At 71.8% G+C, this 55,297-nt stretch carries 56 protein-coding genes and 1 pseudogene (2 of these 57 running past the window's edge); 27 read left to right on the forward strand and 30 right to left on the reverse strand.

Features of this window, described 5'->3' with window-relative positions; genetic code table 11:
* The 7 genes from ABT004_RS05080 to ABT004_RS05110 all read right to left on the reverse strand — a co-directional run.
* A protein-coding gene (locus tag ABT004_RS05080; RefSeq protein ID WP_351331463.1) for a carbohydrate ABC transporter permease crosses the window boundary here: on the reverse strand, positions 1–589 show its 5' portion. The gene continues 275 nt to the left of window position 1, outside the view; only the first 589 of its 864 coding nucleotides appear in the window; it begins with the start codon at positions 587–589; the stop codon falls past the left edge of the window.
* Positions 586–1,569 carry a carbohydrate ABC transporter permease gene (locus tag ABT004_RS05085; protein WP_351331464.1) on the reverse strand — a complete coding sequence of 328 codons (984 nt, stop codon included), beginning with the start codon at positions 1,567–1,569 and terminating at the stop codon, positions 586–588. Before ABT004_RS05085 ends, ABT004_RS05080 begins: the two co-directional genes overlap by 4 nt.
* Positions 1,570–1,598: 29 nt before the next feature.
* Positions 1,599–2,942 carry an ABC transporter substrate-binding protein gene (locus ABT004_RS05090; RefSeq protein ID WP_351331465.1) on the reverse strand — a complete coding sequence of 448 codons (1,344 nt, stop codon included), beginning with the start codon at positions 2,940–2,942 and terminating at the stop codon, positions 1,599–1,601.
* Between the two features lie 103 nt (positions 2,943–3,045).
* Positions 3,046–4,215, reverse strand: a complete 1,170-nt coding sequence (locus ABT004_RS05095) for a substrate-binding domain-containing protein (RefSeq protein WP_351331466.1) — start codon at positions 4,213–4,215, stop codon at positions 3,046–3,048.
* 96 nt (positions 4,216–4,311) lie between these two features.
* Positions 4,312–5,124 carry an arylamine N-acetyltransferase family protein gene (locus ABT004_RS05100; RefSeq protein WP_351331467.1) on the reverse strand — a complete coding sequence of 271 codons (813 nt, stop codon included), beginning with the start codon at positions 5,122–5,124 and terminating at the stop codon, positions 4,312–4,314.
* Positions 5,125–5,212: 88 nt separating this feature from the next.
* Positions 5,213–6,445, reverse strand: coding sequence for a cytochrome P450 family protein (locus ABT004_RS05105; RefSeq protein WP_351331468.1), 1,233 nt, complete (start codon positions 6,443–6,445; stop codon positions 5,213–5,215).
* A 76-nt stretch (positions 6,446–6,521) separates the two neighbouring features.
* The gene (locus ABT004_RS05110) at positions 6,522–6,770 is read right to left on the reverse strand and encodes a hypothetical protein (protein ID WP_351331469.1); all 249 of its coding nucleotides are present in this window, start codon (positions 6,768–6,770) and stop codon (positions 6,522–6,524) included.
* Positions 6,771–6,864: 94 nt separating this feature from the next.
* On the opposite strand from ABT004_RS05110, the gene ABT004_RS05115 reads away from it, so the two are divergent.
* A complete protein-coding gene (locus ABT004_RS05115) occupies positions 6,865–7,614 on the forward strand; it encodes an MgtC/SapB family protein (RefSeq protein WP_351331470.1) in 750 nt (249 codons plus the stop codon).
* Between the two features lie 10 nt (positions 7,615–7,624).
* Here the strand turns inward: ABT004_RS05115 and ABT004_RS05120 are convergent.
* The 3 genes and pseudogenes from ABT004_RS05120 to ABT004_RS05130 form a co-directional block, all read right to left on the reverse strand.
* Positions 7,625–9,383 (reverse strand): annotated as a pseudogene (locus ABT004_RS05120) (ABC transporter ATP-binding protein).
* On the reverse strand, positions 9,380–11,134 hold the full coding sequence (locus ABT004_RS05125) for an ABC transporter transmembrane domain-containing protein (protein ID WP_351331471.1): 1,755 nt from the start codon (positions 11,132–11,134) through the stop codon (positions 9,380–9,382). The pseudogene ABT004_RS05120 and the gene ABT004_RS05125 overlap by 4 nt, the downstream one beginning before the upstream one ends.
* Before the next feature lie 38 nt (positions 11,135–11,172).
* Positions 11,173–12,618 carry a cytochrome P450 gene (locus ABT004_RS05130; protein WP_351331472.1) on the reverse strand — a complete coding sequence of 482 codons (1,446 nt, stop codon included), beginning with the start codon at positions 12,616–12,618 and terminating at the stop codon, positions 11,173–11,175.
* Between the two features lie 141 nt (positions 12,619–12,759).
* Here ABT004_RS05130 and ABT004_RS05135 point away from each other — a divergent pair, with 141 nt between their 5' ends.
* From ABT004_RS05135 to ABT004_RS05150, 4 genes are all read left to right on the forward strand, one after another.
* A complete protein-coding gene (locus tag ABT004_RS05135; RefSeq protein ID WP_351331473.1) occupies positions 12,760–13,386 on the forward strand; it encodes a TetR/AcrR family transcriptional regulator in 627 nt (208 codons plus the stop codon).
* A 114-nt stretch (positions 13,387–13,500) separates the two neighbouring features.
* On the forward strand, positions 13,501–13,956 hold the full coding sequence (locus tag ABT004_RS05140) for a MarR family winged helix-turn-helix transcriptional regulator (RefSeq protein ID WP_351331474.1): 456 nt from the start codon (positions 13,501–13,503) through the stop codon (positions 13,954–13,956).
* Between the two features lie 8 nt (positions 13,957–13,964).
* Entirely contained in the window at positions 13,965–15,362 is a 1,398-nt protein-coding gene (locus ABT004_RS05145; RefSeq protein ID WP_351331475.1) for an MFS transporter, read from the forward strand.
* An 18-nt stretch (positions 15,363–15,380) separates the two neighbouring features.
* Entirely contained in the window at positions 15,381–15,758 is a 378-nt protein-coding gene (locus tag ABT004_RS05150; protein WP_351331476.1) for a nuclear transport factor 2 family protein, read from the forward strand.
* A 6-nt stretch (positions 15,759–15,764) separates the two neighbouring features.
* On the opposite strand, the gene ABT004_RS05155 is transcribed toward ABT004_RS05150, so the two are convergent.
* Positions 15,765–16,547 carry a slipin family protein gene (locus ABT004_RS05155; protein WP_351331477.1) on the reverse strand — a complete coding sequence of 261 codons (783 nt, stop codon included), beginning with the start codon at positions 16,545–16,547 and terminating at the stop codon, positions 15,765–15,767.
* 117 nt (positions 16,548–16,664) lie between these two features.
* Positions 16,665–17,390, reverse strand: coding sequence for a 2OG-Fe(II) oxygenase (locus ABT004_RS05160; RefSeq protein ID WP_351331478.1), 726 nt, complete (start codon positions 17,388–17,390; stop codon positions 16,665–16,667).
* A gap of 271 nt (positions 17,391–17,661) precedes the next feature.
* Between ABT004_RS05160 and ABT004_RS05165 the strand changes: the two genes are divergently transcribed.
* From ABT004_RS05165 to ABT004_RS05180, 4 genes are all read left to right on the forward strand, one after another.
* Positions 17,662–18,465, forward strand: a complete 804-nt coding sequence (locus ABT004_RS05165; protein ID WP_351331479.1) for a putative protein N(5)-glutamine methyltransferase — start codon at positions 17,662–17,664, stop codon at positions 18,463–18,465.
* Positions 18,466–18,538: 73 nt separating this feature from the next.
* Positions 18,539–18,910, forward strand: a complete 372-nt coding sequence (locus tag ABT004_RS05170) for a hypothetical protein (protein ID WP_351331480.1) — start codon at positions 18,539–18,541, stop codon at positions 18,908–18,910.
* Between the two features lie 84 nt (positions 18,911–18,994).
* Positions 18,995–19,882, forward strand: a complete 888-nt coding sequence (locus ABT004_RS05175; protein ID WP_351331481.1) for a PhzF family phenazine biosynthesis protein — start codon at positions 18,995–18,997, stop codon at positions 19,880–19,882.
* 139 nt (positions 19,883–20,021) lie between these two features.
* Entirely contained in the window at positions 20,022–20,780 is a 759-nt protein-coding gene (locus tag ABT004_RS05180; RefSeq protein WP_351331482.1) for an alpha/beta hydrolase, read from the forward strand.
* 27 nt (positions 20,781–20,807) lie between these two features.
* Here ABT004_RS05180 and ABT004_RS05185 read toward each other — a convergent pair whose 3' ends face one another.
* Genes ABT004_RS05185 through ABT004_RS05195 form a run of 3 tightly spaced genes read right to left on the reverse strand, consistent with a single transcriptional unit; the run spans position 20,808 to position 22,586 of the window.
* Entirely contained in the window at positions 20,808–21,476 is a 669-nt protein-coding gene (locus ABT004_RS05185; RefSeq protein WP_351331483.1) for a DUF4230 domain-containing protein, read from the reverse strand.
* Between the two features lie 55 nt (positions 21,477–21,531).
* The gene (locus tag ABT004_RS05190; RefSeq protein ID WP_351331484.1) at positions 21,532–21,969 is read right to left on the reverse strand and encodes a protein-tyrosine phosphatase family protein; all 438 of its coding nucleotides are present in this window, start codon (positions 21,967–21,969) and stop codon (positions 21,532–21,534) included.
* Entirely contained in the window at positions 21,966–22,586 is a 621-nt protein-coding gene (locus ABT004_RS05195) for a TetR/AcrR family transcriptional regulator (protein WP_351331485.1), read from the reverse strand. Before ABT004_RS05195 ends, ABT004_RS05190 begins: the two co-directional genes overlap by 4 nt.
* A 95-nt stretch (positions 22,587–22,681) precedes the next feature.
* Here ABT004_RS05195 and ABT004_RS05200 point away from each other — a divergent pair, with 95 nt between their 5' ends.
* Positions 22,682–23,641 carry a DMT family transporter gene (locus ABT004_RS05200; protein WP_351331486.1) on the forward strand — a complete coding sequence of 320 codons (960 nt, stop codon included), beginning with the start codon at positions 22,682–22,684 and terminating at the stop codon, positions 23,639–23,641.
* Here ABT004_RS05200 and ABT004_RS05205 read toward each other — a convergent pair.
* Both ABT004_RS05205 and ABT004_RS05210 read right to left on the reverse strand, forming a co-directional pair.
* Positions 23,555–24,703, reverse strand: a complete 1,149-nt coding sequence (locus ABT004_RS05205) for a dihydrofolate reductase family protein (protein ID WP_351331487.1) — start codon at positions 24,701–24,703, stop codon at positions 23,555–23,557. The two genes, ABT004_RS05200 and ABT004_RS05205, sit on opposite strands and share 87 nt — an antisense overlap.
* Positions 24,704–24,740: 37 nt before the next feature.
* The gene (locus tag ABT004_RS05210) at positions 24,741–25,712 is read right to left on the reverse strand and encodes a glutathione S-transferase family protein (RefSeq protein WP_351331488.1); all 972 of its coding nucleotides are present in this window, start codon (positions 25,710–25,712) and stop codon (positions 24,741–24,743) included.
* A 147-nt stretch (positions 25,713–25,859) separates the two neighbouring features.
* On the opposite strand from ABT004_RS05210, the gene ABT004_RS05215 reads away from it, so the two are divergent.
* The 3 genes from ABT004_RS05215 (at position 25,860) to ABT004_RS05225 (ending at position 27,069) form a co-directional block, all read left to right on the forward strand.
* Positions 25,860–26,396, forward strand: a complete 537-nt coding sequence (locus ABT004_RS05215; RefSeq protein ID WP_351331489.1) for an SRPBCC family protein — start codon at positions 25,860–25,862, stop codon at positions 26,394–26,396.
* Between the two features lie 74 nt (positions 26,397–26,470).
* Positions 26,471–26,707, forward strand: a complete 237-nt coding sequence (locus tag ABT004_RS05220) for a hypothetical protein (protein WP_351331490.1) — start codon at positions 26,471–26,473, stop codon at positions 26,705–26,707.
* A 17-nt stretch (positions 26,708–26,724) separates the two neighbouring features.
* Positions 26,725–27,069 (forward strand): VOC family protein, encoded by a 345-nt coding sequence (locus tag ABT004_RS05225; protein ID WP_351331491.1) that lies wholly within the window; start codon positions 26,725–26,727, stop codon positions 27,067–27,069.
* 62 nt (positions 27,070–27,131) lie between these two features.
* On the opposite strand, the gene ABT004_RS05230 is transcribed toward ABT004_RS05225, so the two are convergent.
* From ABT004_RS05230 to ABT004_RS05240, 3 genes are all read right to left on the reverse strand, one after another.
* Entirely contained in the window at positions 27,132–27,518 is a 387-nt protein-coding gene (locus tag ABT004_RS05230) for a VOC family protein (protein WP_351331492.1), read from the reverse strand.
* A gap of 135 nt (positions 27,519–27,653) precedes the next feature.
* Positions 27,654–29,492: an asparagine synthase (glutamine-hydrolyzing) gene (gene asnB / locus ABT004_RS05235; protein WP_351331493.1), complete on the reverse strand. Its 1,839-nt coding sequence runs from the start codon at positions 29,490–29,492 to the stop codon at positions 27,654–27,656.
* A 260-nt stretch (positions 29,493–29,752) separates the two neighbouring features.
* Positions 29,753–30,904 (reverse strand): TIGR03364 family FAD-dependent oxidoreductase, encoded by a 1,152-nt coding sequence (locus ABT004_RS05240; RefSeq protein WP_351331494.1) that lies wholly within the window; start codon positions 30,902–30,904, stop codon positions 29,753–29,755.
* 127 nt (positions 30,905–31,031) lie between these two features.
* On the opposite strand from ABT004_RS05240, the gene ABT004_RS05245 reads away from it, so the two are divergent.
* Positions 31,032–31,820, forward strand: coding sequence for a GntR family transcriptional regulator (locus ABT004_RS05245; protein WP_351331495.1), 789 nt, complete (start codon positions 31,032–31,034; stop codon positions 31,818–31,820).
* Positions 31,817–32,506, forward strand: coding sequence for a phosphonatase-like hydrolase (locus ABT004_RS05250; protein WP_351331496.1), 690 nt, complete (start codon positions 31,817–31,819; stop codon positions 32,504–32,506). The genes ABT004_RS05245 and ABT004_RS05250 overlap by 4 nt, the downstream gene beginning before the upstream one ends.
* Positions 32,507–32,515: 9 nt before the next feature.
* On the opposite strand, the gene pgm is transcribed toward ABT004_RS05250, so the two are convergent.
* The 3 genes from pgm to ABT004_RS05265 all read right to left on the reverse strand — a co-directional run bounded on the left by pgm (position 32,516) and on the right by ABT004_RS05265 (position 36,064).
* On the reverse strand, positions 32,516–34,141 hold the full coding sequence (pgm, locus tag ABT004_RS05255; protein WP_351331497.1) for a phosphoglucomutase (alpha-D-glucose-1,6-bisphosphate-dependent): 1,626 nt from the start codon (positions 34,139–34,141) through the stop codon (positions 32,516–32,518).
* Between the two features lie 87 nt (positions 34,142–34,228).
* The gene (locus ABT004_RS05260; RefSeq protein WP_351331498.1) at positions 34,229–34,966 is read right to left on the reverse strand and encodes a Clp protease N-terminal domain-containing protein; all 738 of its coding nucleotides are present in this window, start codon (positions 34,964–34,966) and stop codon (positions 34,229–34,231) included.
* Between the two features lie 63 nt (positions 34,967–35,029).
* Positions 35,030–36,064 carry an aldo/keto reductase gene (locus ABT004_RS05265; protein ID WP_351331499.1) on the reverse strand — a complete coding sequence of 345 codons (1,035 nt, stop codon included), beginning with the start codon at positions 36,062–36,064 and terminating at the stop codon, positions 35,030–35,032.
* Between the two features lie 225 nt (positions 36,065–36,289).
* On the opposite strand from ABT004_RS05265, the gene ABT004_RS05270 reads away from it, so the two are divergent.
* Together ABT004_RS05270 and ABT004_RS05275 are read left to right on the forward strand one after the other, a co-directional pair.
* Positions 36,290–36,784, forward strand: a complete 495-nt coding sequence (locus ABT004_RS05270) for a cupin domain-containing protein (RefSeq protein WP_351331500.1) — start codon at positions 36,290–36,292, stop codon at positions 36,782–36,784.
* Positions 36,785–37,105: 321 nt separating this feature from the next.
* Positions 37,106–37,546 (forward strand): OsmC family protein, encoded by a 441-nt coding sequence (locus ABT004_RS05275; protein WP_351331501.1) that lies wholly within the window; start codon positions 37,106–37,108, stop codon positions 37,544–37,546.
* A gap of 60 nt (positions 37,547–37,606) precedes the next feature.
* On the opposite strand, the gene ABT004_RS05280 is transcribed toward ABT004_RS05275, so the two are convergent.
* Positions 37,607–39,304, reverse strand: coding sequence for a chitinase (locus ABT004_RS05280; protein WP_351331502.1), 1,698 nt, complete (start codon positions 39,302–39,304; stop codon positions 37,607–37,609).
* Between the two features lie 169 nt (positions 39,305–39,473).
* Positions 39,474–39,974 (reverse strand): mycothiol transferase, encoded by a 501-nt coding sequence (locus ABT004_RS05285; RefSeq protein WP_351331503.1) that lies wholly within the window; start codon positions 39,972–39,974, stop codon positions 39,474–39,476.
* A 246-nt stretch (positions 39,975–40,220) separates the two neighbouring features.
* Here ABT004_RS05285 and ABT004_RS05290 point away from each other — a divergent pair, with 246 nt between their 5' ends.
* The 4 genes from ABT004_RS05290 (at position 40,221) to ABT004_RS05305 (ending at position 42,040) form a co-directional block, all read left to right on the forward strand.
* Entirely contained in the window at positions 40,221–40,655 is a 435-nt protein-coding gene (locus ABT004_RS05290; protein WP_351331504.1) for a hypothetical protein, read from the forward strand.
* A gap of 96 nt (positions 40,656–40,751) precedes the next feature.
* Positions 40,752–41,123, forward strand: a complete 372-nt coding sequence (locus ABT004_RS05295; RefSeq protein ID WP_351331505.1) for a hypothetical protein — start codon at positions 40,752–40,754, stop codon at positions 41,121–41,123.
* 7 nt (positions 41,124–41,130) lie between these two features.
* A complete protein-coding gene (locus tag ABT004_RS05300) occupies positions 41,131–41,649 on the forward strand; it encodes a hypothetical protein (protein ID WP_351331506.1) in 519 nt (172 codons plus the stop codon).
* Positions 41,650–41,671: 22 nt separating this feature from the next.
* A complete protein-coding gene (locus ABT004_RS05305; RefSeq protein ID WP_351331507.1) occupies positions 41,672–42,040 on the forward strand; it encodes a peptidase inhibitor family I36 protein in 369 nt (122 codons plus the stop codon).
* A gap of 23 nt (positions 42,041–42,063) precedes the next feature.
* Here ABT004_RS05305 and ABT004_RS05310 read toward each other — a convergent pair whose 3' ends face one another.
* Both ABT004_RS05310 and ABT004_RS05315 read right to left on the reverse strand, forming a co-directional pair.
* Complete coding sequence (locus tag ABT004_RS05310) at positions 42,064–43,296, reverse strand: GNAT family N-acetyltransferase (RefSeq protein ID WP_351331508.1); 1,233 nt, start codon at positions 43,294–43,296, stop codon at positions 42,064–42,066.
* 168 nt (positions 43,297–43,464) lie between these two features.
* Complete coding sequence (locus ABT004_RS05315) at positions 43,465–44,052, reverse strand: RNA polymerase sigma factor (RefSeq protein ID WP_351331509.1); 588 nt, start codon at positions 44,050–44,052, stop codon at positions 43,465–43,467.
* A 167-nt stretch (positions 44,053–44,219) separates the two neighbouring features.
* On the opposite strand from ABT004_RS05315, the gene ABT004_RS05320 reads away from it, so the two are divergent.
* On the forward strand, positions 44,220–45,218 hold the full coding sequence (locus tag ABT004_RS05320; protein WP_351331510.1) for a MerR family transcriptional regulator: 999 nt from the start codon (positions 44,220–44,222) through the stop codon (positions 45,216–45,218).
* Here ABT004_RS05320 and ABT004_RS05325 read toward each other — a convergent pair.
* From ABT004_RS05325 to ABT004_RS05335, 3 genes are all read right to left on the reverse strand, one after another.
* Positions 45,193–46,554, reverse strand: a complete 1,362-nt coding sequence (locus ABT004_RS05325; RefSeq protein ID WP_351331511.1) for a cryptochrome/photolyase family protein — start codon at positions 46,552–46,554, stop codon at positions 45,193–45,195. The two genes, ABT004_RS05320 and ABT004_RS05325, sit on opposite strands and share 26 nt — an antisense overlap.
* Before the next feature lie 77 nt (positions 46,555–46,631).
* The gene (locus ABT004_RS05330; RefSeq protein WP_351331512.1) at positions 46,632–48,143 is read right to left on the reverse strand and encodes an SDR family oxidoreductase; all 1,512 of its coding nucleotides are present in this window, start codon (positions 48,141–48,143) and stop codon (positions 46,632–46,634) included.
* A gap of 92 nt (positions 48,144–48,235) precedes the next feature.
* Positions 48,236–50,170, reverse strand: a complete 1,935-nt coding sequence (locus ABT004_RS05335) for a hypothetical protein (protein WP_351331513.1) — start codon at positions 50,168–50,170, stop codon at positions 48,236–48,238.
* Positions 50,171–50,336: 166 nt separating this feature from the next.
* Here ABT004_RS05335 and ABT004_RS05340 point away from each other — a divergent pair, with 166 nt between their 5' ends.
* The 5 genes from ABT004_RS05340 to ABT004_RS05360 all read left to right on the forward strand — a co-directional run.
* The gene (locus ABT004_RS05340) at positions 50,337–50,786 is read left to right on the forward strand and encodes an ATP-binding protein (protein ID WP_351331514.1); all 450 of its coding nucleotides are present in this window, start codon (positions 50,337–50,339) and stop codon (positions 50,784–50,786) included.
* 58 nt (positions 50,787–50,844) lie between these two features.
* Positions 50,845–52,293 carry an FAD-binding oxidoreductase gene (locus ABT004_RS05345; protein WP_351331515.1) on the forward strand — a complete coding sequence of 483 codons (1,449 nt, stop codon included), beginning with the start codon at positions 50,845–50,847 and terminating at the stop codon, positions 52,291–52,293.
* Between the two features lie 159 nt (positions 52,294–52,452).
* A complete protein-coding gene (locus ABT004_RS05350) occupies positions 52,453–53,814 on the forward strand; it encodes a hypothetical protein (RefSeq protein ID WP_351331516.1) in 1,362 nt (453 codons plus the stop codon).
* 87 nt (positions 53,815–53,901) lie between these two features.
* Entirely contained in the window at positions 53,902–54,780 is an 879-nt protein-coding gene (locus ABT004_RS05355; protein WP_351331517.1) for a universal stress protein, read from the forward strand.
* 56 nt (positions 54,781–54,836) lie between these two features.
* Positions 54,837–55,297 carry the 5' portion of an FBP domain-containing protein gene (locus ABT004_RS05360; protein WP_351331518.1) on the forward strand. It continues 43 nt past the right edge of the window, so 461 of the gene's 504 nt are visible here — the first part of the coding sequence; the start codon lies at positions 54,837–54,839; its stop codon lies beyond the right edge, outside the window.

Consider the following 55,297-nt stretch of genomic DNA (forward strand, 5'->3'; position numbering starts at 1 on the left):
GCGCGACCTTGAAGTACGTCGCGAGTTCGCTCGCGCCGTCGACGCGCGCGGCCTCCAGGACCTCGTTGGGTACGTAGCCCTGGGCGAAGATGCGGCCGAGGTACACGCCGAACGGGTTGAACAGGACCGGGATGAACACCGACCAGAAGGTGTTCACGACGCCGGTCGCCGACGCGATCAGGTACAGCGGCAGCGCGAGCACCGTCTGCGGCACCATGACCGCCGCGAGCACCAGGCCGAACAGCTTCTCCTTGTGCCGGAAGTGGTACTTGTCGAAGGCGTAGCCGCAGGCCACGCTGATCAGCGCGCCGATGGCGGCGCCCGCGACCGCGTACAGCAGGCTGTTGCCGTACCAGCGGCTGTACAGGCCGCCGTCCATCGCGAACAGGTCCTTGAGGTTCTGTACGAGGGAGAAGTCGCTGAAGGACAGGATGTTGCTGCTGAACAGGGCGTCGCGGGACTTCGTCGAGGCGAGGACCAGCCACAGGACCGGAAGCAGCGTGTAGAGGACGGAGATCGCGACGACGACATTGACCGTCGCGCGCCCCAGCGTCCGGGGGCGAAGGAGGGTGGAGTCGGTGGCGCTCATCGGGCTTCCTCCTCGGCCGAGTTGACGCGGTTGGTCCAGCGGGTGACCCCGAAGGAGACGGCGATGGTGATGATCAGCAGGATCACCGAGGCGGCGGCCGCGAGCGAGTAGTTGTTGCGGCTGAACGCCGCGTCGTAGATGTACATGCTCGGCGAGAACCGGGTGTCGACCATCTGCGAGGACTGGTGCAGCAGCATCGGCTCGGTGAACAGCTGCAACGCCCAGATCAGCGTGAACATCGCGACCATGACCACCGAGGAGCGCACGAGTGGGGTCTTCACCTGTAGCGCGGTGCGCACCGGCCCGGCGCCGTCGACGACGGACGCCTCCAGGACCTCGCGGGGGACCGCTTGCAGGGCCGCGTAGAAGATGACCATGTTGTAGCCGAGGTTCGACCACAGGGCGATGTTCACGATCGACGGCAGCGTGGTGTGCAGACCGAGGAAGTCGACCTGGATGTCCGCCGAGCCGAGTGCCTCGACGATCGGGCTGATGCCCGGCGTGTAGAGGTACAGCCAGATCAGCGCGGCGATGATGCCGGGCACCGCGTGCGGCAGGAACAGGCCCAACTGGGCCCAGGACCGCAGCCGTACGACACCGGAGTCGAGCAGCAGCGCCAGCGTGAGCGAGCCGATCACCATCAGCGGGATGTAGATCACGCAGTACAGCGCGACCGTGCCGAGCCCGGACAGGAACGTCGGGTCGGTGATCACGGCGGCGTACGAGCGCAGGCCCACGAAGACGCTGCGTTCGGGGCCGAAGCCGAGGCCCGGTTGGTCGTCGCTGAAGAAGCTCATCCACACCGCGGTCCCGACCGGGATCAGGAAGACCAGCGTGAGCAGGACGAAGAACGGCGCCATCAGGACGCCGGCCGCACCGCCGCGGCGGCGCTTGGCCGCCCGCTGTGCCTTGTGCGCGTCATCCCTCGTCGCCTGAGGGGCGGGTGGGGCCGAGCGGGCTTGGGCTGTTGTCGCGGTCATGGGTCACCTGCCTTTCGGGGTGCGGGCGTTCACGTGGAACGGGTGGTGGTATTGAGGCCGAGCGCCTTGAGATCAGGCATCGTGCCCTCCTGCGCGGCGCGCACGGCGGACAGCAGCGACCCGGAGCCGGCGCCCGCACGGGCGAACGCGTCCTGCATGACATAGCCGGTCGCGGTCATGCGCGGGCCCCAGACCCAGCCGTCGCGGATCTTGTGCGCCTCTTCCTCGAAGAGCCGATAGATGTCCTGACCGCCGTAGTACGCCTTGTCGAACGCCTTGCTGCCGACCGGGACCAGATCGCTCACGGTGGGGTACTGGCTGCTCGCGCCGCTGGACAGACGCGCCTTGAGGGCGTCGGGGTGCGAGACCTGCCACTCGATGAACTCCATGGCGGCCTCGGGCTTCCTGCTGTCCTTCGTGACGGCGAACGTGGATCCGCCGTGGGTGCCCAGGGACGGCTTGTCCGGTGTCCACTGGGGGAGCGGCGCGATGCGCCACTGGCCCTTCTGCTCGGGGCGCGCGTTCATCTGCGCGCCCGCGTCCCAGGCCCCGCTGAGCCGGGTCAGTACGAGGCCCGTGCCGAGCTGCGCGTCGGCGATGCGGGCACTGGAGGCGTTGCTGTAGACGAGTTTCTCGTCGATGAGGCGCTGCCAGTACGCGGCGATCTTCCGCGTCGGGGCGTCCGCCATGGAGACGTTCCACGCGCCGTGTGAGGTGTCGAACCACTGGGCGCCCGCCTGGCAGGCCCAGGCGGCGAACTGCGTCATCCCGTCGGTGGGGAACAGCGTGAGCCTGCGCCCGCCGCCTGTCCGCCGCACCTTTCGTGCCAGCTCCGTGAACTCGTCCCAGGTGGCAGGGATGTCGAAGCCGTACTTGTCGAACAGGTCCTTGCGGTAGTGCATCACCATCGGCTCGATGTCCAGCGGCACGCTGTGGGTGTGCCCCTCGAACGTGGTCTGGCCGAGCGCCTGCGGAAGCAGCTTGCGGCGCAGCTTGTCGCTGATGAGCCCGGTGATGTCGCGCGTGACACCGTCGATGGCGAAGCCCGGCAGCTGGGGGTACTCGATGGTGGCGACATCGGGGGCGTTGCCCGCGCGCGCCGCGTTGCTCAGTTTCAGATAGCCGCCCTGCGTGCCGGACGGAACCTGCTCGTAGTCGACCTGGATGTGGTCGTGCGTCTTGTTGAACTCGTCCACCACCTCCTGGCTGCCGCGAAGGGCGGACCAGAAGGTGATGGTCGTCTTGCCTGTCCTGCTTGAGCTAGAGCTTGCCGACGACGCGCTGTCGTTCCCGCTGCAGGCGCCAAGGGCGCCCGTCAGGGGCAGCGCGGTGATCGCGGCGAGCACCGATCGACGGCTCTGTCGACCAGGCATGGGCGCCTCCCGCGGCTCCTGCGTGTTCGAGTCACGGGAATCCTGATCGGTTCACGAGATGCGGTCAATAGATCGATCAGAAGAAAATAAAACGATCAAACGCTCAGTGTGCGGCGGGAGTTGAGGGCTGCGGGTCGCGATACGGGGCGGAACGGGTGGAACCGCGCACCTTGAGCGTCGGCAGCAGTTCGGCCCGGTGGGCGGGGCCGCCCGCTCCCGCGCCCCGGCCCAGGCGGTGCAGCAGCAGCTCGGCCGCCGCCCGGCCGACCTCCGCCTTCGGCGGGGACACGGCGGTCAGGGGAGTGCTGCCGAGCCCGGCGACCACGTCGTCGTACGCGATCGCGGAGCAGTCCTCCGGGACGCGCACGCCCGCGTCGCGCAGCGACTGGACGAGCATCAGCGCGTCGACGTCGCCGTGCAGCAGGGCGCCGGTGGCCCCCAACTCATCCAGCAGAAGGGGTAGTTCCAGGGGCTTCACCGCAGGCTCCGCCTCCGGCTCGGGGACCGCTCCGGGGGAGCTGAGGGCGACCGCCCACTTGTCGACCTGCGGATGGTCCGCCGCGATCTCGGTGAACGCGGCACGCACCGCGCGCGCCGTCGGGCTGTCGTCGCGCGCGGCGAGCACGATGCGGCGGTGGCCGAGGGCGGTGAGGTGCTCGACGGCGAGGTGCACGCCGTACCAGTGGTCGGTGCACACGGTGTCCACGGCATGCAGCGCGCTGCCCCTGCGCGGCCTGCGCTCCATCACCACCGTGGGCACGTCCACCCGCGCGAGCCAGGCGTAGTCGGCCTCCTCGGTGGCGAGGCTGCGCCAGCGCGGCGCGATCAGCAGCCCGCGGGCCCCGTCCGCCAATGCCCGCTCCACGAGGGGCTGTTCGGCGCCCGGGGCGGCGGGGGCGATGTGCAGGGCGATCCGGACCCCGGCCTCCTCGAACGCGGTGCGGGCGCCGTGCAACATCTCGTAGAGGTACGCGTGCCGCTCGGGGACGACGACGGCGACGGGGCCGCCGTCCGGGCCGAGGTCAGGGGCCGGTGCCCGGCTCGCGCCCTGTTCCTGGCTCCGGTCGTGGCCCTCGTCCTGCTCCGGCAGGATCGGGCGTGCGACGCCGTGCCCGCGGCGCAACTTGCCGGCGCGGGCGAGCTCCTCCACGTCGCGGCGGAGCGTCACCACCGACACCGCGAGCTCCGTGGCCAGATCGCTGACCCGTGTCGCGCCGCGCGCCTGCACGGCGGCGAGAATCCGCTGCCGCCTGAGATCGACCGGTTCGCGCATGCTGGTGGCCCCCCTCGTGTCCCGCTGGTCCCGCTGTTCGTTTGAGCGTTTCGCTGAACGCTTCGGCCGAGCATAACCAGCGGGCGGCGTCGGACGTCAGCCCTCCGTCGGATTCGGCTCCGGCGGTACGCGATCGAGGACGATGCCGAAGTGCTGGTCGTAGGCCTCGAGGACGGAGGCGTTGGTGGGAAGCTCGGTGAGAGTGCGCTCGCCGTCGACGGTGGCGGTGAGCGTATGACCGCTGAGGGTGATCCGGCCGTCCTCGGTGAGCAGCGAACAGACGACGGACTGGGTGAAGTGGGAGGCGGGTGAGGTGCGGTGGTACCAGGCGCCCGCCTCGAAGTCCCGTAGTGCGCGCGGGCGTTGCTCGAGCAGATACTGCGAGTCGCCGTCCCGTAGTACGAGAAGGTCGCCCTCGGCCGCGCCCTCGACCGCGTCCGCGTCGACGTCCTCGATCCGGAACACCCCGGCCGGATCTGGCTGATCGCCCCGCTCGTCGAAGGCCAGCGGATAGTGCGTGTGCGTGCCGAACCCGACGTCCGCGAGCCACGTCGTCCCCTCGGCCGTACGCACGCGCAGCGCCATGTGGTCGTAGGGGATGCCGAGGCGGCTGTCCTTGCCGGCGACCCGTGCCTGGAGCGGTGTCACCTCGAAGCCGAGGGCTAGAAGCAGGGCGCCGAACGCGCCGTTGAGCTCGTAGCAGAAGCCGCCGCGGCCGCGGTCCACCACCTTCGCGACCAGCGCGTCGGCGTCGAGGACGATCTCCTCGCCCAGGTGCACGGAGAGGTTCTCGAACGGTACGGCGAGCAAGTGCGCCAGGTGCAGTGTGCGCAACGCATCCGCGGTGGGTGCCGCGGGGCGGTCGGCGCCGATGCGGTTCAGGTAGGCGTCGGTGCGGTGGTGATCCATGACGCCAGTGTCACCGACGGACGGCGCAGAGTCCGGGTCGCCTGACCTTCACCCGGCCTTCATCCGGTCTTCCGCGCCGACGACCGGTTCACGGCGTGACCGGCAACTCCAGCACACTGTTGCCGACGAACCCGGTCGGCTGGCGCAGCTCCCCCTCCGGGGCGGCGAGCGCGAGATCGGGGAAGCGCCCGAACAGGCGCTCCAGGGCGATCGTCGACTCCAGGCGGGCCAGCGGGGCGCCCACGCAGTAGTGGGCGCCGTGGCCGAGCGAGAGATGACGGTTCTTCACCGCACGCCCGACGTCGAACCGGTCGGCGTCCGAGCCGTGGGCGGAGGGGTCGCGGCCCGCCCCCGAGTATCCTGCGAGCACCGGGGTGCCCTTCGGTATCACCGTGCCGTCGACGACGAGGTCCCGCTTCGGATACCGGAACGGGAAGTAGCTGACCGGGGCGTCCCAGCGCAGCGTCTCCTCCACGACGTCGGACCAGGTCGCCTCCCCGGCCCGCACGAGGGCCAGTTGCTCGGGATGGGAGCACAGCGCGCGCACGGCGTTCGTGATCAGGTTCAGCGTCGTCTCGTGGCCCGCGACGACGAACAGCATCAGCGTGCCGATCAGCTCCTTCTCGGCGAGCCGGTCGCCGTCGGCCTCGCGGGCCGCGAGCAGCGCGCTGGTGAGATCGTCGCCCGGTGCCTCGGCGCGAGCAGCGGCGATCCGCGTGAGGATGCCGACCATCTCCCGGTTGGCGGCGAGGGCCGCCTCCGGCGTGATGTGCGTCGACACGATCTGGCTCGACAGATGGTGCAGGCGCCCTCGGAACTCCTCGTCCACGCCGAAGAGTTCGCAGATGACGCCCATGGGCAGCGGCATGGCGAAGTGCGCCCGCAGATCGGCCGTGCCGCCGCCCGCCGCGGCGGCAGCGGCGAGGTCGTCGAGCAGTTGCTCGGTCAGCTCCTCGATGCGCGGGCGCAGTTCCTCGACCCGCCGCGCCGTGAACGCCCGGCTCACCAGGGACCGCAGCCGCCGGTGGTCCGCGCCGTCGACCGTGGTCATGCCGCGCACCGTCGCGAACGTGCGCAGCGGCCAGCCCTCGGGTATCCGGCCCTCGGCGAGCTCCGTGAAGTGCCGGGGGTCCTTGCCGACATCGGGGTGCGCCAGGAACTCCCGCAGCGCGTCGTGGCCCAGGATGAGCATCCCCGGCACCTCCCCGGGCAGCACCACGGGGGTGACGGCGCCCTGGGCGCGCAGCCGCACGTTCCGCGCGTGCGGGCAGCCGCCCGCCGGGTCGATGCGGTGCGGCTGGTCCGAGGAGACAGCGGTCATGTCGAGCTCCTTGCAAGCCGGAGAAGTGGCGATGCACCGGAACACGACCGACACACCCGATGCGGATCACACGATGCTAGGGCGACTCGGCCTCCAGGCCCAGACCGTAGATCCGCTCCAGCAGCCACGCCTCGTTGCCCGCGAGGCCCGCCCTGCTCAGTGCCTCGTCGGCCTCGGCGATCGGCACGGTGAGCACCGCCGCCGTGGCCGGTGGCTCGGATGTGGAGAGCGCCGCGCGTGCCGTGTGCATGAGACGCAGGCAGGCCTGCGCCGCGGCCAACTCGGGGTTGATGGTCAGCTGTCCGTGGTTCCTGGTCCCGTTCATGACTCCACTCTTGCGCATGGGTCTGACAATTCCGCCGAGCCGGCGCGGGACTACCCTCGGGAAGATCAACCCGTTGGAGAGGAGGGTCCCGCTCTTGTCGTCCCCACTCGCGTTCTCCCTGTTCGACCCGGCCGCCGGGCAAGGCCTGCGGCAGCTCGCCGAGTTGAGTCTCGCCCTGGTGCTGTCCACGCTGATCGGGGCGGAGCGCGCCGTCCAGCAGAAGAGTGCGGGGCTGCGCACGCACACCCTCGTCGGCGTGGGGAGCGCGCTGTTCATGGAGGTGTCGCAGCACGGGTTCAACTCCGTGCTCGGCATGGACAGCGTGTCGTTCGACCCGTCCCGCGTCGCCGCGCAGATCGTCTCCGGCATCGGCTTCATCGGCGGCGGCCTCATCTTCGTGCGACGCGACGCGGTGCGCGGACTGACCACCGCGGCGACCGTCTGGCTGACGTGTGCCATAGGAATGGCCTGCGGCGGCGGCCTGCCGCTGCTCGCGTTCGCCGCGACTGCCTGTCACTTCCTGGTCGTGCGCGGCTACCCCTGGCTGACGCGGCGCGTGCCGGCCCTGGCCACCGAGCGGCGCTCGGGCCTGCACCTCGCCTACCGGGTCGGTTCCAGCGTCCTCACCCGCGTCCTGGAGGAGTGCACGAGCCGCGGATTCCGCGTCGTCGAACTGCGCAACGACAGCGCCGACTGGGAGCCAGGCGGCCGGGGCCGGTCCGGGACGATGGCCGTACGCATGGAGATCGAGGGGGCGTCCGACGTGCCGCAACTGGTGGCCGTGCTTGCGGAGTTGGACGGGGTGCTGGACGTGGCGTCGCTGGCGGCGGCACCGGACGAGTAGCCCGCAGGGCCTACGTCCGTGTCCCGTGCCACGACCGCCACAGCGCCGCGTACGCGCCGTCCGCCGCCACCAGTGCCGCGTGCGGGCCGAGTTCGGTGAGCCGGCCGTCCTCCATGACGGCCACCCGGTCCGCGTCGTGCGCCGTGTGGAGACGGTGGGCGACGGCGATGACGGTGCGGCCGTGCAGCACCGCCGCGAGGGCCCGTTCCGTATGGCGTGCCGTCGCCGGGTCGAGCAGGGCGGTCGCCTCGTCGAGGACCACGGTGTGCGGGTCCGCGAGTACCACGCGGGCCAGGGCCAGTTGCTGCGCCTGCGGACCTTCGAGGCGCAGGCCACCGGCGCCGAGTTCGGTGTCCAGTCCCTGGGGGAGCGCGTCCGCCCAATCGTCCGCGCCGACCGCCGCGAGCGCCGCGCTCAGCTCCGCGTCGTCCGCCTCGGGCGCGGCGATGCGCAGGTTGTCGCGGACCGGGCCGAGGAACACGTGGTGCTCCTGCGTGACCAGGACGATGTGGCGACGCAGCTGTTCGGGCGCGAGAGCGGTGACCGGGACACCGCCGACTCCGACCGTCCCGGTGTGCGGCGCGTCGATCGCCGCGATGAGCTTGCTCAGCGTGGTCTTGCCCGCCCCGGACGGGCCGACCACTGCGAGCCGCTCGCCTGCCCGCACGGTCAGGTCCACCCCGTGGACGACGTCGCCGCCGCCCTCGTACGCGTAGTGGACCGAGCGCAGTTGGATGGTGTCGCCGGACGGGGAGGCCGCCTCGTGCGCGGGCGCGCGTCGTGCCGCACCGCCGATGCCCTCGACGCGGGCGAACGAGGCGCCGCTGCTCTGCAGTTGCTCCACCCAGAACAGGATCGTATTCAGCGGGCCCGACATCTGGCGCAGATACAGGGCGCACGTGACGATCGCACCGAGGCTCGGACCGCCGTGCGCGTGCAGGGTGCCGCCGACAAGGAGGACGGCGGCGACCGGCAGCGCGTACGAGAAGTCGACCGAGGGAAACAGCACGCTACGTAGGGACAGGGTGCGCATGCGCGTGCGGTGGCTGTGCCGGATGCCCCGCTCGCACGCCTGGATGCGCTGCTCCTGGAGACGGAAGGCCTCGACGGTGTGGGCTCCCGAAGCCGTCGCCGCGAGCTGCTCGGCGACGTGCGAGTCGGCCTCGCCCTGGGCGAGATACGCGGTGCGGGCCCGGCGCAGATACCAGCGCACCGCCACCGGGATGCCCGCCAGGCAGCACAGGGAGACCAGGCCGAGCACCGGCTCGACCACGACGACGGCGCCCGCGAGGAACACCACCTGCGCCGCCGACACGAACACGTCGGGGCCCGCGTCGCGCAGCGCGCTGCGCGACGGCCGCCACGTCGTTCGTGCCCCGGTTCGTGAGGTCGCCGGGCCCCACCCGGTCGACCACGGAGGCGGGAAGCGCCAGCGCCCGGTCCACGAACCGGACCCGCACCCGCGCCGCCGTCCGCTCCCCGAACCGGTGCCCCACCAGGCGCGCCCAGCGCAGCAGCAGGAGTTGGGCCACGGCGCAGCACAGGATCACCAGGGCCGCCCGGTCGACGTGCGCCACACTCGTGCCGCCCCGCACATCGTCGACGATCCGGCCGAGCAGCCAGGGCCCGACGATCCCGACGCCCGCCGCGAGGCAGTTGAGAACCAGCGTCGAGACGAAGGCCCGCCGGTCGGCACGGACGAGTTCGATCGCGGCACGGCGCACAGCGCCGCGCCCGGCGACGGGGAGCGAGGCGTGGGGAGAGCTCATGAATCGGCTCCCGCCGCCGGCACGGCACCCGGTTCCGGGACGGCCTCCGTGCCCCGAGCCACCAGGCGTCGGTACTCCTCGTCGCCGGCCAGTAGTTCGTGGTGGCCGCCCGTGGAGCGGACCGTCCCGTCGTGCAGGAAGTACACCTCGTCCGCCCGGTCGAGCAGGGGCGGGGAGGTGCCTGTGACGAGCGTGGTGCGGCCGTGCCGCGCCGCCCGGAGCCGGTCCGCGGCGCGCGCCTCCGTGTGGGCATCGAGGGCCGACGTCGGTTCGACGGCGAGGAGGATCTCGGGGTCCGCGTGCAACGCCCGTGCCAGGCGTAGCCGTTGACGCTGGCCGCCCGACAGGTTGCGCCCCTGGGCCAGGAGAGCGCCGCCCGGCAGATCGTCCGCCGCAGCCGCGTGCAGGGCGGCCGTCACCGCCCCGTCGTCCGGGGTGTCCCGGCCCGCGACCGCCTCCCGCACCGTCCCCGCGAACAGATCCGCGTCGGGCGCCGCGAGCAGGATCCGGCGCCGAACCTCCGCCAGGTCGACCGCATCCAACACGACGTCAGCCCAGGTGGCCGACGTCGGTGCGAAGCGACCCAGCCGGTCGACCACGGCCGCCGCCTCGCCGGCCCGCGCCGACACCAGCGCTGTGAGCCGCCCCGGTGTGACCGTCACCCCGGACTCCGGATCGTGCAGAGGAGCGCCCTCCGGCGGACCCGGAACGGGGGAGCGGTGACCGCCCGACTCCGGTTCGAGGGACAGGAACCGCAGCACTCGCCGCGCCGCGACGAGCCCGCGCCCCAGGTCGTAGCCACCCTCGATGAACGCCTCGACCGGCACGACCAGCATCGCCACGTACCCGTACACGGCCACCAACTCGCCGATGGACAGCTCCCCCTGGGCCGACATCCGGGCGCCCAGCCACGTCACCACGGCGAGGAACACCGCGGGGAGGCCGACGGCGAGCGCCTGGATCCAGCTGATTACGCGCGCCACCCGGTAGCCCTCCTCCCGCAGCTCGGCCGTGTCCTGCCGCAGCCGGCCCGCGTACACGTCCTTGCCGCCGAGCCCGGCGAGCACCCCGAGGCCCCCGACGAGGTCGGCGAGGCGCGACGCCAGCACGCCCTGCCGTTCCCGGTAGCCGGACTCGGCGCCCTGGAGGCGCGTGAGCAGCGGCCCGAGCGCGCCGGCGAGCAGCGGCACGCCCAGCAGGATCACCGCCGCGAGCAGCCCCGAGATCGACAGGAGCAGCCCGGCCACCACCGCGTACGCGACGACCGCGCCGACGCCGGGGCCCGCGATCGTCAGCGTCTGGCTGATGCGTTGAACGTCGCCGACGCCGATGGTGACGACCTCACCCGCCGCGACGCGCCGCGGCAGCGCGGCCCCGAGCAGGGTGGCGTGCCGTGTCACGAGCCGTGTCGTTCGGAACGTGGCATCGAGGCGCACCCGCGTCATCGTCCGGTGCCGCATGATCGCGAGCCACGCGTTGACCGCGCCGAGGACGACGAGGGCGCCGCACCACCCGTACAGCGCACGGGAGTCGCCGGCCCGCAGCCCTTCGTCGACCGCGCGCGACAGGATGTACGGCGGGAGCGCGAGCCCCACCATCCACAGGCTGCCGAAAAGTGCGCCCGTGGCGACGCGGCCGCGTTGGCGCGCGACGAGCCATCCCAAGTAGCGGGCCGGTCCGCGCAGTTCCGGGACACCGGGATCGACGGCCCAGTGGCCCTCGTCGGGCACGTCCGTGGTGGTGTCACTCATTGACGCACCCTATGCGGGCCGTCGGAGCCCCCGGTGGATCACCTGCGGGTCAGTTGCAGCCGCAGGCCGCGCGGCATCAGCGTCAGCCGCTCCGTGATGGCGAGCCGGTAGTCGGGCTCGGGTCGCAGGTCGTAGCGGCGCAGCAGCAGGCCGAGCACCAGCGTCGCCTCGTGCAGCGCGAACTGGCGGCCGATGCAGGCGCGGGCGCCCGTGCCGAAGGGCTTGAAGACGTGGCCGGGCCGGGCGCGGACCGCCTGCGGAGTGAACCGCTCCGGGTCGAAGGCTTCCGGGTCCTCGCCCCACGCGGCCTTGTCGCGGTGCAGCATCGTCGTCAGGACCAGCGCCCACGCGCCGCGCCGCATCGGATGCGACCCGCCGAGCGTCGTGTCCGCGAGCGCCTCGCGCGCGAACGCCGGTGCCGTCGGCCACAGTCGCAGCGATTCGTCCAACACCCGCCGCAGATAACGCAACTTGGCGACCTGCTCATAGGCGGGGACATCGACGTCGCCCCAGACACGGTCGACCTCGTCGCGTGCCTTGGCGAGGATCTCGGGGTTCTGCGCGAGGTAGTGCAGCGCGAAGGAGAGCGCGCCCGACGTCGTCTCGTGCCCGGCCACCAGGAACGTGATGACCTGGCGGCGGATGTTCTCCGGTGACAGTCGCTCGCCGGTCTCCGGGTGTGTCACCTCCAGCATCCGGTCCAGGAGGTCACCGGGCCCGCCGTCGGCGGCGCGGCGCGCCGCGATGACCTCGTCGACCGTGCTGTTGAGGTACGCGCGGTCCGCCGCGTTGCGCTTCTCGGCGCCGCGCAGGAGCACGGACGACAGGAGCGGAGGCACCACGTTGCGGCGCTGCGCGAAGGTCAGGGCGCCGACCATCGCCGTGACGAACGGGTGCGGCCGCTCGCGCTCGAACGAACCGAAGTCGTGCCCGAAGCCGGTCCGGGAGATCGTCTCCAGCGTCAGCTTGGTCATGTCCGCCGGCACGTCGACCGTACGGCCCGCGGCCTCGCTCGTATCCCAGGAAGCCATCAACTGCCCCGCCACGTCCAGCATCAGCGGGTGGTAGCCCGCCATCGCGTCGCGGCTGAAGCCCGGGGCCAGAATATCGTGCGCCAGCTGCCAGTTGGGCTCGTGGTTGTACGCGGTGAACAGGCCGTCGCCCGCCATTGGACGCAGATTCGCGACGCCGAGCCCGACGTGCTTGGCGAACCGCGACTCGTCGGCCAGCTCCGCCGCGAGATCCGCGCCCGCGACGAACACGATCTCCTTGCCGAACCCCTTGCGCCGGAAGATCGGCCCGAGTTCGGCGGCGAGCTTCATCGAATCCTGCAGCGGGGAGCGGACGTTCGCTCCGACCACATCGCCGATGAACGGGACCCGGCGGGGCGGGGCCGGGATGCGGTCCAGACGCGGCCACCCCTGCTCGGCACTGCGAAATCCTCGCGGCAGCGGGGGTCCCGCGGCCTGTGTCACCTGCGCCATCGTGCCCATCTCCCTTGCGTCGGTGCCCCGTTGGAACACCTCGCCCACACTGTTAGACGTGGATTCAATAACGAGCCACAGTCTGATCCTGTTATTGAACTCACGTCAAGTAAGGTGCGGCGTGTCCAGTAGGGTGCGCCCATGACCAGGGAGCGAGCGGGAGTGTCGGCACCGGGGGAGCGCACCCGGCGCAGGCTCAGCACGCAGGAGCGCCGCGAGCAACTGCTTGCCGTGGGCGCCAGGCTGTTCGCGCAGGCCTCCTACAGCGACGTATGGATCGAAGAGGTCGCGGAGATCGCCGGGGTCTCGCGCGGACTGCTGTACCACTACTTCCCGAACAAACGGGATTTCTTCGCCGCCGTCGTGCAGCGCGAGAGTCAACGGATGCTGCGCCTGACGGCCGCCGTGCCCGGCATTCCCGTCCGCGAGCAGCTCGGCACGGGGCTCGACACCTTCCTCGAGTACGTCGCCACGCACGCGCACGGCTTCCGCGCCTTCCATCGCGCGGAGGCGGCGGGCGACCCGGCCGTGCGCGCGGCGTACCGGGAGGGGCTCGCCGCGCACGAGGAGCAGATCATGGCCACCCTCGCGGCGGACCCGCACATCGTCGACCGCCTCCCCGCGCCCGACGTGCTGCGGCTCGCGGTGCGCGGCTGGATGGCGTTCCTCGTCGCCGTCTGCCTCGACTGGCTCGACGCCTCCGAACTCACGCGGGAGCAGGTGCGGGACCTGTGTGCGCGGGCGCTGGTGGGGGCGATCGACCTGTGACGGGTGCGGGGCCCGCGCCTGCTCCTCCTACGTGTCCGGGGTCCGTGGGTGCGCGGATGCGAGGGTCATAAGGGTAACTTGCAAGGCTTCCTGTCCACCTCGTACGGTGGCGCCATGTCAGGAACGCACTCAGCCGCAGGAGACGTGCCGCCCAGCGAGCGGGTCGCAGCCGACCTCGCCACCGTCGTCGGCCGGCTCTCGCGCCGGCTGCGCACCGCGTCGCCGGACAGCCTGCTCACGCCCACCCAGCGCACCGTCCTCGCCCGCCTGGAGTCCGACGGGCCCGACACCACCGCGGGGCTCGCACGCGGCGAGTACGTACGGCCGCAGTCCATGCGACTCACGCTCGGCGCCCTGGAGGAACAGGGCTTCGTGTCCCGCGAGCCGGACCCCAACGACGGGCGGCAGTCCGTCGTGTCGATCACCGACAGCGGCCGCGCCACCCTGGACGCCGTCCGGGCCGCCAAGCACGGCTGGCTCACCCAGGCGCTCACCGAAGAACTCGACGCCGACGAGCGACGCACCCTCGCCGAGGCCACCGCGCTCCTCGAGCGGCTGGTGCGCAAGTGACACAAGGCGTGGGAGACCGAGCCGTCGTCACCGGCGAAGGCGAGGCTCCCGCGCTGCTGGAGGGGTTCCGGGCCCGGCTCACCGCGCCCCTGCTCCTCGGCTCGCTGCTCAACCCGCTCAACACCACGATGATCTCCACCGCCCTGGTGGCCATCGGGCACGACTTCGGAATCGGCGCCGCCGACACGGCCTGGCTGATCTCCGTCCTCTACCTGGCGAGCGCCGTCGCCCAGCCCGTGCTCGGCAAGCTCGCCGACACCCTCGGCCCGCGCCGGGTGTTCCTCGCGGGACTCGTCGTCGTGTGCGTCTCCGGGATGGTCGGCGCCTTCGCCCCCACCTTCGGCTGGCTCATCGTCTCCCGGCTGCTCCTCGGCATCGGCACCTCCGCCGCCTACCCGGCCGCGATGGCCGTGCTGCGCGACGAGGGCCGCCGGGTGGGCCGCCGCCCGCCGCGCCCCGTCATGGCCCGGCTCTCCTTCGCGGCGCTCGGCAGCGCCGCAGTCGGGCCGACGCTGGGCGGACTGCTCGTCATGGTCGTCGGCTGGCGCGGCATCTTCGCGGTCAACGTGCCGGTGGCGGCGATCGCGTTCGCCTCCGCCGTGCTGTGGATCCCGCGCGACCCCGCGCGCTGCACGGACGGTGCAGCGGCGCCACGCACCGCCCTCGACCCCCTCGGCATCGGTCTGTTCACCACGGCCCTGACGGTCCTCGTCTTCTTCCTGCTCGATCTGTCCGACCCCATGTGGTGGCTGCTCGCACCCTTCGCCGTGCTCGGCGGCGTGCTGGTGTGGTGGCAGCTGCGCAGCAGGGCGCCGTTCATCGACATACGCATGCTCGCCGGGAACGGCCCGCTGGCCCGCACCTACCTCCGGCACGGCCTGAGCTATCTGCTCATCTACTGCGTGATGTACGGCTTCACCCAGTGGCTGGAGGAGGGGCGCGGCTTCTCCTCCGGATACACCGGCCTTCTGATGCTGCCGATGTCTCTCACGGCGATGGCCTGCTCCCTGCTCGGCGCCCGCACCAAGGGCATCCGCGCCCCGCTCGTCACCGCGTGCGTCCTGCTCACCGCGGGCGCGGGGCTGCTCGTGTTCCTCGACGGCGACACCCCGCTGGCGCTGCTGCTGCTCGCGGGCGCGTGCTTCGGCATCCCGCAGGGGTTCGTCGGCACCTGCAACCAGGCCGCCGTCCAGGAGCACGCCCCCGCCGCCGACATCGGCTCCGCCGCGGGGCTCCAGCGCACCGCCCAGTACATCGGCGCCATCACAGCGTCGAGCCTGATCGCCCTCGCGTACGGGCAGCGCGCCAGCGACAGCGGGCTGCACCTGATGGCCGGAGTCTCCGTCGTCCTCGGTGTCCTTTTGGCGGCCCTGACGGTGACGGACCGGGCGCTGCGCAGGAGTTGAGAACGCCATAATGCGTTCATGGATCATGTGACCGCGCGGACGTTCGTCGACTCCTGGGTGACGGCGTGGAACGCGCACGACCTGGACGCCCTGCTGGCCCACTTCGCGGACGACGTGACGTTCAGCTCGCCGGTGGCGGCGCAACTGCTCGGCGGCGACGGCATCATGCGCGGCAAGGACGCACTGCGCGCCTACTGGCAGGAGGGCCTGCGCCGCATCCCCGACCTGCGGTTTGAGGTGATGGGCAGCTACGTCGGTGTGAACAGCCTGGTCATCAACTACCGCAACCAGAAGGGCGGCCTGGTCAACGAGGTGCTGATCTTCGACGGCACGCTCGTCGCCGAGGGGTACGGCACCTACCTCGGCGAGGACGTCAACCCGGCCGGAGCCCACTGAGCTGGTTCAGGAGGCCGGCGGTTGGGGTTGCTGCTGTGCTCGCTCCAGGAAGCGCAGCAGTTCGACCGGGAACGGCAGCACCAGCGTCGAGTTCTTTTCGGCGGCGACCGCCACCACGGTCTGCAACAGCCGGAGTTGGAGGGCGGCCGGCTGCTCGGACATCACCTCGGCGGCCTGGGCGAGCTTCTTCGACGCCTGGAGCTCGGCGTCGGCGTTGATGACGCGGGCCCTGCGCTCACGGTCGGCCTCGGCCTGGCGTGCCATCGAGCGCTTCATCGACTCGGGCAGCGACACGTCCTTGATCTCGACGCGGTCGATCTGCACGCCCCAGCCCACGGCCGGGCTGTCGATCATCAACTCCAGTCCCTGGTTGAGCTTCTCGCGGTTCGACAGCAGATCGTCGAGGTCGCTCTTGCCGATGATGGAGCGCAGGGAGGTCTGCGCCATCTGCGAGACGGCGAACTGGTAGTCCTCGACCTGGACCAGCGCGTTCGCCGCGTCGACGACCTTGAAGTAGATGACGGCGTCCACCCGCACCGTGACGTTGTCCCGCGTGATGCCGTCCTGCGCGGGCACCGGCATCGTCACGATCTGCATATTGACCTTGCGCAGCCGGTCGATCATCGGCACGACCATCGTGAACCCCGGCTCCCGCACGCTCCCGGCCAGCCGCCCGAGACGGAACACGACGCCGCGCTCGTACTGCTTCACCACGCGGGCCGCGGCTCCCGCGTACACCAACAGGACGCAGAGCAGCGCTACGCCCGCGATCGTGAGTTCCTGGACCATGACGACACCCCCAGGTGCCCGAGTCCTCCGCATAGACAACGATATGCCCGGTCCGCCGGTGTCGTCGAGGGCTGCGCACGATCCCCGGCCCCCGGCCCCCGGACCACGGGCAACGGCTCATTCCGCGTCGTGGAGGACGAGTCCCAGTGTGTGGCGCCGGCCCGAGCGGACCGTGCTCACGCCGTGCCGCATCGGGCCGTTCGACCAGCCGCGCACCGAGCGCACCGGCCGGTCACGCGTGGTGAACACCAGGGCGTGCCCCTGGGGCAACGTGGTCGAGTAGCCGCGCGACTGGGCGCGTGCCCGCTGCTCCGTCATCAGGAACTCGCCGCCGGTGAAGTCGCCGCCCGGCTCGTCGAGGCCGATCACGACCTGGAGTGGGAACACCAACTCGCCGTAGATGTCGCGGTGCAGCGCGTTCCAGTCGCCGGGTCCGTAGCGCAGCAGGATCGGCGTCGGCCGCTTCTGGCCCGCCGCATGGCAGCGGTCAAGCCAGTCGTCGAGGGTGTCCGGCCAGGGCGCCGGCCTGTTCAGGCGCCGCGCCCACGCGCGGGCGACGGGCAGCAGCCGCGGATAGAACGCCGCGCGCAACTCCTGTACGAGCTCGGGCAGCGGGTGGTCGAAGTAGCGGTACTGGCCGCGGCCGAACCGGTAGCGCTCCATGTCGATCGTCGATCGGAACCGGTGCACGTCGTCGTAGAGCGCGGCGACGGACCGGCACTCGTCGGCAGTGAGCACCGGTCGGGGTGTGAGGGCATGGCCGTACGCGTCGAGCTCCGCACTCAGTGCGGCCCAGTCGAGGGTCTCCACGAGGGCCTGCGGGGCGGTGGTGGTGCCGGTCATCGCTGTGTATCTCCCCAGGTGGGCGGTATCGGCCAGGACACCAGCCTCGTCGGCTGCGGCCCGGTGTGCTGGCGGCAATCGGACGCGGTGTTCAGTGCGGTAATGTGTCCGCTCCGTGCAGCACCGCGAGGGAACGAGGAGGTGAGTCCGATCACCGTTGTGTCAGGTCGGGAGCTCCCTTCTCGCGCCGTACGCCCCGCCCGCTCGCGCTGAGCGAGGCCGCGGCCGTCCGGTGACCGGGAGCCCCCTCGGCATCCCGAGAGGCCCCCTTATGACGCTTTCCCCGTCGACCGGCTCACCCCTTCCGCTCGATTCCACGTCCGTGGTCGACTCCCTGCGCGCCGCCGGCTGCGTCTTCGCCGAGGACGAGGCGCGCATCCTGCTGTCCACTGCCCCAGACGCCGCCGAACTGGCCGCCATGGTCGAGCGCCGCGCGAGCGGTCTGCCCCTGGAACACGTCGTCGGCTGGGCCGAATTCTGCGGGCTGCGGGTCGCCGTCGACCCCAACGTCTTCGTGCCCCGCCGCCGCACCGAGTTCCTGGCCCGGCAGGCCCTCACCCGTACGCAGCCCGACACCGTCGTGGTCGACCTGTGCTGCGGCACGGGCGCCGTCGCCGCCGTCCTGGCCGCCCGCCGCCCGGCCCGGCTGCATGCGGCCGACCTGGACCCCGCGGCCGTGCGCTGCGCCCGCCGCAATCTCGCCCCGCTCGGCGGCGAGGTCCACGAGGGCGACCTGTATGCGCCGCTGCCCGCCGACCTCAGGGGCCGCGTCGACACCCTGGTGGCGAACGGGCCGTACGTCCCCACCGGAGACGTACCGCTGCTGCCGCCCGAAGCCCGTGACCACGAGCGGCGCCTCGCCCTCGACGGCGGGCACGACGGCCTCGACGTGCTGCGCAGGGTCGCGGGCGAGGCCCCGGACTGGCTCGCGCCCGGCGGACACCTCTTCGTCGAGACGAGCGAGCGCCAGGCCGCCGCGGCACAAGCGGCCGTCCGCTCGGCGGGCCTGCACGCACGCGTGGTCACGAACGAGGACCTGTACGCCACGATCGTCGTCGGTACACGCCTCTCCTGACCTCGGGGTTTGACCCGGCGCGTCGCCGGTACCCGCAAGATCGGAAACCAGCGACGCAGAGGGAGCAGCCACCATGACCGAAACGACTCCCGTCCAAGGTGACGCCTCCACAGTGGTGGGCGTGACCCTCAGCGACTGCACACCACAGGACGCCGACGCGGTCCTGCGGGTGCTGTCCACGGCCTTTGCCTCGGACCGCGCGCCGGACGAGCGCCCCGACGGCGACGCGACGGTCTGGCTCGCCACAGTCGACGCCGCGTCCGACCCGGCGCCCGGCGGGGCGAGCCCCCTGGCCGGGACGGCCACCGCGGACCTCCAGGGCGGCCACGAGGCGCTCGACCGCGTGTGCGCGGCGCTGACGGCCGCGTTCACCGTCACCGCGGAGACCGCCGCCTCCGGCGACCAGGAACAGGAGCTGCATCTGCGCCTGACGTCGCGGCACTGACCGGGGAATTCGGCGCGGGGCGGCGGATGTTGGTCACGACGACCGTGCCCAGGACAGCACCGCCGCGTGAAAGGCTCTGCCTCCATGACGAACACCGCGCCGCCCCCGGCCCCCGCAGTGCTGCACTACACCGCGTTCTCCGCGAGCCCGGAGGGCGGCAACGGTGCCGGTGTCGTGCTCGACGCGGCCGGGCTCGGCGACCAGGAGATGGTCGGCATCGCCGCCGAACTCGGCTACTCGGAGACCGCCTTCCTGACGCCAGGACCCGACCCGCAGGGCGATCCGAAGGACAAGCGGTCCTTCACGCTGCGGTACTTCAGCCCCCGGGCGGAGGTCGACTTCTGCGGCCACGCCACCGTCGCCGCCGCGGTGGCACTCGGTGAGCAATTCGGCACAGGGGACTTGGACTTCCACACCGCGGCGGGGCGTGTGCCGGTCACCGTCCGCCGCGAGGACGGCGTCCTCAAGGCCACCCTCACCAGCGTGGAGCCACGCGTGCACGAGGCGGCCCGGGAGGACGTGGAGGAGGCGCTCGCCGCGCTGGGCTGGCAGGCCGGCGAACTCGACCAGGGCCTGCCCCCGAGGATCGCCTTCGCGGGCGTGCGTCACCTGGTCCTCGCCGCCGCCACCCGTGACCGGCTGGCCGATCTGGACTACGACTTCGACGCCCTGCTGACCCTCATGCGCCGACTCGACCTGACGACCGTGCAACTCGTGTGGCGCGAGAACGAGACCACCTTCCACGTACGCGACCCGTTCCCCGTCGGCGGCGTCGTGGAGGACGCCGCCACGGGCGCGGCGGCTGCCGCCTTCGGCGCGTACGCCCGCGAACTGGGCCTCGTCCCCGACGACGCGCATTTGACGCTGCACCAGGGCCACGACATGGGCCGCCCGTCGCTGCTGGAGATCGACCTGCGTGCGGGGGACCGGCGGGTGCGGGTGTCCGGGGCCGCCGTCCGTCTCCAGTGCTAGCCTTTCGGAGGCCGTGCGAGAGAACGAGGAGGTGGTACCCGTGAACGAATCGACATGGGTGCTCTCCTCCGGGGTCACGGTCGGGCGATAGGTCGTCGTCCGGGAGCGCCGTACCGAGCTCTCCCGAAAAGGCACGACCGTGCACTTCACTTCTGAACAACGCCTCACTTCTGGACAAGGCCTCGACGACGGCGTCCTCGAGCGCGCATTCACCCTCGGCGAGATCCCCGGCATCCTGTGGACGCCCGCATCCGCGTCGGCCTCCGCACCGGTCCCGCTCATCCTGCTCGGCCACCCGCCGCTCGGGCTGCACAAGATGTACCCCCGGCTCGCGGGCCGGGCCCGCAGCGCGGCGGCGGAGGGGTTCGCCACCGCGACCATCGAGCTCCCCGGGAGCGGTGACCGGCCCCGGCTCACCGGCGTCGACCAGGCGCGCGCCGACCTGCGCCGGACCTTGCAGGCCGGTGAGCCGCTCGGCGACGAGATCATCGACGCCGTCATCCTCCCGCTGGTCGAGCAGGCGGTCCCGGAGTGGCGGGCCGCGCTGGACGCACTGCTCGCGCTGCCCGAGATCGGCGGCCCGGTCGCGTACTCGGGAGGAGTGATCTCCATCGGTGTCCGGCTCGCGGTGGTCGAGCCGCGCATCGTGGCCGCCGGTCTCTTCGCGGGGAGCTTCGTGCCCCGCGCCATCCTGGAGGAGGCCCGCCGGGTCACCATTCCGCTGCACGTCCTGTTGCAGTGGGACGACGAGGGCAACGACCGTCAGGCGGCCCTGGACCTGTTCGACGCCCTCGGCTCCAAGGAGAAGACGCTGCTCGCCAACATGGGCGGACACACGGGCGTCCCACAGTCCGCGGGGGAGGACGCGGCCCGCTTCTACGCCCGGCATCTGCGCTAGGCCCTGTCGTCACACGACAGCCCCTCGTCACGTCCCGTAGGAGACGTTCACGTCGCGGAAGCCCAAGGACCGCAGCAGGCCGCGCAGCATGTCCGTGGTGTTGCGTTCGGCGCGGCCCGTGAGGTTGCTGTCCCGTGCGGCCTCCCCGATGTGCCGGGCGGCGAGTTGGCGTACAGCCCGCTCGTCGCCCGGGTTGTCGGAGAAGAGGTCGGCGAGCCGGTCGAGCAGACCGCGCTGCTTCGCCACGGCGTACGAGCGGTCCGTGTCGAGCACGGGCGCGCCGAGCCGGGCGTGCGGCAGGCGCAGCGTCGCGGACGTGCGGTCGTCGTTCACCCGCACGTCGCCGGGGTCGATCCCGCCCAGGTTCACGTACGCGTTGACCGTGCCCGCGCCGACGTACAGCGTGCGTGTGCCCTGGATGACGTCCGGCAGATGCTTGGAGTCCTTGTCCAGGTCGACCACCACCTGGTAATTGCCGGCCGCGGCTTCGTAACGGCTCAGGTCCCGCACGGACTTGAGCAGCGCGGGCCCCGAGCGATCGTGGGTCTCCGTGCCGAACACGTCGTCAAGGCGGTGCACCATGCTCAGCCCGGCGAGCAGGACCGCGAGCACGACGAGCAGCACGACCGCCGCCTTCGCCCACAGGGGGAGTCGCAGGGCCTTCGCCCACCGGGGCACTGCGGTCCTCGGCGTCATGGGGCCTCCTTCCCATGACTACGAAATGCCACCGGGAGCGCTGATCACGCCGCTTTCAGGAAGCCGCGAACCGCCGTACGTACCGCTTCTGCCACGGCGTCTCAACCGCCCCGCGCGCGTAGTGCTCGCGTACGTAGGTGACGGCCCCGCCCGCTGGTACTCCGTCCAGTACCGCTAGACACGCGAGCGCCGTCCCCGTACGACCGCGGCCGCCCGCGCACGCCACTTCCATCCGCTCATGTGCGCAGCGTCGCCACGCCTCCGTGAGTACGGCACGCGCGCGTGCACGGTCGGCGGGAAGACGGAAGTCGGGCCAGCGCAGCCACGTCGACTCCCAGTCCGTGGGCGGGGGTTCGGCCCCCAGGAGGTAGATGCCGTACGTCGGCGGGGGACCGGCGGGCAGCGGATCGCGCAGCCCCCTGCCGCGCACGAGCAGCCCCGAGGGCAGCCGCAGCACACCCGGCGCTCCGGCCTCCCACGGCTCGGCCGTCACCGCGCGTCCTTCGCTGCCGACAGCAGGAACGCCGCCATCCTGCGCGCCCGCCCGAACGCGTCCGGGAACACATCCAGGCCGTCCGAGACCAGCGCGCCCTCGTGCAGCAGCATCAGGGAGCGCCCCAACTCCCTTGCGGTGTCCGGCGCCACGTCCGACGCGAGCCGGGTGAACAGCTCCAGCATCCACCGCTTCTGACCGGTGATCACCGCGTACGCGGGGTGCGCGGGGTCGCTGATCTCCGCGTGCGCGTTGACCATGCTGCAGCCCTTGCCGCTGTTGGCGCTCATCCACTCCTGGGAGGCATCGAAGACGGCCAGCACCCGGTCGGTGGGGGAGAGTTCGGCGTCCTCGTGGTGGTGGGCGAGGTAGGCGCGCCAGCGGGCGTCGCGGGTCGCCAGGTAGTCGACGACGATCTGCTCCTTGGAGCCGAAGCGGTCGTAGAGCGTCTTCTTCGTGACGCCCGACTCCGCCGCGATCAGGTCCACGCCGACCGCGTGGATGCCGCGCTCGTAGAACAGCCGCGAGGCGGTCTCCAGGACCTTGCGCGCGGCCGGTGTCAGGTCGGGCCGGTCCGGGTCGACGGCCGGCGGGGCGGGGTTCGTCGTCGTAGGCATGCCGCAAGGGTATACCGATCTGTATAGTGGTGCCAGGTAAACCGATCTGTATACCTCTGCCCTTGAACCCGAACACGTGAGGCGGTTGCCGCGCCATGAACGTCCTTTTGTCCATCGGATTCGTCCTGACCTGGAGCTCCGGCTTCATCGGAGCCAAGCTCGGCGCAGGCGACGCGAGCGCCGTGACCACGCTGATGTGGCGGTTCCTCCCGCTGGCGCTGGCCCTGGGCGCCGTCGCGGTGGCGGCGGGCAGGAAGCGATGGCGCGGGCTCGGCCGGCGCACGATCGGACGGCAGGCCGTCGTCGGCGCCCTCTCGCAGAGCGGCTACCTCCTGACCGTCTACTACGCCATCCAGCTCGGCGTCTCCAGCGGCACGACCGCCCTCATCGACGGCACCCAGCCCCTGGTCGCGGGCGCCCTCGCAGGCCCCCTGCTGCGGCAGTACGTCACCGCGCGGCAGTGGCTCGGCCTGTGCCTCGGACTCGCCGGGGTCGTCATCGTCACCACGGCCGACGCGGGCGCCGTCTCCGGTGTCCCGTGGTGGGCGTACGGCGTCCCGTTCCTTGGCATGCTGTCGCTGGTCGCGGCCACCTTCGTGGAGAGCCGCTCGCGCACCCGGGTCGAGCCGATGGTCGCCCTGACCGTGCACTGCGCCACCAGCGCCGTCGTCTTCACGGGCCTCGCCGTTGCGCTGGGCGAGGCCGCACCGCCCGCCGCGCCGTCCTTCTGGCTGTCGATCGCCTGGCTCATCGGCCTGTCGACATTCGGCGGCTACGGCCTCTACTGGATCGTGCTGCGGCGCGGCGGCCTCACCCAGGTCAACACGCTGATGTTCCTGATGGCACCCGTCACCGCCGTGTGGGGAGCGCTGATGTTCGGCGAGCCCTTCGGGATACGCACCGCGCTGGGGCTCGTCCTCAGTCTCGCGGCCGTCGTGGTCGTCCGGCTCGGCACACGCGCGTACCCGCTACGAGGCGGCCGCGACAAGGTGGCGGTTGGGAAGCACGGCCGCGTCGGCCAGCTCCGGGACCTCCACCACGGTGACGCCCGCTGAGGCGAGCACCCCCATCCCGTCGGCGCCCGGCACGAACGTGTCGGGCTCCCGCCAGGCAGACACCACGCGGCGCACCCCCGCGTCGACGATGAGCCGGGCGCACGGCTTCGGCCGCGAGGCGCGGCGGGCGCACGGTTCCAGGCTGCTGTAGACGGTGGCCGTGGCGAGGCGCGGGTCGTCGGCGGCGAGCTTGCCGAGCGCGGCCTCCTCGGCGTGCACCACCGGGTCCTGGCCCGCGCGTGAGTAGCCGCGCGCCAGTTCCGTGCCGTCGTCGGCGACGACCACGGCGCCGACGCTGAACGCGGTCCTCGACGGCGGGCACTCGGTGGCGAGTTCGCAGGCCAGTCGCAGCCAGTGCCGGTCCGCCGCGGTGGCCGCCGGCCCCGGGCCGGGCACGGTCGGCGCGTACCGGGTGACGATCACGTCCCCGACCCGCTCCGTGGCGAGCACCCGCATCCGGCTGCGCGGCCCGCCCGGGTAGGAACCGGGGCCGAACAGGCGCGGCGCGCCAGGCTCACCGACCACCAACGGGGCGATGGCGAGCCGCAGTTCGTCCGCGAGGCCCAGTTGCAGCAGCTGCGTGTGCACGCGCGCGCCGCCCTCGACGAGCAGCCGCCGCACGCCCCGCGCGCCGAGGTCGTCGAGGAGCGCCGCCCAGTCGAGGTGCCGGCCCAGCGCCATCACGTCGGCCGCGCCGCCCACGCGCGTGCGCGCGAGTTGGGCGCCCGACTCGGTCGTGTAGACGAGTCGTTCGCCACCCGTCGTCCAGAACGGGTCACCCGGATCCAGGTCCCCCGACGCGGTGACCGCCACCTTCAGTGGGTAGGCGGCCCGCCCGTCCGCTACCCGCTTGGCGCGCCGCTGCGGGGAGTTGACCAGCAGCCGGGGCCGGTCCGCGCGCAGCGTCCCCGCCCCGACGAGGATCGCGTCGCTCGCCGCCCGCACCGCGTCCACCCGCTCGAAGTCCTCCACGCCGGACAGCAGGAGCCGCTCAGGGCCGGTGTCGTCGAGGCAGCCGTCGAGCGAGACCGCGGCGGACAGCAACACGTGGGGGCGGGACATGGCGACTCCGTGACCGGGCGGAACGTACGCGCAGAGCCTATCGAGACGCCGGCGGTGTGCCGTCCCCGAAGGGGCGCCCGCCCAGCTTCTCGCGGCCGTGCGGGGTCAGCCAGCCGGACGGGTCCGGGCCGAGCGGCACGATCCGCGTGGGGTTTATGCCGGTGTGCACCTGGTAGTAGTGCCGCTTGATGTGGTCGAAGTCGACGGTGTCCCCGAAGCCGGGCGTCTGGAACAGGTCCCGCGCGTACGCCCACAGGACCGGGTCCTCGGCCAGCTTGTTGCGGTTGCACTTGAAGTGACCGTGGTAGACGGCGTCGAAGCGGACCAGCGTCGTGAACAGCCGGACATCCGCCTCCGTGATCGTGTCGCCGACGAGATACCGCTGCCCGTCAAGCCGCCGCGCCACCGTGTCGAGCCGCGCGAACACGTCCCGGTACGCCTCCTCGTACGTGTCCTGCTCGCTGGCGAACCCGGCCCGGTACACGCCGTTGTTCACGTCCCGGTAGACGCCCTCCATCACCTCGTCGATCTCGTCGCGCAGCGGCTCCGGATACAGGTCCGGCGCGCCGGACCTGTGCAGCGCCGTCCACTCTGTCTCCAAGTCCAGCGTCAGCTGCTGGTAGTCGTTGGTGACGAGTTTGCCGGACGGTACGTCGACGATCGCCGGCACGCTGACGCCGCCCGGATACCCGGTCTCCCGCGCGTCGTAGGCCTCACTGAGGTAGCGGATCCCGAGCACCGGGTCGCGGTCGTCCGGATCGAGCGTGAAGCGCCAACTGCGGTCGTCCTGGATCGGGTCGGTGACCGCGAGGGACAGGGCGTCCTCCAGGCCCAGGAGGCGGCGCACCACCAGGGCGCGGCTCGCCCAGGGGCAGGCCCTGCTCACGACGAGCCGGTAGCGGCCCGCCTCCACGGGCCAGCCGTCGCGGCCGTCGGCGGTGATCCGGTCGGTGAAATGACTGCGGGAGCGCTTGAAGGCCTTCTTGCCGTACGAGGCGTTGCCGGGCACGTGGGTCTCCCTCCGGGGTCGGACACGATCGTGCGCCCCGAGCCTGCCCGAGGAACGGCCCGCGCACCACCTCGGCGGAGGCGGCTGTCAGTGGCCGATGAGAGGCTCGGAGTGGGCATTGACCGCCATGGCAAGGAAGGCGCAGGCATGAGGACCACGACCGGCAGCTACCTCACCCTGGACGACGGCCGTCCCGGAGTCCGGTTCACCCGCACGTACGAGAAGCCGATCGACCGCGTCTGGCGCTATGTCACCGACCCGGTCGACCTCGCGCACTGGTTCCCCTCGAAGTTCGAGGCCGGGGAGTTGAGCCCCGGCGCGACGATCCGCTTCTTCGACGACCCGAACATGCCGGAGTCCGTCGGCACGGTCGTCGCCGCGGAGCCCCCGCGCCACTTCTCCTTCACGTGGGGAGGCGACGAGCTCCAGTACGACCTGGAGAAGCGCGGTGACGGAGGCACGCACCTGACGCTCACCAACGTGCTGCTCAGCGCGGACGCGGCGGCACGCAACGCGGCGGGCTGGGAGGTCTGCCTGCTCGCCCTTGACGCGGCCGACCGCGGCGAGCCCCTGTCGGAGGACCACACGGGAGCGACGCCGCCGTGGAAGGAGCTGTACGACGCCTACCTGGCCGCCGGCTTCCCGTCCGGCGCCCCCGTGCCCGGCATGGAAGAGGAGTCCTGAGGCACACGCACCGCGTGTGCACACGGTCACAGCCTGAATAGCGGGATGCCACGAATGGGCGCAAAATCGGACACATGTCCTTTATGTCCGCGAGTGTGACGTGGCTCGGACTCGGCCTCACGGTCGGTACCGCGGGACTGGTGACCTACGGTCTTGCGGTGCTCCCGTGCGGAGCCTCGGTCCGGCAGCAGGATGCCGAGGCGGTCTGCCGCCCGGCCAGGCGGACGGCGCTCGTCCTCGGTGCGCTCGGCATCGCGGCGTTCACCGTCGGAACGGTGTTCCTGTTCCTGAGCCTGACGAACTTCGGCTGAGAATGAAGGAGTACTCCATGACCAGTGGTCAGAACACCATCATCGCCCCCGTCCGCGACCTCGCCGCCGCCAAGGCCGTCTACACCAAACTGCTCGGCGTGGAGCCGTCGTCGGACGAGGTGTACTACGTGGGCTACGACGTGGCGGGACAGCACTTCGGCCTGAACCCGGGCGGGCACCAGCAGGGCATGACCGGTCCCGTGGGCTACTGGACCGTCGACGACATCCAGGGGATGGTCGCGTCCCTGGTCGAGTCCGGCGCCGAGGTCGTCCAGGACGTCACGGAGGTCGGGCCCGGACGGCGGATCGCGTCGCTGAAGGACGCGGACGGCAATGTCTTCGGAGTGCTCCAGGACGGCTGACCGGTCCGGGAACGAGGAGTGGGGCCGGGCCCGAAGGCCGCGGCCCCACCCGATTCCCGGTGCTACGCACCGCTCCCGTAGGGGCGGGTGATCGCTTCCATACCGTGTCCGGCGGGGTCCATGAAGTACACGCCACGGCCTCCGTCGTTGTGGTTGATCTCGCCCGGCAGCCTTCCGTGCGGATCGGCGTAGTAGGTGAGCCCCGCCTCCTTGATGCGCCGGAAGATCCCGTCGAACTCCTCCTCGGTGACGAGGAAGGCGTAGTGCTGCGGGACGATGGACCCGGCGGGAGCCGTCGCGAAGTCCAGGGTCACGCCGTTGCTGAGGTCGAGCGGGATGAACGGGCCCCATTCGTCGCCCACTTCGAGCCCCAGGATGCCCGCGAGGAACTCGGCGGACTCCCGCTTGTCCCGGGAGTGGACGATGGTGTGATTGAGCTGAACTGCCATGGTGGATTGCCCTCCAGAAGGCAACTCCGGCACCTCCATGCCTCACCCGGTCGGTGACCGGCACGCGATGCTGCCGGGGATCTTAGACACGGTGCCGCGCTCGGGGCCAGTGGGTTTCCGGCTACGGTTCCGGCGTCAGTCCAGGACCAGTTCCGGGTCGTACATGTCGAGCCAGAGCGCCAGGTCCAGCGTGCGCTCCAGGCCACGCCGTGAGGCCTGCGTGATCTGCGGCGTCTCGCGGTGGGCGGCGACGCTGAGCCGGTCCCTGTCGACGATCTCGAAGACCCGGTGCGAGGGCTTCGCGAGCAGATCCTTGGCGTGCTCCTGCAGCGCGAGCGCGTACTTCGGATCCTGCGTCGACGGGTAGGGGCTCTTGACCCGGTCGTACACCGACGTCGGCAGCACGTCCGCCGTCGCCTCGCGCAGCAGCGACTTCTCCCGGCCGTCGAACGACTTCAGCGCCCACGGTGTGTTGTAGACGTACTCGACGAGCCGGTGGTCGCAGAACGGGACCCGCACCTCGAGGCCCACCGCCATGCTCGCCCGGTCCTTGCGGTCGAGCAGGACCCGCACGAAGCGGGTCAGGTGCAGGTAGCAGATGCGGCGCATCTTGTACTCGAAGTCGCTCTCGCCCTCCAGGCGCTGGATGTCGCGCACCGCTTCGGCGTAGCTGTCGGCCGTGTACCCCTCCAGGTCGAGCCGCTTGGTGAGCTCCGGCCTGATCACGTCCGAGTCGTCACCGATGTGCTTGCCCATGCTCACCAGCCACGGGAACGCCTCCGTGTTGCGGGCCTCCTCGTCGAAGAACTGGAGGTAGCCGCCGAAGACCTCGTCCGCCGACTCGCCGGACAGGGCCACCGTCGAGTGCTCGCGGATCGCCTTGAACAGCAGGTACAGGGAGGCGTCCATGTCGCCGAAACCGGCCGGAACGTCGCGTGCCCGGATGACGCGGGCGCGCACCTCGGGGTCGGCCAGCGCGTTCGAGTCGAGCACGATGTCCTCGTGGTCGGTCCCCGACGCCTGCGCCACGTCGTGCACGTAGGGGGTGTCGGGCGTGCCGCGCAGCTCGTCGGCGACGAAGTTCTCGGCCTGGCCGAGGAAGTCGACCGCGAAGCTGCGCACGGTCTCCTGGCCGGCCAGCTGCTTCGCGGCGATCGCCGTCATCGCGGAGGAGTCGAGGCCGCCCGACAGGAGCGTGCAGCGCGGCACGTCCGAGACGAGCTGGCGGCGCACGATGTCGTCGAGCAGCTCACGCACGTGGGCGATGGTCGTTTCCTGGTCGTCGGTGTGCGGCTTCGTCTCCAGCGTCCAGTACGCGTGCTGCCGCAGCCCGGAGTGGTCGACGGTGACGACGGTGCCCGGCTCGACCTCGTGCATGCCGTCCCACACGGCGTGCCCCGGAGTCTTCACGAACGTGAACAACTCGCGCAGACCGTCGAGGGTGACACGGCGCGCGGCGAGTGGATTGGCGAGGATCGCCTTGGGCTCGGAGCCGAACAGCACGCCGTCCGGGGTCTCGTAGAAGTAGAAGGGCTTGATGCCCATCCGGTCGCGGATCATGACGAGCTTGTCGGTGCGGCCGTCCCAGATGGCGAACGCGTACATGCCGTTGAGACGCTCGGGCAGGTCCTCGCCCCACTCGAGGTAGCCGTGCAGCACCACCTCGGTGTCGGAGTCCGTGCGGAACTCGTGGCCGAGGGCCGCCAGTTCGGCACGGAGCTCGGTGTAGTTGTACGTCTCGCCCGAGTACACCAGGGCGACGTTCCCGGTCGGTGTCTCGACGGTCATGGGCTGCCGGCCACCCGGCAGGTCGATGATGGCGAGCCTGCGGTGACCGAGGGCCGCGGGACCCTCGATCCAGGTGCCGCGGTCGTCGGGACCGCGGCACTCCATGGTCTGGGTCATCGCATCCACTGTCTCGGCCGAGGCCCGCAGGTCACGGTCGAAGGAAACCCAGCCGGTGATGCCACACATAACGCTTCCTCCTGCTCGCCGTACGGCCGTGGCCAACCGGGGCGACAAGTTGTACACGGCATCTATGTGTCGAGCGTGTGTCATGGCGGCGGGGTCGGTCAATGCGCCCGTAACGCAAGGGAAATGCCGAACCGAGCGATTCAAGCCCCGGTCCGGCCGAAAAGCGGAATGATCCCCTTCGCAAACCCCTTGCGGCGTGGGCCTCGTGAATAAAGTTGCCTTGGGCGACCAGAACGATCCGGCCAACGGCAAAGACTTGATCAATCCTCGAACGTCGCCGCCGCGAGCCCGAACGACAGCGTCATGCCGATCCCCGACGTCACCGAGATGGCCCGCACGCCCGGCGCCACCTCGCGGATGAGTAGCGGCCCGCGGGGGCTGCTGGCGTACACACCCTGCCACCGTTCGGTGACCCGTACCGAGGGGACGCCCAGGACGCGGGAGGCCTCGCGCAGCAGCAGCTCCGTCGTCGCCTCGTCCTGGAACGGGATCTCCGTCGCGTCGTACGCGTGCGAGTCGCCGACCAGGACCGTACCGTCGGGCAGCCGCGTGAACATCACGTTGGCGACCACGTTCAGCAACTCCGGGCTGTGCGCCGTGACTTCGTCCCGAAGCCGGTTGGCCGATGGCATCGCGGTGAAGCCGTCGTAGCGCAGCATCGACGTCGCGGTCAGCACGGCCGAGTCCGTACGGAAGGCGTCGGGCGCCGCGACCCTGGCCATGGACAGGCGGCACCGCTCGATGCCGTGCGCCTCCGCCTCGGCCGGATACAGCCGGTCCAGGTCGTGGCCCACGCAGAGCAGGATCCGGTCCCCGTGCACGGGGCCGCGGCTGGTGTGCACCGTGCCGGACTCGACGCCGACCACATTCGTGCCCCAGGAGACCGTCACGGCGGGCTGCTCGGCCAGCCAGTCCGCGAGTCGCGGCGCCGCCTCGCGCGGGTCGACCCGGAGGTCCGCGGGCAGCAGCGCGCCGCCGACCAGGTCCTCGCGCCCCTCGGCGGCGCGGCCGAGCGCCTCGCCCACCTCCTCGCGCGTGCGCAGCCGCACCGCGTCCGCGCCCCGCTCGTCCCGCAGCTCCTCCAGGACCGCAAGCTCGGTCGCCGACCGGGCCACCACCAGGGCGCCCGCCTCCGGCGCCCACAGCCCGGCCGACTTGGCGGCGTCCAGCCAGCCGGAGCGCGAGCGCAGCGCGAGGTCGAGGAGTTCGCCGCGCTGCGCCGTGACACAGCAGTGGCCGAAATTGCGCACGGACGCGCCCACCGGCCGCCGGTCCCGCTCGACCACCGTGACGCTGAGCCCCCGGCGCACCGCCTCGAAGGCGTGGGCGAGGCCGACGATGCCGGCGCCGACCACGACGAGGTCGCTGCGGCCGGAGGGGAGGGCGATGGAGGGTGCTGATGCGTTGTTCATGACACCAAGCCTGCGGACCGGCCGACGCCACCCGCAAGGGTTGTCTATACAAGTTTCCCCGTTGTTTACCAGCTGTGCGCCGAGATCGCTCTTGCTCAGCCCGTCCTCGGGCTGAGAAACTCGACTTGTGAAGACAAGTGGTGAGAACGGGCCGCTGCACCAGCGGCTCGGCGCCGAGTTCCGGCGACGCATCGAGTCGGGGGAGTGGCCCGAAGGGACGCCCGTGCCGAGCGAGGCGCAGCTGTGCGAGGAGTTCGGGACCTCGCGCGGCCCCGTGCGCCAGGCGCTCGCGCAACTGCGGGCCGACGGTCATCTGGCCGGCGGGCGCGGCAAATCGCCCGTCGCCCGCAGGGTCACGCCCTCGCAGCCGTTCGCCTCGCTGATGTCGTTCACGCAGTGGGCCGAGTCGATCGGGCGGACCCCCGGCCAGCACACCGTGGAGGTGGCCCGGCGCCGCGCGACCCCCGAGGCTGCCGCGCGCCTGGGCCTCGACGAGGGCGCGCCGGGCATCGACCTCGTCCGGCTGCGCCGTCTCGACGGGGTGCCCGCGATGGTCGAGCGGTCCACGTTCGTCCTCGACGTCGGCCTGCACCTGTTCGCGTTCGACCCGGACGAGGGTTCGGTCTACGACGCGCTCACCTCGTGCGGCGTCGACCTGCACCGCGCGCGGCACACCATCGACGCCGTCGCGGCGGACCCCGAGGACGCCGAACTCCTCGGCGTCGCACCCGGCCAACCCCTGCTCCGCGTACGGAGGTTGACGTACACCGGCGACGGCAGGCCCGTCGAGTACGCGGATGATCGTTATCTGCCGTCCATGGCCACGTTCACCATCGAGAACACCATGGACGGACGCACCGTCGCCGCCCGCGGCGGCACCGCAGACACCAGCACCACACGTGAGGAAGCCCAGTGATCGAACTCGCCGTCTTCGACATGGCAGGTACCACCATCGACGAGCACGGGGCCGTATACGACGCGCTGCGGCACGCCGTCGAGTCCACCGGCGTCCGCGTCGACCCGGTCGACCTGCAGACCTGGATGGGCACCGACAAGCGCGAGGCCATCGCCGCGCTCGTCCGCATCGGCGGCGGCGCCCCCGACGCGGAGCTCGTCGAGCGACAGTACGAGGTGTTCCGCGCCACCCTGCGCGAGAGCTACGCGAAGCAGCCGCCGGAGCCGATCGCCAACGCGGACAAGGCACTTGAAGCGCTGCGCACCCGCGGCATCAAGATCGCCCTCACCACCGGCTTCAGCGCGGACGTGGCGCTGCCCCTGCTCGACTCGCTCGGCTGGTCCACCGGCGAGGGCGGCAACCTCGACGCGGTCGTCACCTCCGACGAGGTGCCCCGCGGCCGACCCGCCCCGTACATGATCCAGCGCGCCATGGAGAAGACCGGGACCGTCGACGTACGGAAGGTCCTCGTGGCCGGTGACACGGTCGTGGACCTGGAGGCCGGGTTCAACGCGGGCGCGAGCGTCGTGGTCGGCGTGCTCACGGGACAGCTCACCCGCGAGCAGCTCGAAGCCCACCCGCACACCTACGTGTTGGACGGCGTCGCCGACCTCCCGGGAATCGCCGAAACCCGGGCCGACGGCTGAGCCCGTCCGTCAGCTGAGCGCCGCGTCCACGATCGCCTGCGCCTCGCTCTGCACCTGAGCGAGGTGCTCGGCGCCGTGGAACGACTCGGCGTAGATCTTGTAGACGTCCTCCGTGCCACTGGGCCGGGCCGCGAACCACGCGTTCTCGGTGGTCACCTTGAGGCCGCCGATGGCCGCGCCGTTGCCCGGTGCCTCGGAAAGGCGGGCCGTGATCGGCTCGCCCGCGAGGGTGTCGGCGGTGATCGCGTCGCCGGTCAGCTTCGCGAGGCGGGCCTTCTGCTCCTTCGTCGCCTTGGCGTCCACGCGCGCGTAGGCGGCGCCCGACGCGCCGTGCTCGGCGGCGAGTTCGGCGTAGTACGCGGACGGCGTCTTCCCGGTGACGGCGGTGATCTCGGCGGCCAGCAGGGCGAGCAGGATGCCGTCCTTGTCGGTGGTCCACACGCTCCCGTCCTTGCGGACGAAGCTCGCCCCGGCGCTCTCCTCGCCGCCGAACGCCACCGAGCCGTCGACCAGGCCCGGCACGAACCACTTGAACCCGACGGGCACTTCGACGAGTTCGCGGCCGAGGGTGGCGGCGATCCGGTCGATGACGGCGGACGACACGAGCGTCTTGCCGATCGCCGCGGACGCCGGCCACTGGGGCCTGTGGCCGAACAAGTAGTGGATGGCGACGGCCAGATAGTGGTTCGGGTTCATCAGGCCCGCGTCCGGGGTGACGATGCCGTGCCGGTCGGCGTCCGCGTCGTTGCCGGTCAGCAGGTCGAAATCGTGGCGCCGCGCGAGCACCGAGGCCATCGCGGGCGCCGACGACGGGTCCATCCGGATCTTGCCGTCCCAGTCGAGCGTCATGAAACGCCACGTCGGGTCGGTCTCCGGGTTCACCACGGTCAGGTCGAGCCCGTACATCTCGGCGATCCGTGCCCAGTAGTGCACACTCGCGCCACCCAGCGGATCGGCGCCGACCCGCACACCCGAGGCGCGGATGGCGTCGATGTCGATGATGTCCTTGAGGTCCTCGACGTAGCGCTCACGGAAGTCGTACGGCTCCCAGGCCGCCTCTTCGACCGTGCGCGGCGCCCAACTGGCGTCCTCCAGCAGCTCGTTGGCGCGATCGGCGATCCACGAGGTGGTGGCGGAGTCAGCGGGGCCGCCGTGCGGAGGGTTGTACTTGAAGCCGCCGTCGCGGGGCGGATTGTGGCTCGGTGTGATCACGATGCCGTCGGCGCGCTCGTCCGTCCCCTCGCGGTTCCAGCGCAGGATCGCGTGGCTGAGCGCGGGCGTCGGCACGAAGTCCTCGTGCGCGTCGGCCAACACCCGCACGCCGTGCGCCGCGAGAACACCGAGGGCGGTCTTCAGGGCGGGCTGCGACAGGGCGTGCGTGTCCGGGCCGATGAAGAGGGGGCCCGTGATGCCCTCGGCCGCGCGGTGCTCGACGATCGCCTGGGTGATCGCGGCGATGTGCTTCTCGTTGAAGGCCCCGTCGAGGCTCGAGCCGCGATGGCCACTCGTGCCGAAGACGACGCGTTGCTCGGGGCGCGTGACGTCCGGCTCGCGTGTGTAGTACGCGTCGATCAGTTCGTCGACGTCGACGAGATCGCCCGGCAGGGCGGGGGTTCCTGAGCGCTCAGCAGTCATGGGAGCAGTCTCCCACCTGCGCCTATGAAGAAAAGTGGGCGGCACAGGCGGGAGACGGGTTCCGGGCCTTCGGGTCCCGGGCTGTGCTCAGTCCTCCCCGGACTCCTGCTGGTTCTTGACGATCTCCGAGAGGACGGCGAGGACCTGCGACTCCGCCTGGTCCTTCTCGATCCCGAGGCCGGTGAGCAGCCCCGAGCCGTTCTCGTGCTCCAGGAGCGCGAGCAGGATGTGCTCGGTGCCGATGTAGTTGTGGCCCAGGCGCAGCGCCTCACGGAACGTCAGCTCCAGGGCCTTCTTGGCGTCGGCGTCGAACGGCACCAGGGCCGGCATGTCGTCGGACTTCGCGGGCAGTTCGGCCGTGGCGGCCTGCCGCACCGTGTCCAGAAGCACGTCCTGCGCGAGCATCGCCCGGGCGGCGAGGCCCTCCGGCTCGTGCAACAGGCCGAGCACCAGGTGGGCGGGGGTGATGGTGGCGTTGCTCGCGGCGCGGGCCTCGTTCTGCGCGGAGACGACCACGTTGCGGGCGCGTTCGGTGTAGCGGCTGAAGCCCTGACTGGGGTCCAGGTCGGACTCGGAGCCCTTGGCCACGAAGCGCTTCTGCGCGGCCTGGCGGGTGACTCCCATGCTCTTGCCGATGTCCGTCCAGGAGGCGCCGGAGCGGCGGGCCTGGTCGACGAAGTGGCCGATCAGATGGTCGGCGATGTCGCCGAGGTGGTCCGCCGCGATGACGGCGTTCTGGAGCTGGTCGAGTGCGTCGGCGTTCGACTTCTTGATGGCGTCGATCAGGTCGTCGAGGCGGATGGAGGGCGTGCCGGATTCAGTCATGACGCAACCGTAGGTTGACAGTCTTGAGGTGTCAACCCAACGTTGACACCCTTCTGGTGCGGTTCACACCACCGGCGGATTCAACTGCCGGAAGCCGTCCTGGGTCCGGTACGGGTAGTAGGGATACGGCGCCTTCGTCTCGCTCGCCGCGTCCAGCTTCGCCACCTGCTCGGGGGTGAGCTCCCAGCCGATGGCGCCCAGGTTCTGCGTCAGTTGCTCCTCGTTGCGGGCCCCGATCAGCACCGTGGACACGGTGGGCCGGCGCAGCAGCCAGTTGATGGCGATCTGCGGGACGGCCTTCCCGGTCTCCTCGGCGACCTCGTCCAGTGCGTCCATCACCCGGTACAGGTGCTCGTCCTCGATGGGTGGCCCGAACTGCGCGGTCTCGTGCAGCCTGCTGTCGGCGGGCAACGGCTGCCCGCGCCGGATCTTCCCGGTGAGCCGCCCCCAGCCGAGCGGGCTCCACACCACGGCGCCGACGCCCTCCTCCTTGGCGAGCGGCATCAACTCCCACTCGTAGTCCCGGCCGACGAGCGAGTAGTACACCTGGTGTGCGGCGAACCGCGGCCGCCCGTGCCTCTCGGCCTCGGAGAGCCCCTTCATCAGCTGCCAGCCCGCGTAGTTGGAGACGCCGGTGTGGCGGATCTTTCCGGCGCGCACCAGGTCCTCGAGCGTGGCGAGTACCTCCTCGACCGGCGTGCTCGCGTCGTACGCGTGCAGCTGGAACAGGTCGATGTAATCGGTGTCGAGGCGCCGCAACGCGGCGTCGACGGACGCGATCAGGCGAGAGCGCGAAACCCCGGCGTCGTACGGTCCCTCGCCGGTCGGCAGTGCCGCCTTGGTCGAGATGAGCGCCTGGTCGCGCCGGCCCTTGAGCGCGGCGCCGAGCACTTCCTCGGAGGCCCCGTCCGAGTATACGTCGGCGGTGTCGAACAGGGTGACTCCGGCCTCCAGGCTGAGATCGACCATCCGTCGCGCCTCGTCGATCCCGTTCGTCCCCCACGCCGAGAACAGGGGGCCACGCCCGCCGAAGGTTCCGGCCCCGAAACCCAACGCCGGAACCTTCAGGCCGGACGTCCCCAGCTGTCGGTACTCCATGTCGATCCCCTTGATGGTCGCTCGCGTCGATGAGTTCACCCCTAAAGGGATTGTGGTCCCGTTAGGAAGTGACGCAACCGTAGCAGGAAGTCGTTCAATAATGGAACTGTGGTGCCGATAGGCTGGTTGGGCTACGGCTCCGTGTGGAGCTTGAACGGAGAGAGTTGTGGTGAGAGAGAATCGAACAGTCACGATCCGCCGCGCCACGTCAGGGGAACCAGACCGATGCCCGCAGCCCACGTCACCCTCGCCGACGTCCTGAGTGCCGCCGCCCCGGAGGCCACCGGCGCCCTCTGGCGGCTCGACGGCGCGGCCCGCCAGCTCGACGCCAACGTCGTCCGCCTGCGGCCGGGCGGGGGCGGCGACGCGTATGTGGAGGCAGAACTCGACGTGCTCCTCGTCGTCGTGGAGGGCCACGGCACGCTGCACCGTGCGGGCGTGGACGAGGAAGTGGCGCCCGGCACGCTCGTGTTCGTACCGCGCGGCGAGCGGCGCGCGGTCAGCGCCGGTGCGGACGGGCTCGTCTACCTCACGGCACACCGCAGGCGGCCCGGCATGACCATCCGCCGCGCCGAACCGCAGGTCACGACCGAGGGCGGCGAGGCACCCTGCCTGCTGCCCCGGGTGTGCGCGTCCTGCGGGCAGGCGGCCGACGACGCCGGTGCGCGGTACTGCGCCCGATGCGGGGAGCGCCTGGAGGGAGAGCGAGGGGCACAGTGATCCGGCCGTACTTGAGTCGCAGGGATCACGCCAGACGGCGCGTTCCGGCGTTCAAGTACCGCCCTGAGTACGGGATGTGGCGCCGCACCCCGTAACTTCACGCCAGTGATTCAACACGGGAAGTTACCCGAAATTCGGGGGTGCGGGATGAAGTCCGGGGCCGCCTTCGGCAGACTCCGGGGCACGGCGGCCGCACACTCGGGCAGCGGCCGCCAGGGGAGGGAGCACCACCGGGGAGTCCGTGGGCGTGGGGCACGCGGACTCCCCGACCCGCCGCAGGCGTTGCGTGGCACGGCGCCCGCCGCTGGCTACGGTTCCGGCATGGCCGACTACCGCATTGAGACCGTCCGCAACGGCGACCGCGACTGGACCGCGCGCAACGACCGGGGCGCCGAGGTCCGCATCGCCCCCGCCGACAGCGAGGAAGCACAGCCGTCCTTCACCCCGGTCGAACTCCTCCTCGCCGCGCTCGGCGGCTGCGGCGGCCTCGTCGTCGACCGCACGGCCCGCACAGTTCCGCACGACGAGCTGCGGATCACCGTCGAGTCCGTGTCACGGCCGGAGGACGACGGGCGCGTCGGATCCGTCCGTGTCTCGTACGAGATCGAGCTGCCGGAAGGCGACACGGACGCCGCCGAGGCGCTCGAACGCGGCATCCGGCTGACCCACGAGAAGTACTGCACGGTCAGCCGCACCGTCGAACACGGCGCGCGCGTCGAGGCGTTGGGCCCCGACGGCACGATGCTCTTCATGGGCGGCTGACCGGGCGACCGGGTCGAGTCGGACGGGCCGGTGGCGGCGCGCCACCGGCCCCCTGCCGCCCTACGGCAGCGCGTGCACCTTCGGTCCGACCGCATTCGACCAGGCGTTGCCCGCCGTGGCGTCCCAGTTCGTGGACCAGGTCATCGCCCCGCGCAGCCCCGGATAGGTCTTCGCGGGCTTGAACGTGCCGCAGCCGGTGCCGCGCGCCAGACAGTCGAGCGCGTTGTTCACGACCGACGGGGCCACGTAGCCGCTGCCCGCGCCGCGCGTCGACGCCGGTACGCCGAGTCCGACCTGCGAGGCGTCGAGGCCGCCCTCCAGCTGGATGCAGGCGAGCGCGGTGAGGAAGTCGACGGTGCCCTGGCTGTACACCTTGCCGTCGCAGCCCAGCATCGAACCGCTGTTGTAGTACTGCATGTTGACGACCGTGAGGATGTCCTTCACGTTCAGCGCCGTCTTGAAGTATTCGCCGGACGTCGACTGCATGTCGATGGTCTGCGGCGCCATCGTCAGGACCAGCTTGCCCCCCGCCTTCGCCGACAGCTGGTGCAGCGCCTTCGACATGTACGTCGAGTTGAGGCCGTTCTCCAGGTCGATGTCGACGCCGTCGAAGCCGTACTCCCGCATCAGCGCGTACGCGCTGTCCGCGAACGCCGTCGCCGAGGCGTCGCTGTTCACCGAGATGGTGCCCTTCTCGCCGCCGACCGACAGGATCACGGACTTGCCCGCCGCCTGCTTGGCGGCGATGTCGGACTTGAAGTCCCCGGCGTTCGCGTAACCGACGGCCGGGTCCAGGTTGAAGGTGATCTGGCCGGGCGTGCTGGTGGCGTCGGCGAAGGACACCGCGATGATGTCGTACTGCGCCGGCACGTCACGCAGCTTCTGGACGGTCGCGCCGTTGTCGAAGTTCTGCCAGTACCCGGTCAGTGCGTGCTTGGGGACGGTTCCGCCGCCGGGGTTGCCGCCGGACGTAGCGGTCCGCGCGGTCACCGCCGCGGACTTCCCGGACTCGCCGGCCACGTTCGTCGCGGTGACCTGGAAGCTGTACGAGGTGTCGGCCGCGAGCCCGGTGACGGACGTCGAGGCACCCGGGACGGCGGCGACCTTCGTGCCGTCCCGGTACACGTTGTAGCCGGTGGCGTTCGAGACGGGGGTCCAGGAGAGGCCGACCGAGGACGAAGTGGTCGCGCCCGCCGCGAGCCCGGTCGGTGCGGCCGGGATCACGACCGGGTCCGTGCCGCCGCCCCCGTCGGGACCGAGGACGCTCAGATCGTCGACGTAATACGCGCTCTGCCCGTACCAGCCGTGCGTGTAGACCGTCACGGAGCTCGTGTTCGCGCCGGTCTTGAAACTCGTGGTGAGCTGCTGCCAGGACGAGCTGCCAGGTGTCCACGTGGACACATCGGTGGTACCGGTGCCGCTCGCGCCGAGATAGGCGTAGCCACCCTGCACCCAACTGCTCAGCTGGTACGTCGAGTTGGGCTTCACCGCGACGGTCTGGCTGCACTTGGCGTTGTCCTGGCCCGACGGCGCGCCCTTGAGGGCCTTCGTGCCGCCGTGCACGGGCGAGGTCACGACGGAACCGCTGCCCGCCGTGCACGTCCAGTTGCTCAGGTCCGACTCGAAGCCGGCGTTCTTGGCGACGTTGACGTCAGCGGCCTGTGCGGGTGCGGCGAGCGCGGTGACGCCGAGCGACGCGGCCGCCACGACGGCGAGTGCGAGGCCGGGTCTGCGTCTGCGATGGCGTGCACGGTCCACGGTGAGCCTCCTGGGAAGAGGGGGACATGCTGCGGATGTGAACGGTGGCCACCGCTGTGTGCGCCAAAGTTGGTTCAGACCAATGGAGTTGTCAAGACCTCCGGCGCGCACGAGAACGGCGCCGGACAGGAGGTCCGGCGCCGCTGACGAGAGGGGAAGGACGGTGGGTTCAGCTCAGTCCGCGCAGGTAGGCGGCCTGCCCCACGTGCTGCAGGTCGTCCGCGAGCACGCTGATGAGCCGGACCCCCAGCGTCACCGGCGGATCCCAGCCCTCGTCGACGACACGGTCGAGATCGGCGTCCTTCAGGTCGCCGAGGAACCGGAGTGTCTGCTCGTGCACCGCGTCGTAATAGCCCACGAGGAGCTCGCCCGAGGCGACCCGCACCTGGCCGACCTGCTTCGGTGTGTGCCCAAACCCGGTGTCCGACTCGGCGAGCGGCAGATCGAACCGCTCCGCCCAGCCGCCCGCGAGCCACACCTGCTCGACTCCCGCGGCATCGGCGACATGGTCGTCCTGAACGCGGGTGAGATGCCAGATCAGCCAGGCAATGGAATTCGCCGTGTCTTCCGGGCGCTCGTGCAGCGCGTCGACGGAAAGTCCCTCGACGGCCGCGTGCACCTCTTCCTGAATACGGTGGTAACCGTCCACGAGTACGTCATGTGAGCGCATGCGTGCAGTGTCTCCGACGCGGGGGATTTCGGCCAACGGGTGCCGTGAATATGCCCGGAGACTGGCGTGAAAGCCATGGTGACTCCGCCCTCCAGGTGCCGATACTTGACGAAGGAACGGTTGAACGTTGTTCGTAGGCGGCGTCCCGCGGGCCACATTCCCGGGGTAATTCTCGCCGTTGCGGTGGATCACTGATCGTTTGGCACAACAGTCAATGCAGTCGGACGCCAGGCAATGGGGGAGACCGTGCACGACGAATTCCTGTGCCACGTCACCGCGTACGGAATCTGCGGTGGCCGGCGCGTGGGTGTTCCGCTCGGCACATATCGCGCCCCCACGCTCGCACTGGCCCTTTGGTGGCTGCGCGACCGGGCCATGTGGATGGCCGAGCGCCTCGACCCCCGCCCCGGCCTCGACCACTTACCCGAGGGTGCGCTGACGCCCATGGCCGAGGACGCACCCGACGTGCCGGAACAGCTGCGGGCCTGGTGCGCCGACCCGGGCCGGCAGGAGAGCGCCGCGGAGGAGTTGGCCTCGGGGCATCTCGTCCGGATCGCGACCCGCGACGACACCACCGAGTACGAACTCCTCGCCGAGTCCGTCGACGCCGTCCGCATGGCCCGCACCCAGCCGCGCCGCCGCGGCCCACGGTGTCGAGTGACAGTTACCAATAGTCACTGACAAGAGTGACACGGCGCTTGATCGCGCCGACTCCGGGGCAGTGTGATCACGCTCAGTAGGAACGATCACTCCGGGGTCACCGAAATGAAGCCCTTCATGAAGCACAGATCCGTGCTGCTCGCCCTCACCCTCCCCCTCCTCGGCGGCGCCACGACCGCCCTCGCACCCGCCTCCTCCGCCGCACCCGGCGCCGTCCCGCCCGGCCAGGTCTGCTTCTGGACCGACATCGGCATGCACGGTCAGGCCTGGTGCTACGGACCGCCCGGCTACGCCGACGCGGAGAACGGGACGGCGCGCCACGCCGCCTCCTTCGACTCCCGCGTCGCCGGGACCGTCTACGCCATCAGCTACACCGCGACCGGCTGCGTCTACCGGGAGATCAGGCGCGACGACTACTCCGAGAACTGGGAGTGGGCCGGAAAGCTCGACGGTGTCTCCGACACCACCATGGGGTGCGAGCAGGGCTGACCGCGCCATGAACCGCCGAAGGCGCGCCCTCACCGTCCTGGCCTGCGCCCTGCTGCTCCCGCTCACGGGCTGCACCACGGAGCACACCGACCGGACCGCCCGCACACCCGACGACACCATCAGGGCCGCGGCCCAGACCCTCACCGACCGCTGCCTCACCCGCCAGGGCCTCACACCGCCCCGGCCGGGACGCCGCCCGGCGAACCGGGCGGAGGAACAGCGCGTCGCCGCAGCTCTCTTCGGTCGCCCGCCCGCCGAACTCTCCTTGACCCTCGCGAACGGCATCCCCGTACGCGCCCACACCGACGGCTGCCTGGCCGCCGCCCAACGCACCCTCTACGGCGACCAGGAACGCTGGTTCGAGGTGTCGACCGTCGTCAACAACCTGGGGCCCGAGGCCGCTCACCGTGACCTCGGCCTCGCCTCCGTGCGCGCACGACACCGCGCCGAACTCGCCGACTGGCAGCGCCTGCGGACCCGCGCACTCGAAGCGTCCACCCGCGTGCTGCACGCCTCAACTCACTGACCCAGCAAGGAGAACAGACCACATGAAGCACCCGATCGCCCTCGTCGCCGCCGCGGTCCTCGCCCTCGGCGGCGCCGCGCTCCCCGCCACCGCCTTCGCGGCCCAGTGCCCCAGCGGCGAGTTCTGCGCCTGGACCGACGCCAACTACACCGGAATGCGCTGGAACTGGTCCGGCGACGACCACGACTGGGAGGACGGCATCCAGGACGAGGACTCGTCCTGGGCCAACCACGGAATCTCGGGACCAGGCATCAAGGACCACGTCCAGGTCTACGAGAATCCAGGCCTCGTCGGCTTCGGCACCGTCTGTCTCGCGCCCGGCCAGGAGATCCCCTCCAACGGCTGGGCCAACGACAGCGGCGACTCCCACACATGGAAGATGGAGTGCTGAACTCCCTTCACCATGAGGTGAGTTCAGAACGTGTCGCCGGTGTGCGGCACTAGCTCCGTGCGCAGCGCGGCGTCGAGCATCGACGCCGCGCTTTGCGTGTGCTCCGTCACCAGACCCGCGCGCGCCAGCGCCGCCACCGGCGTTGCCGCCATGTACGCGGTCGCCAGCTCGCTGGCCTCCACGGTCAGGTCGGGCGCGTCGTCCGTGGGCGCGTACGAGAAGCCGTCCGGCGAGGCGATCAGCCGGAACGTCCCCGCGTTCGCGGGCAGTCGGGCGTCTCGCACCTCGAGCACCAGATCCACGGGCGCCGCCCAGGCGCGGGCCGCGAGCGCCGCGCGCACGTCCACCAGGCGTACCCACAGGGCAGGTTCGACGCCTGTGACGCCCACCTGGTCGCGGTCGGCCGCGAACAGCAACAGGGGATCGTCGAGGGGCCTGCCGTGCGCGCGCACCGTGCCCGTCAGGTCGATGTCCGCGAGATACCGCCACAGCGCCGCCGCGCACCCCGCGGTGTCGGCCTCCAGTTCCTCGACGCTCACCAGGCCCGGCACGCCCCGGGACCGGTCGCCGGACTTGGTGCGGTAGATCGCGTAACCGGCGAGCGGGTCCCCGAGGGCCACCACGCGCGGCGGCGACAGATTCTCGCCCTCCTCGTCCTTGGGGGCCAGCCACTGCTCGTACCACCACGCGTCCGTGCGCGCGTGCCGACCCGCACGCTGCTCGCGCGTCGTCTCGAAGTACGGCGCGAGCAGGGCGGGCACCGACTCGGCGTCCAGCAGGCGCAGCGGACGCTCGTCGGGCGCGATGCGCAGCGCGAGCGGGCGCCGTGAGTCGATCTCCACGGTCGCCCCGTACGTGCCGGGTCCGAAACCGAACCGGCCGTAGATCGACGCCTCCGACGCCCACAGCGCGACCAGCGGCGCGCCCTCCTCGACGCAGCGCGCGAACAGCTCGCCGATCATCGCCGACAGCACGCCACGCCTACGGTGCGTGGGCGCCACCGACACGTACGACAGGCCGGGGCAGGGAAGGTCGCCACCGCCCGGCACGGAGACGGTGAAGCGATGCGCCGCCGCGAAGCCGACCAGCTCTTCGCCGTCGTACGCGCCGATCCGCAGGCAGCCGGCCAGCATCTCCCGCTGTTGCTTGCGGCGTTCGTCGTCGGGTGACTCGTGGAAGACGAGATGGGCGAGCGCCAGGGCCCGATCGATGTCGGACTCGGGTACGTCGCGGAGGCGGACGGAACCAGTGATCATGATCATCGACTGTAGTGGCGCCCCGCCCGGACCCACCTCAGCGGCGCCGACTCCGTTGAGGTGGACGGGCAGCGGGGTCCGGGCCGCCCCGTGCGACCGAGTCGGCGCGCCGCACACCTGTCCTTCGGTCGGCAGGTGCCGTACGGATGCATCCGGGACCGATGAATCTCACCCGCGATCGTCCCGGCCGCGCAGCCGGTCGCCGAGGCGCCGCATGCCACGCCGAGCATGACTCTTGACCGTGCCCAGCGGCCAGCCGGTGCGCGCGGCGATCTGGGGTTGCGTCAGGTCCTCGTAGAACGTGAGCCGCAGCACCGTGCGCTGCGTGCTCGGCAGACGTGCCAACTCCTGGGACAGCACCAGCCGTTCGACGACCGCGTCCATGTCGGTGTCGCTCGCGGGTTCGCTGCGGACCGAGAGCGCGTGCCGCCGCACCGACGCCTCGAACAGCACCGTGCGACGGCTCCGGGCGGCGAGCGCGTCCGCGACCCGGTGCCGCGCGATGCCGGTCAACCAGGCGGACGGCGGGCCCAGTTCGGGCCGGTAGCCGGACCGCCCGCGCCAGGCCGAGAGGAACACCTGCTGCATCACGTCCTCCGCCTCGCAGCGGTCGCCGAGTGCCCGCTGTGCCAAGCCCCGCACCAGCGGCGCCCACCTCCGGTACACCTCGGCGAGGCAGGCGGCGTCACCCGAGGCGAGGCCGTCCGCCAGGGCGGCCTCCGGCACCTCGCGCGGGTCGGAGACCCCTGCCGGCAACCCTGGGATCCTCAACGCGCTGTCAACTCCTCGAAACGATCCTGAACCCGACCGGCAATGGCCGGGACCTGACGCGCGCAGCGCTCTCCGGGTCACGGCCCGGTCATCCTGGAAACGACTCCCGCCGCACGACAACCCGCATCGGTTGTGCGTCGTATCGTGAGCCGATGGACGAGGGGCGGCAGGTACGCGACGCGGCACGAGCACAGGCGGCACCATCGGAAGCGGGCGTCACCACCGGCGCACTCGCCCGGCGACTCGGGGTCTCCCCGACGACCCTGCGCAGTTGGGACCGCCGCTACGGGCTCGGGCCGGCGCGGCGCTCGGCGGGACGGCACAGGCGCTGGACCGACGAGGACATCGCGGTCGTCGAGGAGATGTGCCGACTGACGACGACGGGCCTGCCGCCCGCCGAGGCCGCGCTCCTCGCGGGCAAACGGCTGGCGACGGAGCCCGCCGGGCTGCCGCTCCAGCGCCCCGCACCGGCGGCGCCCGCCGCACCGGCCACGCTGGAGCGCCAGTGCCGGGGCATCTCCCGCGCAGCGACCCGCATGGACGCGCCGACCGTGCAGAACCTGCTGACCGAGGCGGTGGCGCAGCACGGCCTGGTCACCGCCTGGCAGGACGTGATGGCGCCGGTATTGCACGCGGTGGGCCGCAAGTGGGAGGAGGCGGGCGACAAGTACGTCGAGGTCGAGCACCTGCTGTCCTGGCACGTCTCGCGCACCCTGCACCGCGCCGCGGATCCGGTGGAGTCCACTCTGGCGCTGCCGCCGCTGGTCCTCGCCTGCGTCCCCGCCGAGCAGCACGTGCTCGCCCTGGAGGCGCTCAGTGCAGGACTGAGTCAACTGGGCGTACCGCAGCGGATGTTCGGCGCCGCCGTGCCCGTGGAGGCGGTGTCGGCCGCGGTGCGCAGGACCGGGCCGCGCGTCGTCGTGCTGTGGGCGCAGGCCCGCTCCACCGCGAGCCTGCCGCTGGCCCGGCACCTCGCCGAGACCCGCTGGGGCGTGCGCGGCGCCCGCGGCAAACCTGCCGTGATGCTGGCAGGGCCCGGCTGGGCGGGCCGGGGCGTGCGCGGCGCGCTGTACCCGGCGACGCTGCCGCAGGCCCTCGACCAGATCGGGCGCCACTACCCGGAGGTCAGTCGAGCCCCCGGGCCCGCTTGAACCGGGCGAGGCCGTCCGGCAGGTCGACGATCGGGTCCGGATAGTCGCCGAGGGCGGCCCGGTCGAGGCCGGCCGCCTTCCACGGCGTGTGCACCGCGGAGCCCTCGACGTCCGCCAACTCCGGTACCCAGCGCCGTACGTAGCCGCCGTCCGGGTCGTACCGCTTGGCCTGCGTCACCGGGTTGAGCACCCGGTTCGGGCGGCTGTCGGTGCCGGTGCCCGCCATCCACTGCCAGTTCAACTGGTTGTTCGCGACGTCGCCGTCCACCAACAGGCTCAGGAAGTGGCGCGCGCCCACCCGCCAGTCCACGTACAGCGTCTTGACGAGGAACGACGCGGTGAGCAGCCGGCCACGGTTGTGCATCCAGCCCTCGTGCCGCAGCTGCCGCATCGCGGCATCCACCACCGGGTATCCCGTACGCCCCTCCTGCCACGCCTCGACCTCCCGAGGCGCCCTGCGCCAACGGTCCTGCTGCGTGCGGTAGTCGACGTGCGCGGCCTCGGGCCGCGCCGCGAGCACCTGGTGGTGGAAGTCCCGCCAGGCCAGCTGGCGTACGAACGCCTCCGCGCCCGGACCGCCCGCCGCGTTCGCCCGGTGCGCGGCCTCGACGGGACCGACCGTGCCGAAGTGCAGATGCGGGGACAGCCGCGACGTGGCGTCGCCCGCCAGGTCGTCGTGCCGGTCCTCGTACGCGGCGATCCCCGAGCGCAGCCAGGAGGTCAGAAGCGCCCGGCCCGCCCGCTCACCGCCCTCGGCAAGACCGGGCGACGTTCCCGCCACACCGCCCCGCTCGGGCAGTACCTCGCCGCCCACGCCGTCGGGCACCCGGACGGCACGCGGCGCCCGCACGACCGCCCGCAGCCCGTGCCTGGCCCAGTGCCGGTGGTACGGCGTGAACACCGCGAAGTGGTCCCGGGCGTCCGGGGTGACGGCGCCGGGCGGGACGCAGGTGACGACCCCGTCGTGCGCCACCAGATCGCAGCCCAGGCGGTGCAGCGTGTCCCGCAGCCGGTCCTCCCTGCGGTGCGCGTACGCGGAGACGCCGCCCGCCACGTGCACGGCGCACGCGTCCGTCTCGGTCACCACCTTCGCCACCTCGTCGACCACGGCGCCCGAACGCACCACGAGCCGCCCGCCCCGCTCCCGCAGCCCCGCGTCCAGGTCCCGCAGACAGTCGGCGAGGAACGCCTCACGGTTCGGGGCGAGGAACCCGGAGACCCCCGTGTCCCGGACGAACAGCGGCACCACGGCGTCCGCGGCGGTCAACGCCGCCCGCAGCGGCGGGTGATCGTGCACGCGGAGATCGGAGGTGAACAGGACGACGTGGACACGCACGGAATGGCTCCTGGTGGGGAGGGAGGCAAGCGGGCTACGTCAGGCCTTCCCGGCCGACCGCCCACATGGATGCACGATCACTCGCACGGGGCGCCGCCGACGGTGCCGTGTTCGGCCGTGGCAGCGATCTTGCGCGCCATCCCGCCGAACACCACGGAGTGGAACGGCGCCACGCTCCACCAGTACGCCTGCCCCGCGAGACCGTGCGGATGGAACAGCGCCCGCTGCCGGTACCGGGTGCGCCCGCCGTCCGCCGCCTCCACCGACAACTCCAGCCAGGCCAGGCCCGGCAACCGCATCTCGGCGCGCAGCCGCAACAGTCGGCCCGGCTCGATCTCCTCCACCCGCCAGAAGTCCAGCGAGTCGCCGACCCGCAGCCGCGCCGCGTCCCGCCGACCGCGCCGCAGCCCCACGCCGCCCGCCATCCGGTCGAGCCACCCGCGCACCGCCCACGCCAAGGGGAACGAGTACCAGCCGTGCTCCCCGCCGATGCCCTCGACCACGTCCCACAGCCGCTGCGGCGAGGCGTCGACGAGCCGCTCCCGCTCGTCCGTGTAGAGGCTGCCGCCCGCCCAGTCCGGGTCCGTGGGCAGCGGATCGCTGGGCGCGCCCGGCAGTGCGGCGGACGACCAGCGGGTGGCCACCTGCGCCTCCTGGATGCGGCGCAGCGCGAGGCGCACCGCCTCGTCGAACCCGACCGGGGAACCCGGCGGATACGCCACCCACTCCTCGATGTCGCTTTCGTGGCAGACCACTTCGTGGCGCAGGGACTCGGTGAGCGGGCGGGCGATGGAGGCGGGCACGGGCGTCACCAGGCCGACCCAGTGACTCGACAGGCCGGGGCTGAGCATCGGCACCCCGACCACGACGCGTCGAGGCAGCCGTGCCACCGCCGCGTACCGGAGCATCATGTCGCGGTAGGTCAGCACGTCGGGCCCGCCGACGTCGAAGGAACGGGACACCTCGGACGGCATCGCCGCGCTGTCCACGAGGCAGCGCAGCACGTCGCGGACCGCGATCGGCTGGATCCGGGTGTGCACCCAGCTCGGCGTCACCATCACCGGCAGCCGTTCGGTCAGATAGCGCAGCATCTCGAACGACGCGGAGCCCGAACCGATGATCACGGCCGCGCGCAGCACCGTCGTCGGCACACCGGAGGCCAGCAGGATGTGCCCGACCTCCGCCCGCGAGCGCAGATGCGGCGACAGCTCCCGCTCGGGCACGCCCGCGGGCGTCAGGCCGCCCAGATAGACGATCCGCCGCACACCCGCCCGGCGGGCCTCCTCGGCGAAGGCCGTCGCCATCTCGCGGTCCGTGCGCTCGAAGTCCTTGCCGGTGCCGAGCGCGTGCACCAGGTAGTACGCCACATCGATGCCGCGCAGTGCGGCGCCGAGCGACTCGCGGTCCGTGAGGTCGCCCCGCACCACCTCGACGTCGCCGGCCCACGGGTGGTCCCGGAGCTTGCCGGGGGAGCGGGCCAGGCAGCGCACGTGATGCCCCGATGCGAGCAGTTCCGGCACCAGGCGGCCGCCGATGTAGCCGCTCGCCCCGGTGACCAGGCACCGGCTCCCGGCACGTTCCGCGTCCATGCGTCTCCTTCGCTCGCCCCCTGTCCACCACCGTCCGCCCCCTCACCGACTTCCGCATCAACAGCGCAGGTGGATGCAGCAGGGCCGAACGGTCAGGACTGCCCGGGTGCCACCTCCTTCAGTCGCTCCCCGGTGTCGAGACGGGCCGCCACCCGCACCGTGCCGTGCTCGGGCGCGCGGACGGCCAGGGTGCGGCCCTTTTGGGACGCGGTCGCCGCACCGCTCGCCTCTATCCGGGTGACGGCGCGGCTGCCCGCCGCCAGCAGGTACCAGCCGCCGCCCGGAGACCGCCACCGGGTTTCGGCGACCACGTGCTGGCCGAACCGGCTGCAGGCCGCCGTGGCCCGGGCCCGGCCGACCAGCTGCGCCGGTTCGGCGGCCGCGCCGGGTGTGCGCAGCAGGACGGCGACATCGCCCGGACCGCGCCAGGTGGAGGCCCGTACGCAGGACCACACCGCGCGGCCCGCGTCCTTCGGCAACTGCTGCTCGGCGTAGTCCCACGCGTTCACGGCGCGCACGGCGCCGCCCTGCCACGGCTGGAGCCGGCAGGCGGTACGCGCCCACGCGACCAGCGCCTGGCTGCCGGTGGCCTCGCGCGGCTGCCGGGGCGGAGGCGTGCCGTGCCCGGGTGGCGGGGTGTACGTGAGGTGCACCGGCGACATCCCGCCGAGGTCGGCGAGCAGGAACGAGTGGTTCTCCACGATGCGGGGCGAGGACCGCAGTTGAAGCACGGGGCGGCGCGCGCAGCCGTCCGCGGGAGCGACGGGCACGGGATCGGTCACCCCGTCGTCCGACACGTCCAGCGGCCGTCCCGCGATGTCGGGCCGCAGGAGATCGCGGGTGGCCGCCTCGGTGATCCACGGCGCCGTGAGATAGCGGGCGGAGCCATCGCCGCGGCTGAGGACGACGGCCGCCGCCGAGGTCACGTCGGCGTCGTCGACCCGGGCCAGCGCGAGGCCGGCGCGGTCGTCGCCGTCCCGTGCGGTGTAGCGGGCCAGCCGATCGCCGTCGTTGAGGAGCACCACGGTGCGGCCGTCGACGTCGCCCGCGAACAGCAGTTGCGGGGCACGCGGCGCCGGGTCGGCAGGCGTGTCCGGGGTCCTGCTGACGCGTACGGCGCCGGAGGGATCGGCCCACGCGCCGAGCGCCCGGTCCAGCAGGGCGGTGTCGTCGGTCCGGTCGCCGCGCGCGGGCCAGGCCGTGAAGTCGACCCGCGAGGTGTCGGCCCAGGCGTCCCGCCCGGCCCGGGTGAGGTCAGCGGCGACGGACGCCGGGCGGCCCGGGGCGCCTCCACCCGTCGCCTCCTGGCGCGGGGCGGAGTCGGGGGCGAGCAGGGCGGCCGCGGTGACGACGGCCACGGCCCCCACCGCGAGAGCGGCACGGATCCGCCGCGCGCGCCGCAGCAGGTCCGTTGGGCGTGTCTGCACCGAGCAGGCGTCGAACTCCTGGGAGCGCAGCAGCGCCGTGGCCGCGGTCCCGGCCTCTGCGTCGAGTTCGAGGGACTCCCGTACGGCCGCTCCGGCCTCCGCCACTCCGGCCGCGGTCAGCAGCGCCGTTGCCCGGCCCGCGTCCATGGAGTCGATGTGCCGGAGCACGAACGCGGCGCGCGCGGGAGGCGACGCGCCCGCGAGGGCACCGACCAGCGCGACCTCCTGGGCGCCACCGGCCCGGGGAAACAGGCGAAGCCCCCAGACCACGGGGAGCCGGGGGAGCAGCGCACGGGGCGGCGGCAACGCGGTGGGCCAGCCGGCCGGGCGGTGTCCGACGGCCAGGGCAGCCCGCAGAATCCGTACGCGCAGCGCGTCGGTGGCGGAATCGGTGCCGTCGTCGGGGGCGCGGAGTCCCGGCAGCGCGCGCTGGACGACGGTGTGGGCCAGCAGCACCCGGCGGTGGCGGGTGAACGCGGCGGGGAGCGTGAGATAGGCCAGCCGTACGAGACCGGTGTACTCCTCGAGCAGGGCCGTCTCCGCATGGTCCGCGGCTATCCGTGCGCGGGGGACAATGGTGTCGCGGCGAAGCTGGGGCATGGCAGGCCTCTCCCGGAAGTCCGAAGGGTCACGGCGTCATCCTTCAAACGACGCGCCGGGGCGCGGGTCACCCCGTTGAATCCGGCAGGACTGCGTGGCCTGAAGCGGGGTATCAGCAGGCTGCGGGTGTCCATCGCTGAGTCCCGCAGGCGTGAAAGAGACACGAATGATCGAGTACATGGATGGGGCAGTGCTCCCCACTGGCTTCGACGAGGCAGTCGGACCGCTGATGCAGGCGACCCACTACGCGGGCGAGGAGGGCTGCCTGGCCGACGCGCGCAGGTTCGCCGACGTGTTCCTCACGCGGCTTCGCCAGGAGTGGTGCGTCGAGCTCGACCCGCGCACGGCCGGGGACATCCTGCTCGTCGTCAGCGAGTTGATCACGAACGCGGACCGGCACAGCGCGGGCCCGTACGTCCTGGAACTCGAGGGCACCTCGCGGCATGTCGCCGTCACCGTCTACGACAGCAGCGCCGCCGTTCCGGTGCGCTTCCCGCGGGACCCGGCGCGCGTGGGCGGGCACGGCCTGGAGATCGTGGACGCGCTCGCCGTCGTCTCCGTGGAGCAGGTGCCGGTCGGCAAGCGCGTGCGCGCCGTGCTGACCCTCGCCTCCTGAGCGACCCGCGCCTCGGCGGCGCGAGGCGGTGTTCCATGATGGTGTCCTTGACCCGTGGATGTGCTGGTCAGGGACATCTGTTCAGGAGGACGACATCGACACCGCAGACACGGGGAGCACGGTGGGCGAACTCGCCGCCGCGCTCCCGGACAGCACCCTCGTCACCGACCCGGACGTCCTCGCGTCCCTCGGACACGACGACGCCGAGTGGGCGCCGATGGGCCGGCCGCTCGCCGCGGTGCGTGCCGCGTCCGCCGAGGAGGTCGAGTCAGTGGTGCGGGCCTGCGCGGCCCGGCGGATCCCGGTCGTCACGCGGGGCGCGGGTACCGGCCTGTCCGGCGGGGCCAACGCCGTCGACGGCTGCCTCGTGCTCGACGTGTCGAAGATGAACCGCATCCTCGAGATCGACACCGAGAACCTGATCGCCGTCGTCCAGCCCGGCGTCGTCAACAACGACCTCAAGGCCGTCGTCGCCGAGCACGGCCTGTGGTACCCGCCGGACCCGGCCAGCGCCCCCTGGTCCACGATCGGCGGCAACGTCTCCACGAACGCGGGCGGCCTGTGCTGCCTCAAGTACGGCGTCACCCGCGACTACGTCCTCGGCATGGAAGTCGTCATGGGCGGGCCCGCGGGGGAGTACGGCAGCCGGGTCCGGCTCGGCCGGCGCACCACGAAGGGCGTCGCGGGGTACGACCTGACGAGCCTGTTCGTGGGCTCCGAGGGCACCTTCGGCGTCATCACCGAGATCACGCTGAAGCTGCGGCCCGCACCCGCGGCCGAGCCGCGCACCGTCGTCGGCAACTTCGACAGCCTCGTCGCGGCCGGCGCCGCCGTCGCCCTCGTCACGAGCCGGGGACTCGCGCCCGCCGCCCTCGAACTCCTCGACCGCGCCTGCATGGAGGCCGTCGAGAACTGGAAGCACCTGGGTATCGAGCCGGGTGCGGAGGCCATGCTGCTCGCCCGCATCGACGCCCCGGGCGACGCGGGCGAGACCGAGGCGAGCGCGGTGGCGGACGCCTTCCGGGAGGCGGGGGCGCTGTGGGCCGAGCAGTCCACGGACGCCGTCGAGGCCGAGGCCCTGTTCGACGTACGGCGCCTCGCGTATCCGGCGCTCGAACGCCTCGGGCCCGTGCTCACCGAGGACCTGTGCGTGCCGCGGTCCGCCGTGCCGCGGATGCTCGCCACCATCGAGAAGATCGGGCGCGTGCACGGCGTGCGCATCGCGACCATCGCGCACGCGGGCGACGGCAATCTGCACCCGCTCCTGATCACCGAGCCCGGCGACGAGGCGGAACGCCTCGCCGCGCAGGCCGCCTTCGAGGAACTCCTGGAGGCCGCGATCGCCGCGGGCGGCACGGTGACGGGCGAGCACGGCGTCGGGCTGCTCAAGCGCGGCGGCATGCGCAGCGAACTCGGGCCCGCCGTCTGCGCGTTGCAGCGGGCCGTGAAGGAGACGCTGGACCCGCTGGACCTGTTCAACCCCGGCAAGGTCGTCGGCGAGGACTGAGACTCCGACCGCCTGGCATCCCACTGTGTGTCTGTCCCTTTCCGCGGCACGCCGTACTAAATGAGGCAATTGTCCGTTTATCCGCCCTACGGTGCGGAGGTCGGTGTCCGTGCGGGGGGACGCACAACGCCCCTGCTCGGGGCGCGGATTGGGTTGCCCATGGAGTTCGAAGAATCCGGTTGGTCCACTGGAATCAGTCGCAGACGCGTCACGCGCCTGGGTCTCGGCGTCGGCCTCGGCGCCGCGGCCGGGGCGCTCGCCGGATGCGGGACGAGCGGCGGCGAGAAGGGGGCGCCACCCCCGGCAGGCCCCGCCCGCCATCCCGAGCGCCCCGCGAAGAAGAAGGCGCTGCCCCGGCTGATCGGCGACGGCTCGACCTCGTACACGGGCAGGCAGCCGAAGCAGCCGCCCGCGCCCACCCCCCTGGAACCGGGCCAGAAGCCGCCGCAGTTCGTCGTCTTCTCCTGGGACGGCGCGGGCGAGGTCGGCAACGGCCTGTTCCCCCGCTTCCTCGAACTGGCCCGGCAGCACGACGCCCGCATGACCTTCTTCCTGTCCGGGCTCTACCTGCTGCCCGAGTCGCAGAAGCGGCGCTACCAGCCGCCGGGCAACCCCGTCGGGGCCTCCGACATCGGCTACCTCAGCGACCCGCACCTGAAGGAGACCCTGCGCTCCGTCCACCAGGCGTGGCTCGACGGGCACGAGATCGGCACCCACTTCAACGGGCACTTCTGCGGCGGTTCGGGCTCCGTCGGCAACTGGAGTCCCAAGCAGTGGCGCAGCGAGATCGACCAGGCCCGCACCTTCGTCAAGTCCTGGCGCACCCACACCGGCTGGCACGACCAGCCGGCCCTGCCCTTCGACTACGACAAGGAGCTCGTCGGCGGCCGCACGCCCTGCCTGCTCGGCCAGGAGAACCTGCTGCCCGTGGCCCGCGAACTCGGCTGGCGCTACGACGCCTCCTCGCCCGGCGGGCTGCAACGCTGGCCCGAGAAGCGGCAAGGCATCTGGGACCTGCCGTTGCAGGGCATCCCGTTCCCCGGCCACAGCTTCGAAGTCCTCTCGATGGACTACAACATCCTCGCCAACCAGTCGAAGAACTCCACCCGCGCCCCCGCCCACAACTATCCGGGCTGGCGCACCCAGGCCACCCAGGCGTATCTCACCGGTTTCCAGCGCGCGTACGAGAGCAACCGGGCACCGTTCTTCATCGGCAACCACTTCGAGGAGTGGAACGGCGGCATCTACATGGACGCCGTCGAGGAGGCGCTCAAGCGGATCGCCGACAAGGCGGGCGGCGATGACGTCCGGCTGGTGTCCTTCCGGCAGTTCGTCGACTGGCTCGACGCGCAGGACCCGGCCGTCCTGGACCGGCTGCGCTCGCTCCAGGTGGGAGAACGCCCGGTGGGCGGCTGGAACCGGTATCTGCGACCGTCGAAGAGCCCGGCCGCGCCCGGCATGCCGAGCAAGACCGGCACGACGAGTAAAACGGGCGCTCCCGGACAGACAGCTCACCAATAGACGGCCCACTGACAGACGGCCCACTGACAGACGGCCCACTGACAGACGGCTCGCCAGACGAGACCGGACAGACGAGGAGGCGGTGCGATGACCCGGCCCATCACCGCGGGAGTGGACGGATCCCCCGAGAGCGCGGCGGCGGCAGCCTGGGCGGCGCGTGAGGCGGTGCGGCGCGGGCTGCCGCTGCGCCTGGTGCACGTGGGCGAGCCGGCCCCCGACAGCCTGGCGCTCAGCGCGGACGAGTCCGCGCTGACGCAGTGGGCGGGTGACCTGCTCGCCGACATCGAGCAGGAGATCGCCGAAGCCCACCCGGGGCTCGCGGTCACCACCGACGTCCTCGACGGGGGCGGCGCCGCCGAGTCCCTGCTGGCGGCCGCGCGCGACGGGGAGTCCCTGGTGCTCGGCTCGCGCGGGCACGGCGTGATCGTCGGCTTCATCGTCGGCTCGGTCGGCCAGCAGGTGATCGCCAAGGCGGAGCGGCCCGTCGTCCTCGTCCGCGCGGACGACGTGGCGCCGGCCGAGGCGAGCGGGGGCGACGTGATCGTCGGACAGGAGGGCGAACCGGAGGACAGCGCCGCCGCGATGGAGTTCGCGTTCACCACCGCGCAGGCCCGCGGCGTCGCCGTGCGGGCCGTGCGCGCGTGGAACCTGCCACCGGTGTTCTCCTACGGCCCCAGCTCGTTCGCCCTGCTCGACGACGCGGGCGGCATGGAACCGTACGAGAGGAAGGCTCTCGGCGCCGCGCTCGCACCCTGGCGCGAGCGCTTCCCGGACGTGCCGGTCCGCGAGCACGTCGAGATCGGCAGCGCGGGCCAGGTGCTGCTCTCGGTCGCGCCCGAGGCCCAACTGCTCGTCGTCGGCCGCCGCGCGCGCCGCAGCGCGATCGGCTCCCGCATCGGCTCGGTCGCCCACGCGGTGCTGCACCACGCGCCGTGCCCGGTGGCGGTGGTCCCGAACACGGGCTGACCGCCGCGCGAATATCCGGATGCATGATCGGCGAGCGGCTTTGTAAGGTCCACGATGTGGAACCACTCAGCGACAAACAGATCCGCTCGTCCTTCGTGAACTGCACCAAGGGCGAGGCAACCCGTATGCGGCTGCCGCTCGACTTCGCCGAGCTGCCCTGGAACGACCTGGACTTCCTCGGCTGGGTGGACCCGGGCGCGCCGCTGCGCGCCCACCTCGTGCGCCCTACGGACGACGGGCCGGTCGGCATCAGCCTGCGGGTGCCGCAGAGCGGGCGCACCAGCGCGATGAAGTCGAGCCTGTGCCAGATCTGCCTCACCGGACACGCCTCGTCGGGCGTGTCCCTGTTCGCCGCGCCGCTCGCCGGGGCCCGCGGCCGCGACGGGAACACGGTAGGTCTGTACATCTGCGCGGACCTGGCCTGCTCCCTGTACCTGCGCGGCAAGAAGCAGCCGAAGCTGCGCGCGGGCCGCTACGAGGAGTCGCTCACGCTGGACGAGCGCCTGGACCGCGCCCT

Origin of the sequence: Streptomyces sp. NPDC002790 (assembly GCF_040295505.1) — a bacterium.
In the GTDB taxonomy this organism is placed as follows: Bacteria; Actinomycetota; Actinomycetes; order Streptomycetales; family Streptomycetaceae; genus Streptomyces.

Coding starts and splice junctions, on each gene's coding strand:
- ABT004_RS05090 (WP_351331465.1), bottom strand. CDS start 2,942: ATGCCTGGTCGACAGAGCCGTCGATCGGTGCTCGCCGCGATCACCGCG.
- ABT004_RS05200 (WP_351331486.1), top strand. CDS start 22,682: ATGAACGTCCTTTTGTCCATCGGATTCGTCCTGACCTGGAGCTCCGGC.
- pgm (WP_351331497.1), bottom strand. CDS start 34,141: ATGACTGCTGAGCGCTCAGGAACCCCCGCCCTGCCGGGCGATCTCGTC.
- ABT004_RS05285 (WP_351331503.1), bottom strand. CDS start 39,974: ATGCGCTCACATGACGTACTCGTGGACGGTTACCACCGTATTCAGGAA.
- ABT004_RS05275 (WP_351331501.1), top strand. CDS start 37,106: ATGGCCGACTACCGCATTGAGACCGTCCGCAACGGCGACCGCGACTGG.
- ABT004_RS05100 (WP_351331467.1), bottom strand. CDS start 5,124: ATGGATCACCACCGCACCGACGCCTACCTGAACCGCATCGGCGCCGAC.
- ABT004_RS05345 (WP_351331515.1), top strand. CDS start 50,845: ATGTGCTGGTCAGGGACATCTGTTCAGGAGGACGACATCGACACCGCA.
- ABT004_RS05205 (WP_351331487.1), bottom strand. CDS start 24,703: ATGTCCCGCCCCCACGTGTTGCTGTCCGCCGCGGTCTCGCTCGACGGC.
- ABT004_RS05215 (WP_351331489.1), top strand. CDS start 25,860: ATGAGGACCACGACCGGCAGCTACCTCACCCTGGACGACGGCCGTCCC.
- ABT004_RS05225 (WP_351331491.1), top strand. CDS start 26,725: ATGACCAGTGGTCAGAACACCATCATCGCCCCCGTCCGCGACCTCGCC.
- ABT004_RS05085 (WP_351331464.1), bottom strand. CDS start 1,569: ATGACCGCGACAACAGCCCAAGCCCGCTCGGCCCCACCCGCCCCTCAG.
- ABT004_RS05340 (WP_351331514.1), top strand. CDS start 50,337: ATGATCGAGTACATGGATGGGGCAGTGCTCCCCACTGGCTTCGACGAG.
- ABT004_RS05230 (WP_351331492.1), bottom strand. CDS start 27,518: ATGGCAGTTCAGCTCAATCACACCATCGTCCACTCCCGGGACAAGCGG.
- ABT004_RS05170 (WP_351331480.1), top strand. CDS start 18,539: ATGACCGAAACGACTCCCGTCCAAGGTGACGCCTCCACAGTGGTGGGC.
- ABT004_RS05350 (WP_351331516.1), top strand. CDS start 52,453: ATGGAGTTCGAAGAATCCGGTTGGTCCACTGGAATCAGTCGCAGACGC.
- ABT004_RS05095 (WP_351331466.1), bottom strand. CDS start 4,215: ATGCGCGAACCGGTCGATCTCAGGCGGCAGCGGATTCTCGCCGCCGTG.
- ABT004_RS05305 (WP_351331507.1), top strand. CDS start 41,672: ATGAAGCACCCGATCGCCCTCGTCGCCGCCGCGGTCCTCGCCCTCGGC.
- ABT004_RS05160 (WP_351331478.1), bottom strand. CDS start 17,390: ATGACCGGCACCACCACCGCCCCGCAGGCCCTCGTGGAGACCCTCGAC.
- ABT004_RS05220 (WP_351331490.1), top strand. CDS start 26,471: ATGTCCTTTATGTCCGCGAGTGTGACGTGGCTCGGACTCGGCCTCACG.
- ABT004_RS05140 (WP_351331474.1), top strand. CDS start 13,501: ATGTCAGGAACGCACTCAGCCGCAGGAGACGTGCCGCCCAGCGAGCGG.
- ABT004_RS05320 (WP_351331510.1), top strand. CDS start 44,220: ATGGACGAGGGGCGGCAGGTACGCGACGCGGCACGAGCACAGGCGGCA.
- ABT004_RS05155 (WP_351331477.1), bottom strand. CDS start 16,547: ATGGTCCAGGAACTCACGATCGCGGGCGTAGCGCTGCTCTGCGTCCTG.
- ABT004_RS05150 (WP_351331476.1), top strand. CDS start 15,381: ATGGATCATGTGACCGCGCGGACGTTCGTCGACTCCTGGGTGACGGCG.
- asnB (WP_351331493.1), bottom strand. CDS start 29,492: ATGTGTGGCATCACCGGCTGGGTTTCCTTCGACCGTGACCTGCGGGCC.
- ABT004_RS05165 (WP_351331479.1), top strand. CDS start 17,662: ATGACGCTTTCCCCGTCGACCGGCTCACCCCTTCCGCTCGATTCCACG.
- ABT004_RS05175 (WP_351331481.1), top strand. CDS start 18,995: ATGACGAACACCGCGCCGCCCCCGGCCCCCGCAGTGCTGCACTACACC.
- ABT004_RS05260 (WP_351331498.1), bottom strand. CDS start 34,966: ATGACTGAATCCGGCACGCCCTCCATCCGCCTCGACGACCTGATCGAC.
- ABT004_RS05335 (WP_351331513.1), bottom strand. CDS start 50,170: ATGCCCCAGCTTCGCCGCGACACCATTGTCCCCCGCGCACGGATAGCC.
- ABT004_RS05135 (WP_351331473.1), top strand. CDS start 12,760: ATGACCAGGGAGCGAGCGGGAGTGTCGGCACCGGGGGAGCGCACCCGG.
- ABT004_RS05310 (WP_351331508.1), bottom strand. CDS start 43,296: ATGATCACTGGTTCCGTCCGCCTCCGCGACGTACCCGAGTCCGACATC.
- ABT004_RS05195 (WP_351331485.1), bottom strand. CDS start 22,586: ATGCCTACGACGACGAACCCCGCCCCGCCGGCCGTCGACCCGGACCGG.
- ABT004_RS05300 (WP_351331506.1), top strand. CDS start 41,131: ATGAACCGCCGAAGGCGCGCCCTCACCGTCCTGGCCTGCGCCCTGCTG.
- ABT004_RS05265 (WP_351331499.1), bottom strand. CDS start 36,064: ATGGAGTACCGACAGCTGGGGACGTCCGGCCTGAAGGTTCCGGCGTTG.
- ABT004_RS05130 (WP_351331472.1), bottom strand. CDS start 12,618: ATGGCGCAGGTGACACAGGCCGCGGGACCCCCGCTGCCGCGAGGATTT.
- ABT004_RS05185 (WP_351331483.1), bottom strand. CDS start 21,476: ATGACGCCGAGGACCGCAGTGCCCCGGTGGGCGAAGGCCCTGCGACTC.
- ABT004_RS05355 (WP_351331517.1), top strand. CDS start 53,902: ATGACCCGGCCCATCACCGCGGGAGTGGACGGATCCCCCGAGAGCGCG.
- ABT004_RS05125 (WP_351331471.1), bottom strand. CDS start 11,134: ATGAGTGACACCACCACGGACGTGCCCGACGAGGGCCACTGGGCCGTC.
- ABT004_RS05240 (WP_351331494.1), bottom strand. CDS start 30,904: ATGAACAACGCATCAGCACCCTCCATCGCCCTCCCCTCCGGCCGCAGC.
- ABT004_RS05105 (WP_351331468.1), bottom strand. CDS start 6,445: ATGACCGCTGTCTCCTCGGACCAGCCGCACCGCATCGACCCGGCGGGC.
- ABT004_RS05110 (WP_351331469.1), bottom strand. CDS start 6,770: ATGAACGGGACCAGGAACCACGGACAGCTGACCATCAACCCCGAGTTG.
- ABT004_RS05270 (WP_351331500.1), top strand. CDS start 36,290: ATGCCCGCAGCCCACGTCACCCTCGCCGACGTCCTGAGTGCCGCCGCC.
- ABT004_RS05330 (WP_351331512.1), bottom strand. CDS start 48,143: ATGGACGCGGAACGTGCCGGGAGCCGGTGCCTGGTCACCGGGGCGAGC.
- ABT004_RS05295 (WP_351331505.1), top strand. CDS start 40,752: ATGAAGCACAGATCCGTGCTGCTCGCCCTCACCCTCCCCCTCCTCGGC.